Annotated in this window: 63 protein-coding genes (2 of these 63 cut by a window edge); 47 read left to right on the top strand and 16 right to left on the bottom strand. The window is 40.6% G+C overall.

Annotation, left to right across the window (positions count from 1 at the left end; all coding sequences use genetic code 11):
* The 3 genes from ABID56_RS00300 to ABID56_RS00310 all read left to right on the top strand — a co-directional run.
* A protein-coding gene (locus ABID56_RS00300) for an ABC transporter ATP-binding protein (protein ID WP_354218321.1) crosses the window boundary here: on the top strand, positions 1–50 show its end. It extends 1702 nt beyond the left edge of the window; the window shows 50 of its 1752 coding nt (coding positions 1703–1752); its start codon lies beyond the left edge, outside the window; the stop codon is at positions 48–50.
* A 14-nt stretch (positions 51–64) separates the two neighbouring features.
* Positions 65–1888, top strand: coding sequence for an ABC transporter ATP-binding protein (locus ABID56_RS00305; RefSeq protein WP_354218322.1), 1824 nt, complete (start codon positions 65–67; stop codon positions 1886–1888).
* Positions 1889–2093: 205 nt separating this feature from the next.
* Positions 2094–2762: a potassium channel family protein gene (locus tag ABID56_RS00310; RefSeq protein ID WP_354218323.1), complete on the top strand. Its 669-nt coding sequence runs from the start codon at positions 2094–2096 to the stop codon at positions 2760–2762.
* A 69-nt stretch (positions 2763–2831) separates the two neighbouring features.
* Here the strand turns inward: ABID56_RS00310 and rnjA are convergent, their stop codons facing one another.
* The 3 genes from rnjA to def form a co-directional block, all read right to left on the bottom strand.
* Positions 2832–4499, bottom strand: a complete 1668-nt coding sequence (gene rnjA / locus ABID56_RS00315) for a ribonuclease J1 (protein WP_354218325.1) — start codon at positions 4497–4499, stop codon at positions 2832–2834.
* A gap of 3 nt (positions 4500–4502) precedes the next feature.
* A complete protein-coding gene (locus tag ABID56_RS00320) occupies positions 4503–4712 on the bottom strand; it encodes a DNA-dependent RNA polymerase subunit epsilon (RefSeq protein ID WP_354218326.1) in 210 nt (69 codons plus the stop codon).
* Between the two features lie 468 nt (positions 4713–5180).
* Positions 5181–5741: a peptide deformylase gene (gene def / locus ABID56_RS00325; protein WP_354218328.1), complete on the bottom strand. Its 561-nt coding sequence runs from the start codon at positions 5739–5741 to the stop codon at positions 5181–5183.
* 179 nt (positions 5742–5920) lie between these two features.
* On the opposite strand from def, the gene ABID56_RS00330 reads away from it, so the two are divergent.
* The 5 genes from ABID56_RS00330 to lpdA all read left to right on the top strand — a co-directional run bounded on the left by ABID56_RS00330 (position 5921) and on the right by lpdA (position 11904).
* A complete protein-coding gene (locus ABID56_RS00330) occupies positions 5921–6655 on the top strand; it encodes a YkyA family protein (RefSeq protein ID WP_354218330.1) in 735 nt (244 codons plus the stop codon).
* A gap of 475 nt (positions 6656–7130) precedes the next feature.
* Entirely contained in the window at positions 7131–8174 is a 1044-nt protein-coding gene (gene pdhA, locus ABID56_RS00335) for a pyruvate dehydrogenase (acetyl-transferring) E1 component subunit alpha (protein WP_354218977.1), read from the top strand.
* A 3-nt stretch (positions 8175–8177) separates the two neighbouring features.
* Positions 8178–9155 carry an alpha-ketoacid dehydrogenase subunit beta gene (locus tag ABID56_RS00340; protein WP_354218332.1) on the top strand — a complete coding sequence of 326 codons (978 nt, stop codon included), beginning with the start codon at positions 8178–8180 and terminating at the stop codon, positions 9153–9155.
* A 27-nt stretch (positions 9156–9182) separates the two neighbouring features.
* Complete coding sequence (locus ABID56_RS00345) at positions 9183–10490, top strand: dihydrolipoamide acetyltransferase family protein (RefSeq protein ID WP_354218334.1); 1308 nt, start codon at positions 9183–9185, stop codon at positions 10488–10490.
* Between the two features lie 4 nt (positions 10491–10494).
* Complete coding sequence (lpdA, locus tag ABID56_RS00350; RefSeq protein ID WP_354218336.1) at positions 10495–11904, top strand: dihydrolipoyl dehydrogenase; 1410 nt, start codon at positions 10495–10497, stop codon at positions 11902–11904.
* Between the two features lie 163 nt (positions 11905–12067).
* Here lpdA and ABID56_RS00355 read toward each other — a convergent pair whose 3' ends face one another.
* Entirely contained in the window at positions 12068–13600 is a 1533-nt protein-coding gene (locus tag ABID56_RS00355; protein ID WP_354218337.1) for a glycine betaine uptake BCCT transporter, read from the bottom strand.
* A 153-nt stretch (positions 13601–13753) separates the two neighbouring features.
* Between ABID56_RS00355 and ABID56_RS00360 the strand changes: the two genes are divergently transcribed.
* From ABID56_RS00360 to ABID56_RS00375, 4 genes are all read left to right on the top strand, one after another.
* Positions 13754–14674 (top strand): polysaccharide deacetylase family protein, encoded by a 921-nt coding sequence (locus ABID56_RS00360; protein ID WP_354218338.1) that lies wholly within the window; start codon positions 13754–13756, stop codon positions 14672–14674.
* Positions 14675–14914: 240 nt separating this feature from the next.
* The gene (locus ABID56_RS00365) at positions 14915–15019 is read left to right on the top strand and encodes a GapA-binding peptide SR1P (protein ID WP_354218340.1); all 105 of its coding nucleotides are present in this window, start codon (positions 14915–14917) and stop codon (positions 15017–15019) included.
* A gap of 106 nt (positions 15020–15125) precedes the next feature.
* Positions 15126–16085, top strand: coding sequence for an NAD(P)H-dependent flavin oxidoreductase (locus ABID56_RS00370; protein ID WP_354218342.1), 960 nt, complete (start codon positions 15126–15128; stop codon positions 16083–16085).
* 12 nt (positions 16086–16097) lie between these two features.
* Positions 16098–16370, top strand: coding sequence for a UPF0223 family protein (locus tag ABID56_RS00375; protein WP_354218343.1), 273 nt, complete (start codon positions 16098–16100; stop codon positions 16368–16370).
* A 39-nt stretch (positions 16371–16409) separates the two neighbouring features.
* Here ABID56_RS00375 and ABID56_RS00380 read toward each other — a convergent pair whose 3' ends face one another.
* Complete coding sequence (locus ABID56_RS00380; protein ID WP_354218344.1) at positions 16410–17051, bottom strand: YktB family protein; 642 nt, start codon at positions 17049–17051, stop codon at positions 16410–16412.
* 162 nt (positions 17052–17213) lie between these two features.
* Between ABID56_RS00380 and ABID56_RS00385 the strand changes: the two genes are divergently transcribed.
* Positions 17214–18014: an inositol monophosphatase family protein gene (locus ABID56_RS00385; RefSeq protein ID WP_354218345.1), complete on the top strand. Its 801-nt coding sequence runs from the start codon at positions 17214–17216 to the stop codon at positions 18012–18014.
* Positions 18015–18047: 33 nt separating this feature from the next.
* Here the strand turns inward: ABID56_RS00385 and ABID56_RS00390 are convergent, their stop codons facing one another.
* Positions 18048–18227: a DUF5325 family protein gene (locus tag ABID56_RS00390; RefSeq protein WP_354218346.1), complete on the bottom strand. Its 180-nt coding sequence runs from the start codon at positions 18225–18227 to the stop codon at positions 18048–18050.
* Positions 18228–18356: 129 nt separating this feature from the next.
* Between ABID56_RS00390 and ABID56_RS00395 the strand changes: the two genes are divergently transcribed.
* On the top strand, positions 18357–18683 hold the full coding sequence (locus ABID56_RS00395; protein ID WP_354218348.1) for a YlaH-like family protein: 327 nt from the start codon (positions 18357–18359) through the stop codon (positions 18681–18683).
* A 477-nt stretch (positions 18684–19160) separates the two neighbouring features.
* Here the strand turns inward: ABID56_RS00395 and ABID56_RS00400 are convergent, their stop codons facing one another.
* Positions 19161–19361: a YlaI family protein gene (locus tag ABID56_RS00400; protein ID WP_354218350.1), complete on the bottom strand. Its 201-nt coding sequence runs from the start codon at positions 19359–19361 to the stop codon at positions 19161–19163.
* Between the two features lie 132 nt (positions 19362–19493).
* On the opposite strand from ABID56_RS00400, the gene ABID56_RS00405 reads away from it, so the two are divergent.
* On the top strand, positions 19494–19748 hold the full coding sequence (locus ABID56_RS00405; RefSeq protein WP_354218352.1) for a YbyB family protein: 255 nt from the start codon (positions 19494–19496) through the stop codon (positions 19746–19748).
* Positions 19749–19789: 41 nt separating this feature from the next.
* Here ABID56_RS00405 and ABID56_RS00410 read toward each other — a convergent pair whose 3' ends face one another.
* Complete coding sequence (locus tag ABID56_RS00410; RefSeq protein ID WP_354218354.1) at positions 19790–20368, bottom strand: YhcN/YlaJ family sporulation lipoprotein; 579 nt, start codon at positions 20366–20368, stop codon at positions 19790–19792.
* A 68-nt stretch (positions 20369–20436) separates the two neighbouring features.
* Positions 20437–20916, bottom strand: coding sequence for a hypothetical protein (locus ABID56_RS00415; RefSeq protein WP_354218356.1), 480 nt, complete (start codon positions 20914–20916; stop codon positions 20437–20439).
* Positions 20917–21021: 105 nt separating this feature from the next.
* On the opposite strand from ABID56_RS00415, the gene glsA reads away from it, so the two are divergent.
* From glsA to pyc, 3 genes are all read left to right on the top strand, one after another.
* Positions 21022–21951, top strand: coding sequence for a glutaminase A (gene glsA / locus ABID56_RS00420; RefSeq protein WP_354218358.1), 930 nt, complete (start codon positions 21022–21024; stop codon positions 21949–21951).
* Positions 21952–22042: 91 nt separating this feature from the next.
* The gene (locus ABID56_RS00425) at positions 22043–22333 is read left to right on the top strand and encodes an Fpa/YlaN family protein (RefSeq protein ID WP_354218360.1); all 291 of its coding nucleotides are present in this window, start codon (positions 22043–22045) and stop codon (positions 22331–22333) included.
* A gap of 247 nt (positions 22334–22580) precedes the next feature.
* Positions 22581–26027 (top strand): pyruvate carboxylase, encoded by a 3447-nt coding sequence (pyc, locus tag ABID56_RS00430; RefSeq protein WP_354218362.1) that lies wholly within the window; start codon positions 22581–22583, stop codon positions 26025–26027.
* Positions 26028–26086: 59 nt separating this feature from the next.
* Here the strand turns inward: pyc and ABID56_RS00435 are convergent, their stop codons facing one another.
* A complete protein-coding gene (locus tag ABID56_RS00435; RefSeq protein ID WP_354218364.1) occupies positions 26087–26995 on the bottom strand; it encodes a COX15/CtaA family protein in 909 nt (302 codons plus the stop codon).
* 332 nt (positions 26996–27327) lie between these two features.
* Here ABID56_RS00435 and cyoE point away from each other — a divergent pair, with 332 nt between their 5' ends.
* The 12 genes from cyoE (at position 27328) to ABID56_RS00495 (ending at position 40042) form a co-directional block, all read left to right on the top strand.
* The gene (gene cyoE, locus ABID56_RS00440; protein WP_354218366.1) at positions 27328–28266 is read left to right on the top strand and encodes a heme o synthase; all 939 of its coding nucleotides are present in this window, start codon (positions 27328–27330) and stop codon (positions 28264–28266) included.
* Positions 28267–28362: 96 nt separating this feature from the next.
* Positions 28363–29631 (top strand): cytochrome c oxidase subunit II, encoded by a 1269-nt coding sequence (gene coxB / locus ABID56_RS00445; protein ID WP_354218368.1) that lies wholly within the window; start codon positions 28363–28365, stop codon positions 29629–29631.
* 33 nt (positions 29632–29664) lie between these two features.
* Positions 29665–31521 carry a cytochrome c oxidase subunit I gene (gene ctaD, locus ABID56_RS00450; RefSeq protein WP_354218370.1) on the top strand — a complete coding sequence of 619 codons (1857 nt, stop codon included), beginning with the start codon at positions 29665–29667 and terminating at the stop codon, positions 31519–31521.
* Positions 31514–32134, top strand: coding sequence for a cytochrome (ubi)quinol oxidase subunit III (locus ABID56_RS00455; protein ID WP_354218371.1), 621 nt, complete (start codon positions 31514–31516; stop codon positions 32132–32134). The genes ctaD and ABID56_RS00455 overlap by 8 nt, the downstream gene beginning before the upstream one ends.
* A gap of 3 nt (positions 32135–32137) precedes the next feature.
* Positions 32138–32467 (top strand): cytochrome c oxidase subunit IVB, encoded by a 330-nt coding sequence (gene ctaF / locus ABID56_RS00460; RefSeq protein WP_354218372.1) that lies wholly within the window; start codon positions 32138–32140, stop codon positions 32465–32467.
* Positions 32468–32731: 264 nt separating this feature from the next.
* Positions 32732–33751 (top strand): ABC transporter ATP-binding protein, encoded by a 1020-nt coding sequence (locus tag ABID56_RS00465; RefSeq protein ID WP_354218374.1) that lies wholly within the window; start codon positions 32732–32734, stop codon positions 33749–33751.
* Positions 33726–34694, top strand: a complete 969-nt coding sequence (locus ABID56_RS00470; RefSeq protein WP_354218376.1) for an ABC transporter ATP-binding protein — start codon at positions 33726–33728, stop codon at positions 34692–34694. The genes ABID56_RS00465 and ABID56_RS00470 overlap by 26 nt, the downstream gene beginning before the upstream one ends.
* A gap of 48 nt (positions 34695–34742) precedes the next feature.
* Complete coding sequence (locus ABID56_RS00475) at positions 34743–36452, top strand: ABC transporter substrate-binding protein (protein WP_354218377.1); 1710 nt, start codon at positions 34743–34745, stop codon at positions 36450–36452.
* 95 nt (positions 36453–36547) lie between these two features.
* The gene (locus tag ABID56_RS00480; protein WP_354218378.1) at positions 36548–37549 is read left to right on the top strand and encodes an ABC transporter permease; all 1002 of its coding nucleotides are present in this window, start codon (positions 36548–36550) and stop codon (positions 37547–37549) included.
* A 12-nt stretch (positions 37550–37561) separates the two neighbouring features.
* The gene (locus tag ABID56_RS00485; protein ID WP_354218379.1) at positions 37562–38494 is read left to right on the top strand and encodes an ABC transporter permease; all 933 of its coding nucleotides are present in this window, start codon (positions 37562–37564) and stop codon (positions 38492–38494) included.
* A 170-nt stretch (positions 38495–38664) separates the two neighbouring features.
* Complete coding sequence (ctaG, locus tag ABID56_RS00490) at positions 38665–39579, top strand: cytochrome c oxidase assembly factor CtaG (RefSeq protein WP_354218381.1); 915 nt, start codon at positions 38665–38667, stop codon at positions 39577–39579.
* Between the two features lie 7 nt (positions 39580–39586).
* On the top strand, positions 39587–40042 hold the full coding sequence (locus tag ABID56_RS00495) for a DUF420 domain-containing protein (RefSeq protein WP_354218383.1): 456 nt from the start codon (positions 39587–39589) through the stop codon (positions 40040–40042).
* Positions 40043–40096: 54 nt separating this feature from the next.
* Here the strand turns inward: ABID56_RS00495 and ytvI are convergent, their stop codons facing one another.
* Both ytvI and ABID56_RS00505 read right to left on the bottom strand, forming a co-directional pair.
* Positions 40097–41155: a sporulation integral membrane protein YtvI gene (ytvI, locus tag ABID56_RS00500; RefSeq protein WP_354218384.1), complete on the bottom strand. Its 1059-nt coding sequence runs from the start codon at positions 41153–41155 to the stop codon at positions 40097–40099.
* 171 nt (positions 41156–41326) lie between these two features.
* On the bottom strand, positions 41327–41701 hold the full coding sequence (locus ABID56_RS00505) for a YugN family protein (RefSeq protein WP_354218386.1): 375 nt from the start codon (positions 41699–41701) through the stop codon (positions 41327–41329).
* Between the two features lie 183 nt (positions 41702–41884).
* Here ABID56_RS00505 and ylbD point away from each other — a divergent pair, with 183 nt between their 5' ends.
* From ylbD to ABID56_RS00520, 3 genes are read left to right on the top strand one after another with little or no spacing between them, the layout of a single operon-like run.
* A complete protein-coding gene (ylbD, locus tag ABID56_RS00510; RefSeq protein ID WP_354218388.1) occupies positions 41885–42241 on the top strand; it encodes a spore coat protein YlbD in 357 nt (118 codons plus the stop codon).
* A gap of 56 nt (positions 42242–42297) precedes the next feature.
* Positions 42298–42744, top strand: coding sequence for a YlbF/YmcA family competence regulator (locus ABID56_RS00515; RefSeq protein ID WP_354218389.1), 447 nt, complete (start codon positions 42298–42300; stop codon positions 42742–42744).
* Positions 42745–42761: 17 nt separating this feature from the next.
* A complete protein-coding gene (locus tag ABID56_RS00520) occupies positions 42762–43049 on the top strand; it encodes a YlbG family protein (RefSeq protein ID WP_354218391.1) in 288 nt (95 codons plus the stop codon).
* A gap of 23 nt (positions 43050–43072) precedes the next feature.
* Here ABID56_RS00520 and ABID56_RS00525 read toward each other — a convergent pair whose 3' ends face one another.
* A complete protein-coding gene (locus tag ABID56_RS00525) occupies positions 43073–43462 on the bottom strand; it encodes a DUF7147 family protein (RefSeq protein WP_354218392.1) in 390 nt (129 codons plus the stop codon).
* Positions 43463–43598: 136 nt separating this feature from the next.
* Between ABID56_RS00525 and ABID56_RS00530 the strand changes: the two genes are divergently transcribed.
* From ABID56_RS00530 to coaD, 3 genes are all read left to right on the top strand, one after another.
* Positions 43599–44975, top strand: coding sequence for a hypothetical protein (locus tag ABID56_RS00530; RefSeq protein WP_354218394.1), 1377 nt, complete (start codon positions 43599–43601; stop codon positions 44973–44975).
* Between the two features lie 282 nt (positions 44976–45257).
* Positions 45258–45833, top strand: a complete 576-nt coding sequence (gene rsmD / locus ABID56_RS00535) for a 16S rRNA (guanine(966)-N(2))-methyltransferase RsmD (RefSeq protein WP_354218396.1) — start codon at positions 45258–45260, stop codon at positions 45831–45833.
* Positions 45826–46305: a pantetheine-phosphate adenylyltransferase gene (gene coaD, locus ABID56_RS00540; RefSeq protein WP_354218398.1), complete on the top strand. Its 480-nt coding sequence runs from the start codon at positions 45826–45828 to the stop codon at positions 46303–46305. Before rsmD ends, coaD begins: the two co-directional genes overlap by 8 nt.
* A gap of 5 nt (positions 46306–46310) precedes the next feature.
* Here the strand turns inward: coaD and ylbJ are convergent, their stop codons facing one another.
* Positions 46311–47534 (bottom strand): sporulation integral membrane protein YlbJ, encoded by a 1224-nt coding sequence (ylbJ, locus tag ABID56_RS00545; RefSeq protein WP_354218400.1) that lies wholly within the window; start codon positions 47532–47534, stop codon positions 46311–46313.
* Between the two features lie 124 nt (positions 47535–47658).
* Between ylbJ and ABID56_RS00550 the strand changes: the two genes are divergently transcribed.
* On the top strand, positions 47659–48444 hold the full coding sequence (locus tag ABID56_RS00550; RefSeq protein ID WP_354218401.1) for a patatin-like phospholipase family protein: 786 nt from the start codon (positions 47659–47661) through the stop codon (positions 48442–48444).
* Complete coding sequence (locus tag ABID56_RS00555) at positions 48438–49460, top strand: SepM family pheromone-processing serine protease (RefSeq protein ID WP_354218403.1); 1023 nt, start codon at positions 48438–48440, stop codon at positions 49458–49460. Before ABID56_RS00550 ends, ABID56_RS00555 begins: the two co-directional genes overlap by 7 nt.
* Before the next feature lie 47 nt (positions 49461–49507).
* Here the strand turns inward: ABID56_RS00555 and ABID56_RS00560 are convergent, their stop codons facing one another.
* A complete protein-coding gene (locus ABID56_RS00560) occupies positions 49508–50716 on the bottom strand; it encodes a nucleotidyltransferase (RefSeq protein WP_354218404.1) in 1209 nt (402 codons plus the stop codon).
* A gap of 193 nt (positions 50717–50909) precedes the next feature.
* On the opposite strand from ABID56_RS00560, the gene ABID56_RS00565 reads away from it, so the two are divergent.
* The 4 genes from ABID56_RS00565 (at position 50910) to ABID56_RS00580 (ending at position 53261) form a co-directional block, all read left to right on the top strand.
* Positions 50910–51473: a YceD family protein gene (locus ABID56_RS00565; RefSeq protein ID WP_354218406.1), complete on the top strand. Its 564-nt coding sequence runs from the start codon at positions 50910–50912 to the stop codon at positions 51471–51473.
* Between the two features lie 50 nt (positions 51474–51523).
* Positions 51524–51697: a 50S ribosomal protein L32 gene (gene rpmF, locus ABID56_RS00570; RefSeq protein ID WP_167259855.1), complete on the top strand. Its 174-nt coding sequence runs from the start codon at positions 51524–51526 to the stop codon at positions 51695–51697.
* 282 nt (positions 51698–51979) lie between these two features.
* Complete coding sequence (locus ABID56_RS00575; protein ID WP_354218408.1) at positions 51980–52744, top strand: enoyl-CoA hydratase/isomerase family protein; 765 nt, start codon at positions 51980–51982, stop codon at positions 52742–52744.
* 70 nt (positions 52745–52814) lie between these two features.
* Entirely contained in the window at positions 52815–53261 is a 447-nt protein-coding gene (locus ABID56_RS00580) for an RsfA family transcriptional regulator (RefSeq protein ID WP_354218410.1), read from the top strand.
* Between the two features lie 49 nt (positions 53262–53310).
* Here ABID56_RS00580 and ABID56_RS00585 read toward each other — a convergent pair whose 3' ends face one another.
* Complete coding sequence (locus ABID56_RS00585; protein WP_354218412.1) at positions 53311–53787, bottom strand: N-acetyltransferase; 477 nt, start codon at positions 53785–53787, stop codon at positions 53311–53313.
* A 146-nt stretch (positions 53788–53933) separates the two neighbouring features.
* On the opposite strand from ABID56_RS00585, the gene ABID56_RS00590 reads away from it, so the two are divergent.
* The 5 genes from ABID56_RS00590 to rsmH form a co-directional block, all read left to right on the top strand.
* The gene (locus ABID56_RS00590; RefSeq protein WP_354218414.1) at positions 53934–54806 is read left to right on the top strand and encodes a ketopantoate reductase family protein; all 873 of its coding nucleotides are present in this window, start codon (positions 53934–53936) and stop codon (positions 54804–54806) included.
* On the top strand, positions 54806–55177 hold the full coding sequence (locus tag ABID56_RS00595) for a DUF3397 domain-containing protein (protein WP_354218416.1): 372 nt from the start codon (positions 54806–54808) through the stop codon (positions 55175–55177). Before ABID56_RS00590 ends, ABID56_RS00595 begins: the two co-directional genes overlap by 1 nt.
* A 43-nt stretch (positions 55178–55220) precedes the next feature.
* A complete protein-coding gene (gene bshC, locus ABID56_RS00600) occupies positions 55221–56846 on the top strand; it encodes a bacillithiol biosynthesis cysteine-adding enzyme BshC (protein WP_354218417.1) in 1626 nt (541 codons plus the stop codon).
* A 173-nt stretch (positions 56847–57019) separates the two neighbouring features.
* Positions 57020–57451 (top strand): division/cell wall cluster transcriptional repressor MraZ, encoded by a 432-nt coding sequence (mraZ, locus tag ABID56_RS00605; protein ID WP_354218418.1) that lies wholly within the window; start codon positions 57020–57022, stop codon positions 57449–57451.
* 23 nt (positions 57452–57474) lie between these two features.
* Positions 57475–57671 carry the 5' end (the start) of a 16S rRNA (cytosine(1402)-N(4))-methyltransferase RsmH gene (gene rsmH / locus ABID56_RS00610; protein WP_354218420.1) on the top strand. It continues 775 nt past the right edge of the window, so the window shows 197 of its 972 coding nt (coding positions 1–197); the start codon lies at positions 57475–57477; its stop codon lies beyond the right edge, outside the window.

Raw genomic sequence — 57671 nt, forward strand, 5'->3', positions numbered from 1 at the left:
ACATTCAATATCAAGATAAAGAAGCCATTTTAGGCAAGCAACACGCATGAGGGGGGGAGCTAACATGGCGACAGAAACGAAACAGCAAAGCCCGCACTTAAAACGATTTCACTATACGCAAGACGTCGCAGTGGATAAACCGTTTAACTGGCAACAAATGGTGCGACTATTGCAATATTTGAAACCATACTCGAAGAAGATTTTACCGATTGCGATTATCGCCATGCTCGTATCAACAATCGTCCGACTCGTTGTTCCGATATTAGTCGGGCGCGTTGCGATTGATATGGCCATTGATAATGGGAATACAAATTTACTCATTCAACTCGTCGTCGGTATCGCGATTCTTTACTTATTTAGCTATATTGGTAATATGGTTCGAATAAAATATGTCAACTTACTCGGTCAAAATGTCATTTACGATTTAAGACGACATTTATTTTCACACGTTCAACATTTATCGAACCGATTTTTCGATAAAAAATCAGCCGGCAGTATTATCGTCCGGATTATGAACGACATTAATTCACTACAAGAATTGTTTACAAATGGGATCATAAATTTACTGATGGACATTATTATGCTTGTCAGTATCATTGTCATTTTATTTGTGTTAAGTCCGCAATTAGCAGCAGCTGTTGTCATTATTATTCCGATTATGTTTTATATTTCAACGAAGCTTCGTAAAAATATCCGTCGCTCGTGGCAACAAGTTCGGATTCAGCAATCACGACTCAATTCGCACTTAAACGAGAGTATTCAAGGGATTCGCATAACACAATCGTTTGCTCAAGAACGCGAAAATACAGAGTTTTTCGAAGGGGTAAACTCAGATAACTTCGATCGTTGGCAAACGGCAACCCGTAAAAGTGCGATGTTCCGTCCATTCGTCGAAATGAGTAACGCGTTCGGAACAGCGATTTTACTTGGATTTGGTGCGTTTCTCATTATTCAAGGCTCGTTAACAGTCGGGACATTCTTCACATTCGCGTTATTTATCGGCATGTTCTGGGAGCCGATTTCACGTCTTGGTCAAATGTATAACCAATTGCTCATGGCGATGTCGGCGTCAGAACGAATTTTTGAGTTTTTAGATGAAGAGCCGAATGTGAAAGAGAAAGAGGACGCGTTACCGTTAAATGACGTGAGTGGCCATATCGAATTCGACAATGTGCAATTCGCTTATGATGATGAACGGATCGCGTTAGATGATATTTCATTAGAGATGAAGCCAGGTCAATCCGTCGCGTTAGTCGGCCATACAGGGTCTGGTAAAACGACGATCGCGAACTTAATCAGTCGCTTTTACGATCCAACAAAGGGTGCAGTGAAAATTGACGGTACGGATTTACGCGATGTTAAACTCGATGATTTGCGTCAACAAATTAGCGTTGTGTTGCAAGATACGTTTATTTTTTCAGGAACGATTATGGAAAACATTCGCTTCGGTCGTCCGGATGCATCAGATGAGGAAGTCATTGATGCCGCGAAAGTTGTAGGGGCAGATGAATTTATCCAGCGTTTGGCAGACGGCTATGAAACAGAAGTCGAAGAGCGAGGCAATATTTTATCAGCTGGTGAACGACAGTTGTTATCGTTTGCCCGTGCGTTACTCGCTGACCCACGAATTATTATTTTAGATGAAGCAACCGCAAGTATTGATACTGAAACCGAAGTGAAAATCCAAGATGCGTTGAAGCGACTATTAGAAGGGCGTACGTCCATTATTATTGCGCACCGCTTATCGACCATCCGTGATTCTGATAACATTATTGTGTTAGAAAATGGTCATATCTTGGAGCAAGGTAATCATGATGAGTTAATGGCACATGGTGGCGAATATTATGGCCTCGTCAGATCACAATTCCAAGCATTAGAACAAATGTAATGGGGGAACCGAACGGCTTTACTACGAGCCGTTCGGTTTTCGCCGTATAAAGAGCAGAAATCGCCGTATGAATCCAAGATTTCGCCGTTAAATTCAAAAATTTCGCCGTATCGGAGAAATTTAAAGATTAAAATTGAAAACACATAACACATCGTACACCTGATATGATAGACTATCCTCAGAGAAATGTAGAGGAGGAAGGCAGATGAGCAAACATCTGTACGCTGTAATCGGTCTTGGCCGATTTGGCGCCAGCATATGTAAAGAGTTAGCGCGTGAAGGCATGGAAGTTCTCGCGATTGATAGTGATGAAGAAAAAGTGAATGAATATAAAGATATCGCATCACATGCCGTGATTGCCGATTCAACAGATGAGTTTGCGTTGAAAGATTTAGGTATTCGTAATATTGATCACGTCATTGTTGCGATCGGTGATAATATTCACGCCAGTATCTTAACGACGTTGATCTTAAAAGAATTAGGTATTGATATGATCACCGTTAAAGCGCAAAATGATTATCATGAAAAAGTGTTAAACAAAATCGGCGCCGATGAAGTCGTGCACCCTGAACGTGATATGGGTAAACGAATTGCGCATAGCATTATTTCGAGTAATATTCTCGATTATCTTGAGTTGTCAGATGAACACAGTGTTGTTGAAGTAAAAGCTGGGGAGAAAATGGACGGTAAGACGTTGATCGACCTTGATATCCGTGCTCGCTTCGGTTGTAACGTTGTCGCGATAAAACGTGATGACGACATTAACGTATCTCCGATGGCTGATGATGTCATCTACGCAGGTGATGTTATTATTGTAATTGGCGCAGACCAAGATATTCATCGCTTTGAAAAATCCCTCGTTATTGAAGATTAATCTCATATTAAAAGCCCCCATGGCCAAATCGGCTATGGGGGCTTACTACGTTGGATAGGAATGATTCGTTTAAACTTCCATAATGATTGGTAAAATCATTGGACGACGTTTTGTTTTTTCATATAAGAATGGCTGAATCGTGTCAGTAATTTCATTTTTGATTTCAGACCATTGTGTCGTGCGGCGTTCCATCACTTTCTCAAGGTGGTTCGCGACTAAGCCTTGTGCGTCTTTAATTAGATCTTCTGATTCACGCATATAGACGAAACCACGAGAAATAATGTCAGGGCCGGATGTAATACGGAATTCTTTCATATCAATGCTTACAACGACCACAACAAGTCCTTCTTCAGAAAGAATGCGACGGTCGCGCAATACGATATTACCGATATCACCAATACCGCTACCGTCGACATAAATAGAGCCTGACGGAATTTTGCCAGCAACACCGACTTTATTTTTGCCAATCGCCAGAACATCACCATTATCCATGATGAAACTGTTCTTGCGCGGAACTCCTGTACTTTCAGCTAAGTTAATATGCTCAGCTAACATACGATATTCCCCGTGAATTGGCATGAAATATTTAGGCTGTAATAAACGTAACATTAGTTTTTGTTCTTCTTGCCCGCCGTGACCAGATGTGTGAATGTCATTTAATGAACCGTGAATGACATTAGCACCAGCACGGTATAGCTTGTTGATGTTACGGTTAATACTGATCGTGTTGCCTGGAATTGGTGATGATGAAAAGACAACCGTATCGTCTGGTTGAATTTGAATATGACGGTGAGTGCCGTTAGCAATACGTGATAACGCTGCTAATGACTCACCTTGTGACCCTGTACATAGAATCACGAGCTCATCACTTGGAACTTTTTGAATTTGATTCGGTTCAATGAATGTGTCTTTCGGTGCTTGAATGTAGCCAAGTTTTTGGCCAATCTTAATCGCATTCTCCATACTGCGGCCGAAGACGACGATTTTCCGTTTGTTCTTCACCGCTGATTGGACGACTTGTTGCAGTCGATAAATGTTCGATGCGAAAGTCGCAAAAATTATGCGCCCACTCACGCTATCAAAAATCTCTTGAATGCTTTCACCGACGACACTTTCAGAAAGAGTAAAGCCAGGGACTTCACTGTTCGTGCTGTCTGATAAAAGGGCTAAAACCCCTTCGGAACCGATCTCAGCCATTTTTGATAAATTCGCTGGCTCACCAACTGGGGTGAAGTCGAATTTAAAGTCACCTGTATGCACGATGTTTCCAGGTGGTGTTTTCACAACGATACCGAATGAATCCGGAATGCTGTGTGTTGTACGGAAGAATGTGACGGACGTTTTACGGAACTTAATCACATCATCTTCCTGAATTTCGTTTAAGTCAGCGCTGCGGAGTAAACCGTGCTCTTCTAACTTGTTACGGAGTAATCCGATCGCTAGCTTCCCACCGTAAATTGGGATGTTCATTTCGCGTAATAAATATGGAATCCCACCAATGTGGTCTTCGTGTCCGTGTGTAATAAACAATCCTTTAATCTTGTCTTGGTTTTGGATTAAATACGTATAATCCGGAATGACATAATCAATGCCTAACAGCTCGTCTTCCGGGAATTTAATACCAGCATCGACTAAAATAATTTCGTCTTGGAACTGGATGCCGTACGTATTTTTACCGATTTCACCAAGACCACCTAACGCAAATATCGCAACTTGGTCGTTTTTAACAAATTTCATGCGTTAGAGATTCTCCACTTTAAAATCGTCGGATTGTTGTTCGTAGGCTAAATGCGCCTCGCTTAGTTCTTGGACATGTTCAATATTATACGGACGGTCGGCTAGCTTTTCACGGACTTCGCGCTTAGAGTTTGCTTCAACGTACATGGTTTTTGTTTCTTCACGTACGGGAGCTTCTTGAATGTTTTCTTGATAGAGTACTTTGAATACCATTTGTCTCTCTCCTTACTTTGTATTGTTTTCGCGCTCATTCCTATCCGTATAGCTATATAAAATGCACTTAAGCATTATTAAATAAGTTGAAATGGATGTCATGCGTTGATAAAGGTGGATGTTAAGCACTCGCACCTTGTTTAGAACCAATGACTTTTTTTAAACGTTTTTTAATTCTTTCTCGTAACCGTTTTAACATTATATCATACATCTCCTTTCCGTATGATATATGATCAATGCTAGGGTGGTTAGTTCATCGGCAAGCTTGAGGGAGTGATAAGAAATGGCAAAGTATTCCCTAAAGCTTCATATGACATCGCTAAGTTCGCATGTTTGTACAATGAAATTATTCAATAGTATGTTCCACTTCCTACCTTTATTATATACTGTTAGCCACCATAAATAAAATGATAAATATAAAAAATGTGCTGACAAAGTTCGTCAGCACATGTCGAATAAAGGATGTACTTAAGTTAACTCATCTACTGAAACCGCGTCTTCTGGCGGTGTGAGCGGATCCTCATCATTAATATGATCGTAAAACATAACCCCGTTTAAATGATCAATTTCGTGTTGAAAGACGATAGCAGCAAATCCTTTTAATCGTAATTTGATGTCTTCACCTTCTAATGTCGTCGCTTTTACCGTGATTCGAGCGTATCGTGGCACAATACCAGGGACCTCACGATCGACGCTGAGGCACCCTTCACCATTTGGCAAATAGGTCCGTTCAACGGAATGGCTGTGGATTTTTGGGTTAAACAAGCCATAACTGTAATGACGATCGTTTTCATCTGTAAAATGAACAGCCATCATTCGTTTAGATAAGCCGAGTTGAGGTGCAGCTAAACCGACACCTGGGCGTAAATTGTGCTTTTCAGCCATCTCTTCGTCTTGGCTATTTTTTAAAAACTGTACCATTTCTTCTAATGTATGATGGTCTTCGTCACTAGGGGGCAACGTCATTGGTTCTGTTTTTTGGCGGAGCGAATCGTGCCCTTCGCGAACGATATCATCCATCGTAATCATATTTATCATCCTTTCGTTATAACTGCGAATACCGTCAACTATTTTATCATAAAATTTTTTCGAAGCATCAACAAAAGTGTTATGTTTTTAGTTGTAGAAATATGATATACTTTACATGTTATATTTGGAATCACAATATATTGATGGTAATTGATTTTAAGAAAGAGGGAATGAATATCATGAAAAAACTTGGATTATGGGCAGTCCTTCTTGGTTTTGTTACTGTCTTAGCAGCATGTAATGGAAATCAAGCAGCAGAAGACATTTACAATCATTTAGAAGCATCTGTTAATGAAGAAGAAGCATTTCATAATGCCCAACAAGAGCTAGTCGAAGTCGAACAACAAGAACAAGAGCTTTATCAACAAATGATTGAAGTAAACATGAACGAACTGGACGAAATAGAAAGCACGGTTGAAGAAGCTCAAGGTATGTTAGACCAACGTCGTGAATTACTTGATGAAGAACAAACGAGTATTGACGCGGCAAAAGAAGAGTTCGACCAAGTTGAGCAATATATTAGCGACTTAGACGAAGACGCGCAGTCGGTTGCGAATGATATGGTCACGACGATGAACGAACGTTACGAAGCATTCCAATCGGTTTATGATGCATATAGCAAGTCACTGGATTTAGATGCCGAGTTATATGAGATGTTATTAAGTGACGATTTAGAAGAAGATGAACTAAATGACCAAGTTGATGAGATTAATGCTAGTTATGAAAACATTACAGCCGCACAAGAGACTTTCAACGACAAAACGGAATCATTCAATGAACTGAAGCGAGAGTTTTATGAAACGGTTGATTTAAATGTTGAGTTCCAAGATGATTCGAATAATGAAGAGTCAGACAGTGATGACTCCAGTGAAAATGAATCAGATGAAGATAGCGAAAACTCAAGCGATTCATAATAAGTTGTTGTATGACAGAGCACACGTTTAATAAAGCGTGTGTTTTTTATATTGAGTGAAAACTGACACAATAATTGATTATGACTGTAGTAAACAGACTTGATAAAGCGCTTGCGTATTGTATAACTGTTGTAATACAGACGAGGTGATTTGCTATAACAGTTTAGTTGACTGCGATTGATTAATTAAAGGCTCATAATCTTGGTTTGACCGCACAATCAAAAGTATTTGACGAAAAAGCTCGTTTTAGGCTAAACTACTAATTAGATGATTATTGTACTAATTCATGTTATCAATTGGTTGTAACAGTTTTTTTATGATTAACGCTAATCGATTATGGGTACATATAATAAGGATAGGTACTCAACCAAAATTAGTACGTTTTCGATTGGAAAAATATTTTTATGAATGAAAGGAAGAGGTGACGAGAGTGAGTTTTAAAAGTCCACTTGAAGGTATCGAAGATCAATTCGAGATGATTCAGATTTTAGATGAAGATGGTCAAATTGTTGATGAAAACAATGCGCCGGAATTATCAGACGATGACCTCGTTGAATTAATGCGTCGTATGGTTTATACGCGAGTACTTGACCAACGTTCAATCGCGTTAAATCGTCAAGGCCGTCTAGGTTTCTACGCACCAACAGCAGGTCAGGAAGCGTCTCAGTTAGGTAGTCATTTTGCGATGGAGAAGGAAGATTTCTTACTCCCAGCTTATCGTGACGTACCACAGTTAATTTTCCACGGTTTACCGTTATATCAAGCGTTTTTATTCTCCCGTGGTCATTATCACGGTAACCAAATGCCAGAAGATGTGAACGCGTTAAGTCCACAAATCATCATTGGTGCCCAAATTACACAAGCAGCTGGTGTTGCTTTAGGGATGAAACGCAAAGGTAAACAAAACATTGCGTTAACATACACAGGTGATGGTGGTGCGTCTCAAGGTGACTTCTATGAAGGAGTTAACTTTGCCGGAGCATATCAAGCACCCGCAATTTTCGTTGTGCAAAACAACCAATTTGCGATTTCAGTACCAGTTGATAAGCAATCAGCAGCGAATACGATTGCGCAAAAAGCAGCTGCAACTGGTGTGCCAGGATACTTAGTTGATGGCATGGACGTCCTAGCTGTTTACCAAGTCGTGAAAGAGGCTCGTGAACGTGCTGTGAATGGTGATGGACCAACATTAATTGAAACGATGACGTATCGTTACGGTCCGCACACGATGGCTGGTGACGACCCAACTCGTTATCGTACAGAAGATATGGATGACGAATGGGAGAAACGTGATCCACTCGTTCGTTTCCGTAAATATTTAGAAGCGAAAGATTTATGGTCTGAAGAAAAAGAAAATGAAGTGATCGAAACAGCAAAAGAAGAAATTAAAGCTGCGATTAAACAAGCTGACCAACAAGATAAACAGTCAGTAACAGACTTAATGTCAATTATGTACGACCGACTTCCACAAAACTTAGAAGAGCAGATGGAAGAATATAAAGAAAAGGAGTCGAAGTAAGCCATGGCACAAATGACGATGATTCAAGCGATTACGAACGCTTTACAAACAGAGCTTAAAAATGATGAAAACGTCCTTGTGTTCGGTGAAGACGTCGGCCAAAACGGTGGTGTTTTCCGTGCGACAGAAGGGCTGCAAGAAGAATTTGGGGAAGATCGTGTATTTGACACGCCATTAGCTGAATCAGGCATTATCGGGTTATCAGTTGGTATGTCAACGCAAGGTTTACGTCCAGTTCCGGAAATTCAGTTCTTCGGCTTCGTTTTCGAAGCAATGGACGCGGTGAGTGGACAAGCTGCCCGTATGCGTTATCGTTCTGGCGGTCGCTGGCATGCGCCGATCACAATCCGTTCGCCGTTCGGTGGTGGTGTACACACACCTGAATTACACGCTGACAGTTTAGAAGGGTTAATGGCACAACAGCCTGGTTTGCGTGTTGTGATTCCATCAAATCCATATGATGCAAAAGGACTTTTAATTCAGTCGATTCGCGAAAATGACCCGGTTATTTTCTTAGAACATATGAAACTTTACCGTTCATTCCGTGAAGAAGTACCAGAAGAAGAATACACTGTTGATCTAGGGAAAGCGAATGTGAAGCGCGAAGGTAGTGACATTACATTCGTAGCTTACGGTGCGATGGTGCACGCAGCGCTTAAAGCAGCGGAAGAATTAAAAGAAGACGGCATTGAAGCTGAAGTAATTGACTTACGTACGGTCAGTCCAGTCGATTACGATACGATTATTGAGTCAGTGGAAAAGACTAACCGTGCTGTTGTCATCCAAGAGGCGCAACGTCAAGCAGGTATTGCGGCGAGTATCGTATCAGAGATTCAAGAGCGTTCCATTTTACATTTAGAAGCGCCCGTACTACGTGTCACAGCGCCGGATACAGTTTATCCGTTCAGTGAAGCAGAAGAAGTTTGGTTACCGAACCATAACGATATCGTTGAAAAAGCGAAACAATCGATTAACTTTTAATAATGACGAAGACAGGAGGGAATCATTGTGGCCTATGAATTTAAATTACCGGACATCGGTGAAGGGATCCACGAAGGTGAAATAGCGAAGTGGTTCATTAAAGCAGGTGACGAGATCCAAGAAGATGACGTGCTTTGTGAAGTACAAAACGATAAAGCAGTCGTTGAAATTCCATCACCTGTCGAAGGAACCGTGCAAGACGTTCATGTTGATGAAGGCGAAGTCGCGACAGTTGGACAAGTCATCGTCACGATTGACGCTGAAGGTTATGAAGATAGCGGTTCTGATGATGAAGGTGAATCAGAAGAATCTAGCGATAAAGAAGAATCAAAAGACGACGCAAAAGAAGACAAGGCTGAAACGAAAGAAACGGCGGATCAGTCAGACGATACGGGCGCTGATGATGGTAAACGTGTCATCGCGATGCCGTCAGTTCGCAAATATGCACGTGACAATGATGTAAATATTCAACAAATTCAAGGTTCAGGCAAAAACGGTCGTATTTTAAAAGACGATATCGACGCGTTCTTAAGTGGTGATCAGCCAGCTGCTGAATCAAGCGACAGTGAAGCAGGAGCGAGTGAAGCGGCTGAATCAACTGAAAGTAAGCAAGAGCCTGTACTTGAAGGACAATATCCAGAAACACGCGAGAAAATTAGCGGTATCCGTAAAGCGATCGCCAAAGCGATGGTTAATTCGAAACATACCGCTCCGCACGTGACATTAATGGATGATGTCGACGTAACAGAGCTTGTTAACCACCGTAAGAAATTTAAAGAAGTGGCAGCTGAGCAAGATATTAAGTTGACGTACTTACCATATGTTGTGAAAGCACTTGTTTCAACACTTAAGAAATACCCTGTGCTAAACACGTCATTCGACGATGATACAGATGAATTGATTCAGAAGCATTATTACAACATCGGTATCGCAGCTGATACTGACAAAGGTTTACTTGTGCCAGTTGTAAAAGATGCTGATCGTAAGTCGATCTTCGGTATCTCTGATGAAATCAACGAGTTGGCAACGAAAGCTCGTGATGGTAAACTAGCTTCAGAAGAGATGAAAGGGGCATCGACATCGATTACGAACATTGGTTCTGCAGGTGGTAAGTGGTTTACACCAGTTATTAACCATCCAGAAGTGGCGATCCTAGGAATTGGTCGTATTAGTGAAGAACCGGTCGTTCGTGATGGTGAAGTGGTGGCTGCACCAGTCTTAGCTGTATCATTAAGCTTTGACCACCGTATTATTGACGGTGCAACAGCACAACATGCGATGAACCATGTGAAACGATTATTAGAAGATCCACAATTAATTATGATGGAGGCGTAGATTTATGGTAGTAGGAGATTTCCCAGTAGAAGTCGATACGTTAGTCGTAGGGGCAGGCCCAGGCGGTTACGTTGCAGCGATTCGTGCTGCACAAATGGGTCAAAGTGTCACAATCGTTGATAAAGGTAATCTAGGTGGCGTTTGCTTGAACGTAGGGTGTGTACCATCTAAAGCACTTATCGCAGCAGGTCACCGTTATGAACAAGCAAATGAATCAGATGAGATGGGTATTATAGCTGAAAATGTTTCTGTCGATTTTTCTAAAGTCCAAGAGTGGAAAGGGTCAGTTGTGAACAAACTAACTGGCGGTGTTGAAGGACTGCTTAAAGCGAACAAAGCAGACATCGTTAAAGGTGAAGTTTACTTTGTAGACCAAAACACAGCGAAAGTGATGGATGAAAAACAATCTCAAACGTACAAGTTCAAGAATGCGATTGTCGCTACAGGCTCTCGTCCAATTGAACTAAAACCGTTCCCATATTCTGACCGTGTCCTTGACTCAACAGGCGCACTAGAATTAGATGAAATTCCTGAGAAAATGGTTGTCATCGGTGGCGGTTATATCGGTACAGAGCTTGGCGGCGCGTACGCAAGCTTCGGTACAGAAGTGACAATCCTTGAAGGTACGGAAGATATTTTAGGTGGCTTTGAGAAAGGCATGACACAACTTGTGAAAAAGCGTCTTAAGAAGAAAGGCGTTGACGTCGTAACGAAAGCGATGGCACAAGGTGTAGAAGAAACAGACAACGGTGTTAAAGTCACGTATGAAGAAAAAGGCGAAGAGAAGACAATTGAAGCGGATTATTTACTCGTGACAGTTGGCCGCCGTGCGAATACAGATGAAATCGGCCTTGATGAAATTGGTGTTGAAATGGATGACAAAGGGGTTATCCAAACTGATAAACAATGCCGTACGAACATTGATAATATTTATGCGATTGGTGACATCATTGATGGCCCACCACTTGCACACAAAGCGTCTTACGAAGGTAAGATAGCAGCAGAAGCGATCAGTGGTGAGAAATCGGAAATCGATTATCTCGGTATTCCAGCTGTTGTCTTCAGTGATCCAGAACTAGCAAGCGTTGGTCACACTGAAGATAGTGCGAAAGAAGCTGGCTTTGATATCGACGCTTCGAAATTCCCATTCGGCGCTAACGGCCGTGCTCTATCACTTAACGACTCAGAAGGTTTCGTGAAGCTTATTACACGCAAATCTGACGGTCTTGTGATTGGTGGACAAGTAGCTGGCCCGAATGCGAGCGACTTGATTGCAGAAATCGGTCTAGCAGTTGAAGCTGGTATGACAGCTGAAGATTTAGCACTCACGATCCATGCTCACCCTACATTAGGTGAAACCGTCATGGAAGCAGCAGAACTAGCGATGGGTATGCCAATCCATATCGCGAAATAAATGAGACATTTGATAAACCCCCGCATCATGCAACGCATGATGCGGGGGTTTTTTGCGTTTTACTCGAGTTATTTAAAAAGTGCATGCACTTTTTAAATAACTCCTTGGATTTATGAGATAAATGGGTGACGTTTTGAAATAAGTTGGCCAACTTATTTCAAAACTACTCTTTCCGTCGCTTGAGGTTGTATTGTTTTGCTTCTTCTCGAAACGCTTTTACAATCGAGAAGATAATCATAATTAAGATAAACACAAACGGAAAGGCGGCAATGATTGAAGCCGTTTGTAAAGCGCCTAACCCCCCTTGCCATAACAGGACAGCTGCCGTTGCCGATTGGACGACACCCCATGACAATTTCACCTTCAAATCAGGATTTAAACTGCCACCTGTCGTTTGCATCCCTAACACAAATGTTGCTGAGTCCGCTGACGTAATAAAAAACGTACTAATAAGCAAAATCGCAAGCAAAGTCGTGATAAGTTGCAATGGATAGTTGTCGAGCACAGTAAATAAAGCGCCTTCAGCTCCGACGTCATTTATAATTGGTTGAATTGACATGCCCTCATGAAACTCAAGCGAAATCGCAGCACCACCAAATGCCGAAAACCATAATGCCCCAAAAATCGTTGGCACTAATAACACGCCGATCACAAATTCTCGAACGGTCCGCCCTTTTGAGACCCGTGCGATAAACATACCGACAAACGGTGCCCACGCGATCCACCAAGCCCAGTAGAAAATCGTCCAATCCTCTAACCACGTCGTGTTTTCTGGACTAAACGGTGTCGTCCTGAAACTCATAAACGGTAAGTTTTGAACGTAACTACCAAGCGTCGTCGTAAAATAATTCATGATAAAATTCGTCGGTCCGGCAAATAGCATAAAAAAGAATAATAAAAACATTAAGACGATGTTGGTTGTGCTTAAATATTTAATCCCGCGGTCGAGGCCTGTTAACGCTGATAACATAAATAAAATGGTCACGACACCAATGATAATCAGTTGAGTGGTCACGGTGTTGGAGATGTTGTCATTAACGAACCCGAGTCCGCTACTAATCTGTTGCGCTCCTAAGCCGAGCGATGTCGCAACACCAAACACTGTCGCAAACACAGCAATCGTATTAACAGCTGTGCCAGAAGGACCATCCATTCGGTCACCCAACAATGGTTTTAATGTACTACTGATTAATCCAGGGGCGTCTTTACGAAATTGAAAATACGCTAATGCTAGCGCTAAGATGGCATAAATCGCCCAAGGGTGTAGTCCCCAGTGAAAAAAACTGTAACGCATCGCTACACGACCAGCTTCTCCGTCACTGGCAACATCATAAGGCGGCGCATTAAAGTGTGAGATTGGCTCTGCAGCACCCCAAAATATCAGCCCAATCCCCATACCAGCGCTAAAAAGCATGCCAAACCACGTTAAATAATTGTACTCAGGTTCATCGTCATCTTTACCTAATACAATATTGCCATATTTCGAGACGATTAAGTATAACGCAAATATTAAAAAAGCTGTTGCGGATAATAGATAAAACCAGCCGAACTTGGAAACGAGAAACCCTTGAACGGTATTCGTGACCGTATTCAAATTCCAATTTGGCCACATGTTTTCAGGCACAACACCCCAAGCGATAAATAGTAAAGCTAAAACGAGTGATATATAAAAGACCCGCGTGACAGATTTGTTCATTGTTAACATCCTTTCTTAAGCAATCACGTAATGTTAGTTTTGGCGACTGTAACAGAATCATGCATGTTTCCAATTATTTTAAAAGAAGCTATTCAAATCGATCAACCGTGATGTATAATTAACTTATAGACAATCAAGAGGGGGATGTTGTAAATGAAGCAGTGGTTCATAATTTTAATGGTGGGGATAATGGCTATATTAGCTGCATGTGGCGATAATAGTGCCGACCAGGTACAGTCTGAAGAACAGTCTGAAGAAGAACAAGTAGCTGAAGAAAACGAAAAAGATAATGACGAAACAGAAAGTGATAAGAGTAATTCGGATGATGAGTCAGAAACGGAAGAGCAGTCAAATGAGAGTGAACAAGAAAGCGAATCAACGAACGAAGAGAGCACAAAAGAAGACAATGCTGAAGTAGACAAGGATGAAGAGAAAGAAACGCTTTATGAAATGAATAATGTGTGGGCGTTTGACCCGATCGATGATGCGCCATCAGACGTTGTGTTATTAACGATTGATGATGGGCCAGATGGACATATGTTAGATATGGCCAAGACGCTAAACGATTTAGGTGCGAAGGCGATATTTTTTGTGAACGGCATTTTTATGAATGATGATGAAAGTCGGGCGATTGTTAAACAAATCCATGACATGGGTTTTGCAATCGGGAATCACACGTATGGACATGAAAATTTGAGTAACTTAAGCGCAGCAGAACAACGTGACCAAATCGTGTCACTCAATGAGTTGATTGAAGATGTGACAGGGGAGAAACCTAACTTTTTCCGCGCACCACATGGGATTAATACGGATGTGGCAAGACAAGTGGTGCAAGAAGAAGGGATGCTGTTAATGAATTGGTCATACGGTTATGATTTTAAGCAAGATTATATGGAAAAAGATGCGATTGCAGACATCATGGTTAATACAGAGTTGTTATCAGACGGGGCGAATTTATTAATGCACGACCGCGAATGGACGAACGCTGCATTAGAAGATATCGTCACGGGATTACGAGACAAAGGCTATGACATGCTCGATCCTGATACGATTTCATTACCGACAGATGAATGATGATAAACTTGGCGCTAAGCCAAGTTTATTTTTTTGGCCACGACTTGTAGTTATGAGATAAATGCCAGCATTTATCTCATAACTCAGCTCATTTTTGAGATAAGTTAATGCGTTTTTGAAATAAATAAGGTGAATTATTTCAAAAATAATTTATATAACCTATTGCAAAAATTAGTATGACATAATATACTGTTATTAACCTAAAATTATATCATTTTCATTAGAAAAGGAGCGATTGTGATGGGTACAATTGTATGCAAAACGTGCCAACGTGTTATCGACCATTTTGAGGTCGAGAAAGTCACAGTGTTATACAGCAACCACTGTTCATGCCACAAACAGTAATTTGAAAACGCTATCATTATCGCAACAAGGATGCACACGGTTTTAATCCGTGTGCATTTTTCATTTGTAATAAACATGCTATACTATTTTAAAAAGGAGTGATTGGGTGGGCATTCAAACGCGTGTAACATCATTATTAAATATTGAGTGGCCGATTATTCAAGGTGGTCTTGCACATTTAGCTTATTCTGATCTTGCTGCAACTGTTTCCAATGCGGGTGGCCTAGGTCAAATAACAGCGATGAGTTTGCCGAGTGAAGAAGCGTTACGTGACGAAATACATAAAGTGAAACAATTAACGGACAAACCTTTTGGTGTTAATTTTGCGATCGGGCAAGGTCATCGAGAATTTCAACACATGGTGCAAGTCGCCATCGATGAAGATGTGCCTGTCATATCTGTTACAGGTGGGAACCCGAAACCCGTTCTTGAGCAAGTGGAAGGGACGACCATCAAAACCCTTGTTCTTGTTGCTGCGAAACGACAAGCTGAAAAAGCAGCCGAACTTGGCGCTGATGCCGTCATGGTTGTCGGACATGAAGGTGGTGGTCACATTGGGCGAGACGATGTGAGCACGTTCGTTTTGATTCCTGAAGTCGTTGATGCCGTCGACATTCCTGTTATTGCATCAGGTGGCATTAGTGATGGACGTGGATTAATGGCCGCCTTAGCATTAGGTGCAGAAGGTGTTGAGATGGGAACTCGTTTTATCGCGACTCAAGAATGCGTTCACGCACACGAGCGGTACAAACAAGATTTAGTAAAAGCCGATGCATCATCGACTGTCGTCATTAAATCATCGCTCGGACAACCTGCGCGAGCGTTGAAAAATGAATGGACAGATGAGATATTAAATTTAGAAGCAGATGGTGCTGGTTATGAAGGGCTTAAAGATTATATAAGTGGCCATGCGAACAAACGTTATATATACGATGGGCAAACGGATGAAGGCTTTGGCTGGGCCGGTCAAGTAGCTATGCGAATTCGTGACATCCCAACAGTTCACGATTTGTTTAAATCAATAGAACAAGACGTCAATACAATCAAACAAACATGGCAAACATAAGAGGTGAATCATATGAACTACCATTATCCAATAGACCCTGAGTGGTCGACAGAAGAAGTGATGCAAGTCATTCAATTTTTTAATACGATCGAATCAGCGTATGAAGATTCCGTTAAAGCATCACAAGTCCTACACGATTACAAACAATTTAAAACGATCGTCCCGGCTAAAAGCGATGAAAAATCAATGTTTAAAGACTTTGAGAAGCAGACAGATTATGTTCCATATCAAGTCGTGAAAAAAGCTCAATCACTATCAGAAGATGACACGTTGTCAATGACGTAAAAACACCCCAAAGGCTTTATGAGCCTTTGGGGTGTTCCATTATTCCACATGAACTTGTTTCGTTAAATCGTAAAGTGGCATAAGTTTTTTGACTGTGTCTTCAAATAAAGCCATCATCTGGTCTTCATCTTGAAGGCGTTCGTCATCGCGATCGAACGTTTGGCCACATAAAATTTCAGCTTTTTTCACCGTTTCTAAACGATCAACAAGTTCGTCAAATTGACCATTTTTCATATCTTCGTGACTAATCGTGTCTGGTTTCATATGATCTTTTGACCAAACGAAATGATCAGGGATTTGGCTTAACACATCTTGTTTGTTCGCTTTTAATTGTTTCGCAAAGTCGGTTTTGATCGGACTTTCATAAATAACCGCAAACCAAATGAAGACGTGTGATTCCCACATGCCTACTTGGAAGTGAGGCAGTTTTTTATAGCCACGATTATTACTCGCAAGCGCCGCCCACGTATCGTTAGGTGGGTTCGTTTTACGGCGTGCGTGTTTCGCTACGTGGACATACATTTGATCGCCTGCAAGTGACGAAACAGTCGGTTCTAATCGTTCAGCAATGTCTTGTAATTTAGGTGAAATTCGGCTCTTCAATTCGGTCATACGTTCATCGAGACCGTCGATTGTAAATACGTCAAAATCAGCTTGGGTAAAGCCGTTAAATGTCGTCATATAATCGCTCCTTTTTCATCTTAGCGTCAGTGTTTGCCATTATTCGATTGTTATTTTAACATATTTTAGCCATGCTTTCGTCTGAAACCTTTTATCTTATATGACAATCGGATTTTTGTTATAATAAACGTATTGAACTGAGATGACAAAGGAGTTCTGTCAATGAATGAAGATACGACGCAACACATGTTACAACAAGCGAAGCAGTGGGTGTATGAAGCAGGCGATTTAATCAAAGAGATGATGGAACGCCCATATGAGATTAATACAAAAAAAGACCGTAAAGACCTCGTGACAGAAGTTGATAAGGCAACAGAACAATTTTTGTTAGATCGTATTCGAAACGTGTACCCTCACCATCAAGTGATGGGAGAAGAAGGGGTTGGTGAAAAAGTTGAATCGTTAGACGGGACGGTTTGGATAATCGATCCGATCGATGGGACGATGAATTTTGTTCATCAAGGCCGTTTCTTTGCGATTTCAGTTGGTATTTACGTCGATGGTGTTGGCGAAATTGGATTGATTTATGATGTGATGAATGATGATTTGTATGAAGCTCGGCGTGGTGGAGGCGCTTATAAAAATGGCAAAGCGTTAAACCGATTAGACCAAACGAAAGCCATTGATGATGCGCTTGTCGGATTGAATAACGTATGGGCGACACCGAATCGTCGATTAAAAGAAGAAGCTATTCATGATTTGGTCCGTCATGTGAAAGGGACGAGATCGTACGGATCTGCAGCGTTAGAATTTGCCTTTATTGCAGAAGGTATTATCGATGCGTATGTCACGATGCGTTTAGCACCTTGGGATGTCGCGGCTGGTATGATCTTAGTCGATGAAGTCGGAGGTAAAACGAGTCGCGTCGACGGTGAACCGCTCGATTTGTTGCGGGAAAATACGGTCCTATGTGCTAATCAAGCGATTCATGACGACGTGTTGCGTTATATCGTACCGAAATAAATAAAACGAGCGCTCATAGACATGGGCGCTCGTTTATTCATCTTCGCGCATATATGCACGTTTTAATTTAAATCCATAACCCATTAAGGCTAATCCTGAGAAGAAAAATAAAGCCATTAATCCATAATTTCGTTCACTAATGACAATCGCAGTTGCAATATAGCAAGAGACGATGACAATGGCGAGTAATAACATTTTCGTTTCGTATTTCATGATTTTCACCTCATTCATGTTAAGTGTACATGATGTGACAAAATTTGAAAACATACAATTCATAACTAGCATTAACTTTTTTCATTTAGTATGATGGTGAAGGATAGAAGGAAGAAGAGAGGGATCAATGTGGATTCAGAATCAATACATGCAGCTGACCAACATTTCGAGTTTGCCCCGATTGAGCGTTATTTTTTAGTTGATATTGGTGGGGATGCTGGCTTTTGGTTGTTATTTTTAGCGATTGCGGTATTTGCGATCGTGACGTATAAATTAGGTTTTGCTAAACAATTACCGTTAGGGAAATCGCTAATCGTCTACGCGCTTTTAGTTGTAGGGTGCTTCCTACTGATTATATTTGCGATATTCTCGCTACCTATTGTTGAAGTCCTTATCATCGTATCAGCCGTTTTAGGTATATACCGTTTCCGCCTCCACCGCGAACGGCAAAGTTAGATGTTATGGTAAATTGGAATGAACTAAGGGGCTGGGACAGAAGGGCATTAAATTTTGTAAAAGGCGAATGTTTGAACATCATAGCAGTTAAGCACTAATGAAGCGGAATCAAAACACGTAGACGCCTGCGGGAACAGCACGCGTCTCGAGACCACGCAAGCCCCGCTTTTGGGCTGAGGGATGCACCTGCGTCTTCTCGTAACGCTTCGAAGCAGGCTTCCTCGGTGCAAGTTGCACGAAAGCTTTCGCGATGATGTTGCCTGGCTCGAGCCGTGCCCCGGTAAAGGAAACACGGCGATTGCGCCAGCAGAGCCGATGTTGAGCTTATGTCACGGAGAACCAAGCGAAGTGTTTTGATGGAGCGTTATTCAAACCAGAAAACCCGAACGATTTAATTAAAAAATAAATCGTCCGGGTTTTACATTACTGAATTAGGTTTTCTTCCAAGCTCTTTATTGTTCTTCAATCAATACTAACTTAAATATAATCATCAAATTCATCCGTCTTATAAAAAGTGAAGTCGTTTGATTGTTTGCGCTTGTTTGTTTTGTCTGTAATACGTTCGTTGCATTCATCGCATAAGTAAGACATTTTGCGTTTTTTGCGCATTTGTTTAGCTAATAATGAATGTGAATCTATTCGGTCGACTTGATCACAAATGACACACTGTGCTCGCATTCCCTTCACCTCGAATTCTTGTCCGTCTATGAAGGTATTATAGCACGTGTGGAAATCCATTGTCATTTTTATGTTTGAAAACAATCTGACCGGGAATACCATTATTAAGAAAACATAATGGAGGGTCTTACTATGGCTAGAAAACTCATTTTATCGTCAGCAATTGCTGCAGGTGCAGCGGTTACGTCTTACTTATTAATTGATGAAAACAGACGTCAGCAAGTCAAAAATAAATTTAATGAATTCAAACAGTATATGTCTAATGAATCCGATTTTCCAATTGAAGAAGCGGGCAAACCAGAATTAGACGATATTGAAAATGCAGATATGGTAGCTGAAGGCTCTCAGTTCGGCGTACAATATTACAATGAAGTGAAGTCAGAATAAACGAGACTCCCAAAAAGTTTTGGCCTTTTTGGGAGTTATTTTTATTCGGATAACGACTGGCTTTGAGGTTCATTTTTCGGATGATTTTGCTGTTCATCTGTTTGCTCTTCATACGGTGGTGCTTCTTGTCCTTCAGGTGGGGTTTCTGGAATATATCGGCTGACGAGATTGGCGATTTCATTAATGATGACGTGACGGGCTTCGCCATTTTGGATACCACGATTAATTTCTTGTATGCGAGCGACGACGTCACCACCTGCGACGACAAAGGCATAATGACCATATGGATCGTCCTTGAGCGCTTCGGCGACAGTGAATTTAACGCTTCCGACACGTGAACGGCTTAAATCATCTGTCACATCGATCCCGACAATCGTATAACGACCGAATACGAGAGCTGTCGCTTGTTCAACTTCTTCTGTTTCTGAAGCGATTTGTGACAGTCGTTTAGCTGCATCTTGATTCGAATGATCACGGTTTTGTGGTGTTTCTGAATCTTCTACTTGTAAGATGTGGTCTTGATTCATGGAATCATCGAGTGACTCCGTTTTCGGTTCATTTTGGCAAGCGTATAAAACAACAATTAACATCAATATCATCATGTATCGTAATGGTCGCATAAAAAAACTCCTTTTTACCTTAGTGTAAGGCTGTAAAGGAGTTTTAATCGTAACAACTTTATCCAATTTTAAACGACGGTAATTCTGTCAACACCGGTATAAGGGTCATCTTGGTTTGAACCGTCAGGCAAAATAACATGGACTGGCCCTGTTTCCTTAAGCGGTTTGCCATCGACTGAAAATAATAAATAGCAATTAATTAAATCAGAAATGGAAATGCGCGCCTCACCGTCTGACGTATGTAAGATCGCTTCTGTTGCATCAGCGCTCGGCTCAGAATTATGAATGAAATGTTGAAGCGGCATCACATAGGAATTTTCGAGTACTTTTTTACGATTGTAACGATCAACACTATCATTAATGGGTGGGTTGATTTTTTGTTGATATTGTTGAACCGTTAACGCATCATCTGGTTTCTCGTCATCTTGTGCGTCGTCGCTTTCCGTTTCAAATGCATCGCTTAATAAGACTTTGCGGTCATCAAAAATCCATACTGTCGGATCAAGTGTGATTGAAAAGCCTACGTTCCCTTGTACTTGTACGATCATATGTAGCACCTCTTTCTATCTGAACAATCGTTTAGGTTATCAATAAACAACCTACACTAAGATTATACCGAAAAATATACTAAGATGCATTAAGGAGTGATTAAGATGAGCTATATTTCTAAAACAGATTTGGATTATTGGTTGGAGCACGTCCGGATTTATGCAAATAACGGCGATGTTGCCGACTATATTCCGGCGCTTGCGAATCAAAGTCCAGAGATTAGTGCGGCGGCCTTTTATAGTATCGGTGGCGACTGTCCTAAAGCTGGACGGTCTGATTATACATTTACTATACAAAGCATATCGAAAGTATTAACTCTTGCCTTAGCTCTTATTCAACACGGGGAGGAAGCTGTTTTCACGCGTGTCGGTAAAGAGCCAACGAGTGACCCGTTTTATTCGATTCGAAAATTAGAATTAGAACAGCCAGGTATTCCGCTCAATCCGATGATCAATGCTGGGGCGCTTGCAGTGACGAACATGATTCGCGGACGTGATTCAGAGGAAATGGTAGGTGAAATTTTAGATTTGATCCGTCGTTTGTGTCATGATGATTCGATTACATATGACCGTGACGTCGCGCAATCAGAGTTTCAAACCGCATTTTTGAACAGATCGCTAGCGTATTTCATGAAACAAAATGGTATTATTACTGGGAGTATTGAAGAATTGATGGATGTCTATACAAAGCAATGTGCCATTGAAGTTAATGTTAAACAGTTAGCTCGCATTGGGGCTGTATTTGCCAATGACGGGCGCGATCCCGAAACGAACAATCCGTTAATTCCGGCGACAGTGGCACGGATTTGTAAAACGTTTATGGTGACATGTGGGATGTATGATAATTCTGGGACATTCGCGATTAACGTTGGTATTCCAGCCAAGAGCGGCGTATCTGGTGCCATATTAGGTGTGATTAAAAATGAGGGCGGCATTGCTGTATTCGGTCCTGCTTTAGATGATAAAGGCAATAGTGTCGTCGGTGTAGAATTGTTAGAAAAACTAGCGCAACAAAAGAAATGGTCCATATTTTAAGTTTTACGTCATGACTAGATTTCTTGCATTTTTTCGCATAACACGGTAGTATAATAAGATAGATAGGAATATTAGGTGAGGGGGAATTTTCGTGTCATCTCATGTAGCGCTTGATGAAAATGAACAAGCACTCGCCCTCTTAAAGGCAGATGCGGATAAGATTTTGCAACTGATTAAAGTGCAAATGGACAACTTAACGATGCCGCAATGTCCTCTTTACGAAGAGGTTTTAGATACACAAATGTTCGGATTATCTCGCGAGATTAATTTCGCTGTTCGTTTGAATTTAATCGATGAAAATACAGGTAAAGAAATTATGGAAAATCTAGAACGCGAGTTGAGTGCTTTGCATGAAGCAGCCCAGGCACAAAAATCGACTTAATAAAAGCTCAAACTAATGAATTAGTTGTCATTAGTTTGAGCTTTTTTTATATTAAGCTGAGATTCGCTAAATATACTCAAAATTCGTAACAGATGCCATTTAAACGGATATATGCGTGCGATTTCCCTTGATTATGATATTAGACAAAATATTATTTTTCGTGTAATCTATAAAATATTCAGATTTTTAATATAATATACAGACTTACATGACACTTATTTAATTCAGACTATATGGAGGTTAAACGATGACAGACTTGAAATCTTTTAACAAAATTCTTGTCGCGAATCGTGGTGAGATTGCGATTCGTGTTTTTCGCGCGTGTACCGAAATGGATATTCGGACCGTGGCGATTTATTCAGAAGAAGATACGGGGTCTTATCACCGTTATAAAGCGGATGAGTCTTATTTAATCGGTCAAGGTAAAAAGCCGATTGATGCGTATTTAGATATTGAAGGGATCATCGAACTGGCGAAAGAAGTCGGTGTCGATGCGATTCATCCAGGTTATGGTTTCTTATCTGAGAATATTGAATTCGCTAAGCGTTGTGAAGAAGAAGGGATCACATTTATCGGCCCTTCAAGTAATTTATTACATACGTTCGGCGATAAAGTCCGTGCACGTGAAGCAGCGATTAATGCTGATATTCCCGTTATTCCAGGTACTGACGGCCCTGTTTCTTCAGTCGAGGAAGTCGAACAATTCGTCGATCAACATGGCTTACCTGTTATGATTAAAGCTGCATTAGGTGGCGGTGGACGAGGCATGCGTATCGTGCGCACCCGTCAATCGTTACGCGACTCATATGAACGAGCAAAATCCGAAGCGCGTGCGGCTTTCGGTAGTGATGAAGTTTATGTGGAAAAACTCGTTGAACAACCGAAGCATATTGAAGTGCAAATTTTAGGCGATAATGATGGCAATATTGTTCATTTATATGAACGTGACTGTTCCATTCAGCGTCGTCACCAAAAAGTCGTCGAAATTGCACCGAGCATCTCGTTAGATGAGCAATTGCGAGAAGAGATTTGCGATGCTGCTGTGAAATTGATGGATTCCGTTGATTATGTAAATGCCGGAACGGTTGAATTTCTTGTCACTGACGATGAATTCTTCTTTATCGAAGTGAACCCGCGTGTTCAAGTTGAACATACGATCACAGAAATGATTACAGGCATTGATATTGTTCAGTCGCAAATCCGTATCGCGATGGGGCACGATCTACACAGTCATGAGATCGGTATCCCTTATCAAAACGATGTCGTGACACATGGTTACGCGATTCAATCGCGTGTGACAACAGAAGATCCCCTTAATCAGTTTATGCCTGACACAGGAAAAATTATGGCATACCGTACAGGTGGCGGTTTCGGTGTCCGTTTAGATGCCGGAAATGGCTTCCAAGGGGCTGTCATTTCACCGCATTACGATTCGTTGCTCGTTAAAGTATCAACATGGGCATTAACGTTTGAACAAGCCGCTCATAAGATGGTACGTAACTTAAAAGAGTTCCGAATTCGCGGCATTAAAACGAATATTCCGTTTTTAGAAAATGTTATTCAACACAATAAATTTTTAAATGGTACGTATGATACAACTTTTATTGATTCAACACCAGAATTGTTTGTGTTCTCTAAACGGTTCGACCGTGGTACAAAACTGTTGTCTTATTTAGGGTATACAACAGTGAATGCGCCAGCGGCAACGGGCGTTGAGAAGAAACCGTTGTTCTCAGAACCTCGTTTACCGAATGTTAGTAAACATACGCCGTTTCAGGATGGCACGAAGCAAATTTTAGACGAGAAAGGTCCTGAAGCAGTGTCCGATTGGTTAAAAGCCCAAGAAGACGTGCAGTTAACCGATACGACTTTCCGTGATGCGCATCAGTCATTACTTGCGACACGAGTCCGTTCGAAAGATTTATATCAAGTCGCTGAACCGACAGCGAAACTATTACCGAACTTATTCAGTGTCGAAATGTGGGGCGGGGCGACATTTGATGTGTCCTATCGTTTCTTAAAAGAAGACCCGTGGGAGCGTCTGACAACGTTACGCGAGAAGATGCCAAATGTCCTGTTCCAAATGCTTTTACGTGCTAGTAACGCTGTCGGGTACAAAAACTACCCAGATAACGTGATTGATGATTTCGTTGAAAAGAGTGCCGAAGCTGGCATTGACGTCTTCCGTATATTCGACAGCTTAAACTGGGTTGAAGGTATGGTGCCAGCTATTGAAGCGGTTCGTAAACAAAATAAAGTTGCTGAAGCGGCGATTTGTTATACAGGTGACATTTTAGACCCGAAACGCGATAAATACGATTTAGACTACTATGTCGAAATGGCGAAAACGTTAGAGCAAGCAGGAGCACATATTTTAGGCATTAAAGATATGGCAGGTTTACTCAAACCAGAAGCGGCTTACCAACTCATTACAGCGCTAAAAGAAGCGGTATCGATCCCAATTCACTTGCACACGCACGACACGAGTGGTAACGGCATCATGATGTATGCACGTGCTGTTGAGGCAGGCGTTGATGCGGTAGATGTCGCAACGAGTGCAATGGCTGGTAGTACATCTCAACCAAGTGCTAATAGCTTGTATTATGCATTAGACGGTTCAACTCGTCAGCCGAATGTCGATATTGAATCTTATAATCTGCTGTCACGTTATTGGGAAGACATTCGTCACTATTATAATCACTTTGAAAATGGTTTGAAATCACCTCATCCTGAAGTTTATTTCCATGAGATGCCTGGTGGACAGTACAGTAACTTGCAACAGCAAGCGAAAGCAGTTGGCCTAGATGAGCGTTGGGATGACGTGAAAGAAATGTATCGTAACGTGAACGATATGTTTGGGGACATTGTGAAAGTGACACCATCATCAAAAATCGTTGGTGATATGGCCTTATTTATGGTCCAAAATAACTTAACAGTCGACGATGTGTATGAAAAAGGTGAATCACTCGACTTCCCTGACTCAGTGGTGGAATTTTTCCAAGGTTATATCGGACAACCGTATAAAGGGTTCCCGAAAGAACTGCAACGCATTATTTTAAAAGGACGTGAAGCGATCGAAACGCGTCCAGGTAAAATGTTAAAACCGGTTAACTTCGAAGCGCTAAAAGAACAATTATACGAAAAACTCGACAGACAAGTGACGCCATTTGAGATTATTTCGTATGCCTTATACCCGAAAGTGTTTTTAGATTATCAGAAATTCGTTGAGCAATATGGTGATATTTCTGTTTTAGATACACCGTCGTTCTTATACGGCTTACGTCTCGGCGAAGAAATTGCGGTTGAAATCGAACAAGGAAAGACACTGATGGTGAAGCTCGTGTCAGTAGGTGAAGCACAAAAAGATGGTACGCGAGTCGTTTACTTTGAATTAAATGGACAACCACGTGAAGTCATTGTGCGTGATGAAAGTGTTCAAGATGTGACACAATCACGCGCTAAAGCAGATGACATGAACCCGAACCATATTGGTGCGTCCATGCCTGGCACAGTCGTGAATGTGTTAGTTAAAGAAGGCGAACGAGTGAAGAAAAATGATCACTTAATGATTACAGAATCGATGAAGATGGAAACAACCATTCAAGCCCCGTTCGATGGCAAAGTCAAACGCATACACGTCAAAGACGGCGAATCGTTAGAATCAGGCGACTTGCTTGTTGAAGTAGAAGGTTAGGAATGAAAATAAAAGCGCGGACCAAATCATATTGATAGGTCCGCGCTTTTTCAGTTAGTTTAAGCCACACGTCTTGCAATCATAATGAAGTAACATAATAAAGCAAAGAATAATGAAATGACAACAGCATGTAGTAAGGCAATCACGCTATTTAACATCGTGACGATAATTAACGCACCGAGAACAACTTGCAATAATAGAAGAAGCGATGCGATCGTCCAACTGTACAATAAAAACTGGTTATTGCGATAATGACGATAAATATGAATCAATAAACCAATGACCCAAAGGAACAACAAACCAGCAAGTAACCGGTGTCCCATTTGAATGGCTTGTTCAAGTGAGTAGCTACTAAAAGCTAACGGATCATCATTAGAACAGAACGGCCAACCACCACAAACTAAGCTTGATTGCTTGTGACGAACGAGAGCGCCTGTATAAACCACGATAAGCGTGTACACAAACAAACTATAAAAATGAACACGAATGCTCTTTGGGATTTGTACAGTTGCTGTATGAAGCTTTTCATTCACATTAAATATAATCGCTGCGAGTAAAAAGACCGACGCAAATGAAATAAGTGAAATACCGAAATGGAGTGCCTTGATGACAGCTGTTTGTTCGATTAAAACAGCAGCAGCTCCTAATAATGATTGGATCACGATAAATAAAATCGTAATAAAAATCAAAAACTTGGTCTCTTTAATGTGTGAGTAATATTTCCATGCTTGGTACGACAATACTAAGATCACGATAATCGCAACACCTGAAACCATGCGGTGACTGTATTCAATAATAAGCTCAATGTTAATATTAGATGGAATCAGTGCCCCGTGACATAATGGCCAATGTCGGCCACAGCCAAGTCCTGAATCCGTTTTGGTAACAAGAGCGCCACCGACTAAAACGAAAAACATCGTGATAACCGAAATCACGGCGACAACTTTTGGGTGTAATATATGTTTCAATGTCTTATGGACACCTCTCTTTATCTCTACAACTTCCATACTCATCTTAAACCATAATAACAAGATGCGAAAATAAAAAACGTTACAAATTTATAACAATCGTAAAGAAAAGAAGTTTAAATCAATGGTTTCTCGTTTTAAACAGTTAGGAAATATGCTAAGTTTAGTAGTGAGGGAATTTCTCACAGATTTTTCACAGTTTCTTCACAACTTTTGTTTTTTTATATGATTAAATAGAAGTTACAGACATTACATGATACAATAACATTGTAAACTTTGTCATATATCAACGCGTTTTGATTATAGAGAGGTTGAGAGGAAGGTCGAACATTATGAGTGAACTGCGCTCTGTCGAAAGGACCGCGACGAATATTGTCGATAAGCCTCAAACTAGCATTAAGTCACTTTGGGCTGACTTCTTAGCACTAATCAAAATCGGGATTATTAACTCGAACTTGATTACGACGTTTGCAGGGTTTTGGCTTGCGCTGTATTTCACAAGCCAAAATCCGCTTGCGCATTGGGATACCTTTATTCTGGTTATGCTAGGAACAGCGCTCGTTATTGCTGGAGGCTGTGTGATTAACAATTATTACGACCGTGATATAGATCTTGTCATGAGTCGAACTCAATCGCGTCCGACAATTACTGGAACGATTCCGTTACCAATCATATTAGGAATGGGTATTGCATTCTCAGTATTAGGGTTAATTTTATTATACTTAACAACACCATTAGCCGCATTATTTGGTTTTATAGGATGGTTCGTCTACGTCGTATTGTATACGATGTGGTCGAAGCGGAAATATACAATTAACACCGTTGTTGGTAGCTTTTCGGGTGCTGCACCGCCGTTAATCGGTTGGGCTGCGGTCGATAGCTCTTTACATCCGACAGCATTTGTATTATTTTTAATTATGTTTATATGGCAAACGCCACACTTCTTAGCACTGGCTATTCGAAAGAAAGATGACTACGCTAAAGCGAATGTACCGATGTTACCATCCGTACATGGTAATGCTATTACGAAACGGCAGATTTTCATCTACACGATTTGCTTACTACCTTTACCATTATATTTCTTTCAATTAGGAACAGCCTTTGTCGTATTTGCATCTGCCTTAAATATAGGTTGGTTTGCTATTGCAACATATGGCTTTGTGATGAAAGATGATCAAAAGTGGGCGAAGTGGATGTTTATCTATTCATTAAACTACTTAACACTATTCTTTATCGGTTTAGTGGTTGCAACTATTCCATCATTCCTGTGATTCAATTAAGAAATATTGTTTTTCTTAATTAATGAATAAATATGCTATATGCATAAGAACTACAAAGAATGAAGAGAAAGAGAGGTATCAAACAAAATGAAAGGCTGGATGAGTCGGTTTAAAGCTGTGTTTGCTTTAACGGTCATGGCCCTTATCCTTTCAGGTTGTAGTGGGGAATCATTTTTGAGCGCATTACAGCCAAGTGGTGAAGGGGCATCGATGCTTCTAGACTTAATGATCTTGAGTATCGTGATCATGTTATTTGTCTTCGTAATCGTCATGATTATTTATGTATTTGTTATCTTCAAGTTCCGTCAGAAAAAAGGACAAGAAGATTTTGTGCCGAAGCAAGTTGAAGGAAGTCGCGGTCTTGAGACATTATGGACTGTAATTCCTATTATTTTACTACTTATTTTGGCAGTCCCTACGATTCAGTACACATTTGCATTAGCAGATATGAGTCCTGAAACGACAGAAGAAGGGCAAGAGAAAGAACAGATTTGGATTGATGTGACAGGTAAACAATATTGGTGGCACTTTGAATATCGTGATCTTGATATTACGACAAGCCAAGAAGTTTATATTCCAACAGATCGTCGCGTCAACTTATCGATGATTTCTGATGATGTTATTCACTCGTTCTGGGTTCCTTCCATTCAAGGTAAGATGGACGTTAACCCTACCGGAAATCGAAATGAAATGTACTTACAGGCATCAGAGGAAGGTGTTTACTGGGGTAAATGTGCTGAACTTTGTGGTCCATCGCACTCATTAATGGACTTTAAAGTTGTTGCTGTAAGCCCAGGTGAGTTTGAACAATGGGTTGAAGATATGCAATCTGTTACAGGTGAAGAAGAGCCTGAATCAGAAACAGCAACAGCGGGACAACAAGTCTTTGCAGATAACTGCATGTCTTGTCACGCCATTGGTGCTTCACAATACAAGATTGGTCCAAACTTAACTAACTTTGCTGATCGTGAAAAATTAGCGGGTGTGTTCGATTTCAATGAAGAGAACTTAAAAGAATGGATCAGTACAAAAGGTGAAGAAATGAAGCCAGGTAACCAAATGATGTCTGCTGGATATGACTTGAATGAAGAAGAAATTGATCAAGTCGCAGAATACTTAATGACTCTTAGCCCTAGTGATGTTACACCTGAAAGTGCAAGAAATGGTGTATATGAAGATTCTGATCTAAGTGGCTTATTCCCTGAAGAGTCTTCAGAAGATGGTGAAGGTGAATCCGATTCTGAAGAGAATAACTCTGAAGGTGGAGAAGGTTCAGACGATAGTGACTCTGATAATAGCGATTCAGGAAGTGATGAATCAGGCGACAATAACTCTGAGGATTCAAGTAACGAATAATTAATTACTAAAGAATAGAGGGAGGTTACAAGCGTGAGCACGACAGCTACTCAAAAAGCTGGCTTCGGATCAGTCTTATGGGATTACTTAACAACGGTTGACCATAAGAAAATCGCGATCCTTTATCTAATAGGTGGTATGTTCTTCTTCCTATTAGGTGGTCTGCAAGCGATGCTGATCCGCATTCAGTTAATTGCACCTGATAATGAATTTATTTCAGCGCAATTTTACAACGAAGTTTTAACGATGCACGGAACAACGATGATCTTCTTAGCCGCAATGCCACTCCTATTTGCGCTTATGAACGCTGTGCTACCATTACAAATTGGCGCGCGAGATGTGGCGTTTCCATTTGTTAACGCACTCGGCTTTTGGTTGTTCTTATTCGGTGGTCTTTTCTTAAACGTATCATGGTTTACAGGCGGCGCACCTGATGCTGGTTGGACAGCATACGCTCCGTTATCGATATTCTCTGAAGGTCACGGTGTCGATTATTATGCACTTGGCCTGCAAATTTCAGGTTTTGGTACCTTAATGGGTGGTATTAACTTTATCGTGACGGTTGTTAACATGCGTGGTCCTGGTATGACGTATATGCGTATGCCACTTTTCACATGGACAGCATTTATTGCAAGTGTCCTTATCCTATTCGCATTCCCAGCTTTAACAGTTGGTTTGTTCTTATTAACATTTGACCGCTTATTTGGCGCGAACTTCTTTAACCCAGATATGGGCGGTAACGTTATTATTTGGGAGCATTTATTCTGGATCTTCGGACACCCTGAAGTGTATATCTTAATCCTCCCAGCATTTGGTGTGTTTAGTGAAGTTATCCCGACATTCTCTAAGAAACGTTTGTTTGGTTACTCATCCATGGTCTTTGCGACTATCTTAATCGCGTTCTTAGGTTTCATGGTTTGGGCACACCACATGTTCACAGTTGGGCTTGGTCCGATTGCGAACTCGATTTTCGCTGTTGCGACGATGGCAATCGCCGTACCGACGGGTATTAAGATCTTTAACTGGTTGTTCACCCTGTGGGGCGGTAGTATACGAATGACCTCTCCAATGGTATTTGCACTCGGGTTTATTCCGACCTTTACTATTGGTGGTATGACAGGTGTTATGTTGGCATCAGCTGCGGCTGACTTCCAATATCACGATTCATACTTTGTTGTTGCACACTTCCACTACGTTATCGTCGGTGGTGTTGTACTCGGTATATTTGCTGGTCTAATTTACTGGTGGCCGAAGATGTTTGGTACATTCTTAAATGAGAAGCTTAACCACTGGTTCTTCTGGTTATTCTTTATTGGTTTCCATTTAACATTCTTCTTCCAGCACTTCTTAGGCTTAATGGGTATGCCACGTCGTTACTGGAAGTTCTTAGAAGATCAAGGGTTAGACTTGTTCAACCTAATTAGTACAATCGGTGCCTTCTTTATGGCAATCGGTACACTTGTATTCTTATACAACGTCGTCATGACACAAATGAAAGGCGAAAAAGTGTCCGGTGACCCATGGGATGCGCGTACACTTGAGTGGGGTATTCCGTCACCACCACCTTTCTATAACTTTAAGCAAGAGCCTTTAACACGTGGTTTAGATCCATTATGGATTGAAAAAATGCAAGGTAATGGTGAATTACAACCTGCAGAACCACTCGGTGATATTCACATGCCTAATCGTTCATTTACACCATTTATGATTTCACTCGGTTTATTTATTGCCGCGTTCGGTGTCATGTATCAAGGTGGAATGTGGATCTTAGCTGGTGTCGGATTTGCGATTACATTTGGCTCCATGCTATACCGTTCACTGAAAGATGATGTCGGTTATCATGTGCATAAAGAAGAGTTAGAAGAAAAGGGGGATGGTTCTAATGGCTGAAGACGTTCTTAAATCAGGTGATCTGCCCGAAAACCCTGAAAGAGCCACCCTTGAAGGCCGTAATAAGTTTATGGGCTTTTGGTTCTTCCTAGGCGGAGAAACTGTTTTATTCGCAAGTTTATTTGGTACGTATTTAGCGTTACGTAATTCTAACGCTGGCGGAGCAACTGGTTCTGAGATTTTCGGTTTAGAACTTGTATTTATTATGACAATGCTCTTATTAACAAGTTCTTTAACGAGTGTTTATGCAATGTATCATATGAAAAACAATGATTTTAAGAAAATGCAGTTATGGTTAGGCATTACTGTCCTTTTAGGCCTCGGATTTTTAGGCATGGAGATATATGAGTTCGTCCATTATGTCCATGATTATGAATTCGGCTATACGACGTCTGCCTTCTCGAGCGCATTTTATACGTTAGTTGGTTTCCACGGCGGACACGTTGCGTTTGGTTTACTTTGGATCGTAGCGCTTATGATTCGTAATGCTAAACGTGGCTTGAACTTATACAACGCGCCGAAGTTTTACATTGCCAGTCTCTATTGGCACTTCATCGACGTTGTGTGGGTGTTCATTTTCACCGTAGTATACTTGATGGGAAAGGTGGGCTAAGCGATGGCAGATAACACCAATTCCGTAGAACACACTGAAAAGAAAGAGTTTTACAAGAAGAAACATCGTGAGCATATGAAGCATCAAGTCGTGACATTTGTCATGATGATCGCTTTTACGCTCATTGCATTCGGCTTAGTTATAGCTGAGGTCGATGCGATGTTTACAATTCCAATTATCCTCGTTTTAGCTGGAGTTCAAGTCCTTTTCCAGTTGTACTACTTCATGCACATGAGTGAAGAAGGACATCAATGGCCAGCAGCGATGATATATTCAGGTATATTTGCAGCTGTATTAACCGTTCTATCGTTAACAACGATTGTATGGTGGTAAAATAAACGTAAGAGAGTCCAGAATAATTCTGGGCTCTTTTTTTGTATATTAGAAGCAAAAACATGTATATCCATCCACTATTATTATTGTTATATAGTGTTAAAAAATACTATACAGACAGCTTATTTCACCCACTGTTGTCATAAAAATTTAATAATTTCGTAAAAAAGGTTGATTATTTACGTATTATTATGTATATTAATAAACATAAATAATTCAGAAAATTCATAAAAGCATTAATTATAGCAACAAGGGGGAGTCATCGTGTCCGAGACCATTTTAGAGTTAAATGATTTACATACACATTTTTTTACTGACGATGGTGAAGTTCCAGCTGTAGACGGTGTCAGTTTTAAAGTGAATAAGGGTGAAATAGTTGGGGTTGTAGGTGAATCCGGTTGTGGTAAAAGTGTGACATCACTATCGGTCATGCAACTCGTTCCAAGCCCTCCTGGCCGTATCGTCGGTGGTGAAATTAATTTTAAAGGTGAAAACATAGCACAAGCATCTGAAAAACGGATGCGACAAATACGTGGGAATGAGATCGCGATGATTTTCCAAGAACCGATGACTTCACTCGATCCATTGTATACGATTGGTAATCAACTGATTGAAGGTATTCGCATGCACGAAAAAGTGTCTAAAAAAGAAGCCCGTAATCGTGCGGTGGAAATGCTGAATTTAGTTGGTATTCCACGTGCAACAGAAGTCGTTGATGAGTATCCCCATCAATTGTCTGGTGGTATGCGCCAGCGTGTCATGATCGCGATGGCTATGGCGTGTGATCCGGAAATGTTAATCGCAGATGAGCCGACAACAGCCCTTGATGTGACGATTCAAGCGCAAATTCTTGATTTAATGCGCGATTTAAACAAACAAAAAGATACGGGTATTTTGTTAATTACCCACGACTTAGGTGTCGTCGCTGAAATGTGCGACCGCGTCGTCGTTATGTACGCAGGGCAAGTAGTCGAACAAGGAACTGTGAGAGAAATTTTAAAAGATCCGAAGCACCCATATACGAAAGGGCTCATTCGCTCACTACCAAACTTACATCAAAAAGAACAAAAACTATATTCTATTCCAGGTACTGTTCCAAAGTTATCGATGGAACAAGTAGGCTGTCGTTTCGCTCCGCGTTGTGAGTTTGCGTTTGACCGTTGTTTCCAAGAGGACCCAGTATTATATGAAGCAGATGATGGACGTCTTAGTCGCTGCTTCTTATACGATGACAACGAAGAACAGGAGGTCGCAGCTCATGTCGAATCCGATATTAGAAGTTAATAACTTGAAAAAGTACTTTGATATACGTGGTGGTATTTTTGGTAAGAAAGTTGGCGAAGTCAAAGCTGTCGATGATGTTTCATTCACCGTCAATGAAGGTGAAATATTAGGTATAGTCGGCGAATCAGGTTGTGGGAAATCGACAACGGGTAAAGCGTTACTCCGTTTGATTGAACCAACTGAAGGTGAAGTGAGGTTTAACGACGAGGATATTACACAAGTCAATAGTGAACAGATGCGTCAACTACGACGTGACATGCAAATTATTTTCCAAGATCCGTACGCATCGTTAAACCCACGACATACGGTGGAAAAAATTATATCTGAACCGTTACTGGTACATGGTATGACAGATGCGAAAGAGCGAAAAGAACGTGTGCAGGAGTTATTAGAAATCGTCGGTTTACGCGCTTTTCATGCGTCACGTTATCCACACCAATTTAGTGGTGGTCAACGCCAACGTATTGGGATTGCAAGGGCGCTTGCGAACAATCCGAAATTGATCATCTGTGACGAACCGGTTTCGGCGTTAGACGTATCGGTACAATCTCAAATCTTAAATCTTATGTCGGATTTACGTGATCAATTTAATTTAACCTATTTGTTTATCGCCCACGATTTAAGCGTCGTCAAACATATTAGTGACCGTGTCGGCGTGATGTATTTAGGTCGTTTGGTCGAACTCGCAGATAAAGATGAATTGTATGAAAACCCGAAGCATCCATACACACAAGCATTATTATCAGCGGTCCCTGTAGCGGATCCTGATGAAACGGGCGAACGAATTATATTAAAAGGTGATGTACCGAGTCCGTCAAATCCACCGTCGGGATGCCCTTTCCATACGCGGTGTCCACAGGCGATGGATATTTGTAAAGAAGTGACACCAACATTTCAAGAGGATGGTGATCAACATTACGTCGCTTGTCATTTGTATGAATGATAAGACGCGAATGTTATCTATATTAAAATCTATTTAGGGGGTAAGGTTATGAAAGTGAAGTATTCTTGGCTTATCGCCATGGTATTCGCACTTGTGCTCGTTTTAGCAGCGTGCGGTGGCGAAGGTGATGATTCATCTTCAGATGATGGTTCGTCTGATGAAGACCAGTCTGAAGATCAGTCAGGCTCTGATAACGATTCGAGTGATAGTGAAGGGGGAAGCGATAGCGCTGACTCTGGTGACGGAGAAGACATTCTAGTTTATGCACGTGGTGGTGACTCAGAAAGTTTAGACTTTGCAAGTACAACTGATGGTGAGTCATCTCGTGTGACGAAGCAAATCTATGAAAGTCTTCTAGAATTTGAAGAAGATTCGTTCGAAATTAAACCAGGCTTAGCTCAAGATTGGGAAGTGAGCGATGATGGTTTAACGTATACGTTCCAATTAGAAGAAGGCGTGACGTTCCATGATGGAACTGACTTTAACGCTGAAGCTGTTAAGACAAACTTTGAACGTTGGTCTGGTGCAGATGATACGTATGCATTTGAAGATGAAGGGTATGCGTATTCGATGTACGGCACAATGTTCGGTGGTTTTGACGGTGACGAAGGTCATGTGATTGACTCGATCAATGTTGTTGACGATCATGAAATTGAATTCCAACTTAAGCGTCCATTAGGTTTCTTCTTACAAAACATGGCGATGAGTTACTTTGCGATCACATCGCCAGCTGCATTAGAAGAACATGGCGCAGCGATTAACGAAAATCCAGTAGGTACTGGTCCATTCAAATTCGTTAGTTGGGAAAGAGATAACCAAATTAAGTTAGAAGCGTTTGAAGATTACCGTAAAGACGGTCAGCCTAAATTAGACGGTGTTGTTTTTGAGGTTATTCCAGATAACTCGTCTCGTTTAATCGCATTAAACTCTGGTGAAGTTCATATCATGGACGGTTTAAACCCAGATGATGCTGCAGGTGTAGAAGAAAGTGACGAAACGAAACTTTATACACGTCCAGCGAACAACTTTGGTTACTTAGGTTTCCAAACTGAAAAAGAACCAATGGATGATAAGTTAGTGCGTCAAGCGATTAACCACGCAATTAATCGTGAAGAAATTGCAGAAGCAATGTATGCAGGTTACGCGCAACCAGCTGTTAACCCATTACCACCTAACTACTTAGGTTATAATGATGAGTTAGAAGTTTATGAATATGACTTAGAAAAAGCTCAATCTCTATTAGCAGAAGCTGGTTATGAAGATGGCTTTGAACTGGATCTATGGACAATGCCTGTTGCTCGTCCATACATGCCAGATGCGCAAACTTTAGCAACGATTATTCAATCCGATTTATCTGAAATTGGCGTTTCAGTGAACATCGTAAACCGTGAGTGGGCACCATACCTTGAACAAACAGCAGCTGGTGAGCAAGAAATGTTCATGCTCGGTTGGTCAGGTACAAACGGTGATCCTGACTACTTCTTAAGTAGTTTACTTCATGGTGACAATGCTGGTGCAAGTAACCGTACATTCTATGAGAATGAGGAAGTAAACGAGTTGCTAGACCAAGCGAAAGTTGCAACTGATCAAGATGAACGTGCTGAGCTTTATAAAGAAGCACAAGCTTTAATTTATGAAGATTCACCAATGATTCCGCTCGTACACTCTGAACCTGTTCTTGCTTCTCTAAGCAATGTTCAAAACTATGTACCTCACCCATCTACAAGTGAGTCATTAGCAGAAGTGGAATTAGAATAATAAGAGGAGGGAGGGTAGTAGAGCAAACCTCTACTACCTTTCTTCATTTCTTTAATGGCTACATAGACTATGACAAAAAGAACTGAGGTGAAAACATGTTAGCCTATACGATTCGTCGCTTATTTATGTTAATTCCTGTCTTATTAGGGATGACATTAATTGTGTTTTCAATCGTTCACTTAATCCCAGGAAACCCAGCTCAAACTATTTTAGGTGAAACAGCTACTCAAGAAGCTATTCGAGAATTAGAAGAAAACATGGGCTTAAATGAACCATTCTTTGTGCAATATGGACTGTATTTAGCGGATTTATTTCAAGGGGACTTAGGGCAATCATTAAGAACGAAAGTCGATATTGGACAAGAAATTTTACCGCGTGTGGCTGCAACATTTGAACTGACATTTTTCGCTATGCTATTTGCTATTATCATTGGCGTTAATGCAGGTATTATTAGCGCGTGGAAACAAAATACATGGTTAGATTTCGCAGCAATGATTTTCGCGTTAGTCGGGGTATCGATGCCTGTTTTCTGGCTCGCTCTTATGGAACAGTGGGTGTTTGCTCAAGAACTCGGCTGGCTTCCATCTTCAGGACGGCAACCGAGTACAGGACAAATTGAACCGATTACCCATTTCTACGTGATTGACTCCTTACTTCATTTGGATTTTGGTCGTCTGATGCAAGTGTTGTCACACTTAGTGTTACCGGCTGTCGCACTAGGAACGATTCCGATGGCGATTATTGCTCGTATGACGCGTTCTAGTATGTTAGAAGTGATGAAATCCGATTATATTCGTACAGTTCGAGCGAAAGGGTCTGGTCAATTTCTCGTCATTTATAAACACGCTCTTCGAAATGCCACGATTCCGGTTTTAACGGTTATCGGTTTGCAAACCGGTGTCTTATTAGGAGGCGCTATTTTAACTGAGACGATCTTTGCTTGGCCTGGTGTTGGACGTTACGTCTATGAAGGGATTAATTACCGCGATTATCCTGTTATTCAGTCTGGTATTTTAATCATTGCCTTTTTATTCGTCATGATTAATTTAATTGTGGATTTACTTTATGCTTACATTGATCCAAGGATTAAATATTAAGGGGGTTAAAGGATGAAGACGAGAGAAGAACAACGTGAACAAATAGATGACCAAACAGAGGCCCATAATCCCAATCCCTATCACCAAGAAGAAGACGTTGAAGCGATATCACCTTGGAAAGATGCTTTAAAGCAATTACGAAAAAGCCCACTTGCGATAACAGGGTTTTCCCTCATTTTGTTTTTTATCATTTTAGGTTTTGTGGCACCTGTTGTGTCTCCGTATGAATTCGATGGGGATGATCCAGTTAATCGACTACAAAGCCCATCTGCTGATCATTGGTTAGGAACCGATCACATTGGCCGTGATATATTTACTCGAATCGCTTATGGTGCAAGGATTTCTTTATTGACTGGTTTTACAGCGGTTTCAGGCGCTTTAGTATTCGGAACGATTCTTGGAATTATTTCGGGGTATTTCGGTCGCTGGGTTGACATGTTAATCTCACGTATTTTTGATATTTTACTTGCTTTCCCAAGTATTTTACTTGCCATTGCTGTCGTGGCGATTCTTGGAACTTCACTAACGAACGCATTGATTGCGATTGCGATTATTAACATACCAATATTCGGTCGTCTCGTTCGTTCGAAAGTGATCAGTTTGCGTGAAGAAGAGTTTATTATGGCAGCTCGAGCCCAAGGGATGAAAAAAGGGCGTATATTATTACATCATATTTTACCGAACAGTTTAGCGCCTATTATCGTTCAGGCTACACTCGGTTTTGGTACAGCTATTCTTGAAGCGGCAGCGCTCGGATTCCTCGGTTTAGGTGCTCAGCCGCCGACACCAGAGTGGGGTAAAATGTTATCTGAATCGCGAGACTTCATTCAATTGGCACCGTGGACATTAATCTTCCCAGGTGTGTCGATCATGCTCGTTGTATTAGGCTTTAACTTAATCGGTGACGGCTTACGTGACGCACTCGATCCGAAGATGAAAAATTAAATGTATCAAAATGACCTAAAAGGGACTGACTCTCTTTTAGGTTTTTTCATTGTTGAGCAGCTGTAATTTCAACAATTTTATTAACGTTCATCGAAATGGTCGAGCCGGCTCATAATATCATGTATACTAAACGTAAATGATGTTATTATGGACCTTAAGAGGTGAAACCAATGTGGGATAAAATACAAATCTTCGGTTTCAGAGCGATGTGGAACCCTGAGATTATTGCAATAACTGTTATATTGATTGTGCTGTTCTACTTATTTACAGGACCGTTAAAACATAAAGCAGGATTAACAGAAGAACCAACACGTGGTCAAAAAGCGTCTGTTTACTCGGCCTTGGTGATCTTCTATTTATTAAAAGGCTCGCCGATTTATTTGCTATCACATATCGTATTGATGGCACATATGGCACAAATGGCGGTACTGTATTTAATCGTTCCTATTTTGATTATAAGAGGCATTCCAGAGCAATGGTGGCAAAAGCTGTTTGACATAACTGGTTTGAAGCACGTACTCAATTTATTTACGCGGCCTTTAGTCGCTTTAGTCATGTTTAATTTATTATTTTCGTTTTATCATATTCCGATGATTTTAGATTTCACAAAATCGAGTACGCCAGTGCACTGGGCTGTCACACTATTATTATTAGTGTTTGCTTTATTTATGTGGTGGCCGATTTTCGGTCCGCTCGAGAAGCGTGTCGAACTTAAACCGCTGTTTAAAGTGTTATATATTTTTGGTGCAGGTATTTTGTTAACACCAGCATGTGCGTTAATTATATTTGCTGATACGCCACTATATGCGACGTACTCAGAACCTGACGCCTTTATGCAAGCGTTACAATTGTGTGTGCCTGCAGGTGTTTTAGAAGGGATGAATTTAGGTGGGCCACAAGTCTTTTTAGACATGCCACTTGTTTATGACCAACAGGCAGCAGGTATCATTATGAAAGTGTCGCAAGAATTTATTTATGGTGCTTTATTGGCGCGCATATTTTATGCATGGTATAACAGTGAAAATTATGGAATCGACCCACTGCCACAAGATTTAGATCAACAAGCTACAGTAGAGAGAGGATGACAATAGAATGCCTTTTTTACCGACAATCAGCACCGTATTTATCGTCATTAGTGCGATATTAGTCGCAATTGGTTGGACGTTTATTGCTAAGGGGAAAGCAACTGCTCACAGACGGACGATGATTGCGGCTGCGATTTCAGCGTTAACATTTTTCATTTTGTATGTATCGCGTACGATTTTTCTTGGTAACCAGACATTTGGTGGACCAGAGGATATGCAAATCTATTATACGAGCTTTTTGATTTTCCATATCTTTTTAGCGACAACAGGGGCCGTTTTTGGGTTAATTACGCTTTATTTAGCGTTTAAGCGACGTATTAGTAAGCATCGTAAAATCGGACCTGTAACGGCGGTTATTTGGTTCTTTACAGCGATCACAGGTGTTATAGTCTACTTATTGTTATACATTTTATATGATGGTGGTCATAGTACGAGTTTATTCCGCGCGATATTCGGTGGCTAATTCAAATGAAAAGCCGCGTAAACTGATAATCAGTTTACGCGGCTTTTTTATTAGTTAAATCTTAAATTTCCATTTAATAATACCTGCTTCACGAGCTGAGTTGAAAATAATCACGACGATCGGTCCGATAAAGAAACCGAGAATGCCGATAAGTTGTAACCCAATGTACATTGAAATCAAGGTAGGGAGAGGTTTTAACCCAATATGATGCCCCATCACTTTCGGTTCGACTGTACGTCTGATGGTAAGTAGTACGACCGCTAGGATCCCAAGTTGTAAGCCCATGAGTGTGTCACCAGCTAAGAACATGTATATCGACCAAGGTGCCAATATAATGATTGAGCCAATAATAGGGATGAGGTCAACTAACCAAATTAGGATGGACATGAGTAAGGCAATTTCTGGTGTAATAAATAGAAGTGCCACAAGGGTCACTGTGAAAATGATTAAACTGACCAAAAATTGCGCTTTGAAAAAACCTAATAAGACAAATGCGAGTCGATTATTCATAAACTGAAACTTTTCTCGCGTTTCATCTGTCATTAATTTATACGTTTTTTGTCGTAAATTAGGTAAATCGAGCATGAATAAAAATAACGCAATCATGTACACGATGAAACTAATTAAGAAGTCCGGTATGTTGAGAAAGAACTGGGCAATACGGTCAATCTCAATGTAGCCCATAATTTGTTGTTCGATTGATTCTAAATGTTGAATAGTTGTCGATTCGACTTCATCGACAAATTGAGTCGGCCATTCTTCTGTAAACGTGTCAATGTTATCTTGTAAAGAGATCAGCATGTTTTCAACGTCTTTAATATATTCTGGTGCATTTTCTGTTAATTTGACGACTTGACCGATTGTTTTTGTGACGGTATATGTACCAATCGTCGCTATAACAGACAAAAAGATAAAAAAGACGATTGTTACAGCTAATGTTCGTTTGAAATTAAAACGTGTCATAAACCAACGAATCGCTGGATTAAGGATTAATGCGGTTAGCAGTGCTAAAATAAGTGGAACAGAAATGGGTAGTATGAAGTAGCTGACGATAACGGAAATAATTGCGAGAAAGATTAACGTCCACTGCTTCCTAGTTATGTTTTTAAACAACGTGATAAGTGTCTCCTTTCATATGGTGGTTACCCGTATTATAACACGATAAAATGAATCTAAGGTGCCTATAAACTTAAAATTCTGACATTTTAAACCAAAAGGAATTATTTGGAGACCTATGTGATAAAGGTGACCGACACTTAGTCATCGGTCACCTTTTATAACGCATTATGATTGCGCTTCTTCCTTGAATTTTTCTAAGTCTTCTTCGACCTTTTGTAAGACGCGTTCAGCACGCTCCACGACATTGTTAGGGAAATCTTCATCGCCATATTCAACACCGTGTGGATAGTAGTGTTTTCCAAGTAATGGTGGTAATAGTTGCATAAGGCCTGTGCCTTTATCAACATCACCTTCTAAGGCCACGCCACGTAATCTTAAGTAATACGTAATATTTTTTTCTGGAGAGTTCATTTTTAAATCATATGTGGCACGTTCGTAATCCCATTGTCCAGCAAGTACGAAACCGTTTTGTTCGAGGACGTGAGTTAACGGCTCTTGCTTTACAACAGTCTCATCAATCGAGAACTTTGTTATTTCCATCTCGTTCACCTCTTCTAAATTCTTCTCGTCAAATTCATCATATTATGAAATCGGGATTTTATCAATTATTTCTTGCTAATTAATCATGACTTGTAACAATTTTATCAAATCTGTCTTTAAGAATGAACTGTCTGCATTCATGAACCGTATAATAATATAAATTATTTCAAAGGAGGCAGATATATGTCTTCACATCCTTTAACACCAAAAGTCGAACGGTTTAAACAATTCGTTGAAAGGCATCCTGACTTGATTGATCTAGTGAGAGAAGGAACATATACGTGGCAAAAGCTTTATTCACTTTGGAAAGAACATGGTGAAACGAGTGATGTTTGGAACAAATTAACCGATAAACAAAAGTCATCAACGAATTATAGTGATCACATTCAATCCTTGTTACAAAAATTGGCTGACTTAGACGTTGAACGGGTTGAACACCAGGTCAATCAAATGATGAAAACATTAGGCCAAGTCGAACAATTAACCAAAGAATTTCAGCGTTTGAAGCAACAAAAACGACCGAAGCGATTTCCATGGTAATCGATATTGGTTTTTCGCGACAGTTTTTGTTATGATGACGATATGGAGGTGTCATCATGTTAGCGGATATGGACGTTATTGACGTATTAGAACAAGCCGAAAAGCTCGGTGATATGATTAAACAATCAGAAGACTATGAAATATACCAAGAACATAAACAACAATTATATAACGATGCTGAAGCACAACGCTTAATGAACAACTTTCAACAAATGAAAGAGGATTATGAGGATGTGCAACGTTTCGGACGATATCATCCCGATTATACGAAGATTATGAAAGAGATCCGTGAAGTAAAACGTGACCTCGATATGCACGATACAGTGGCTTCGTTTAAACAAACAGAAACACAATTGCAATCATTACTAGATGATGTTTCTGAAGTTGTTGCCAATGCGGTTAGTCCGAATATTAAAGCGCCACGTGATGGTATCGCGCTGAAGGACACCGGTGATAGTTGCGGCTGTGGTAGCGGTGGTGAATGTGGCTGCCAGGCATCGTAAAATTGGGGGAATGCTGAGTGTTTACGAAACGACGTGGCTTAATTGTGTGGTTTAAACATATTAAACAAGCAAAAAAATTACGCCGATTTGGCCATTTAATCTATACATCCAAGCGTCAAAAGTATGCGGTGCTGTATGTTGATCAAGATGATGTCGATGAGGTGAAAGCAGATCTTGAATCACAATCATTTGTCACTGCAGTCGATTTATCACATAAGCCAGATATTTCAACAGCTTATCAAGGTATGCTCGAAAAATCGCATGATTTAGATGCTGAGATGGAAAGCTTTTATCAAAGCGGGTGATGTTTTACACATTCACCCGCTTTTTATATAGGTGGTAATAAATGATTGAGTCTTAAGACGGCAATTAACTGTTGGAAATATAAAGATTCATCGTGGAAATTCGTTGAGGGTTGAACGTCAAATTCGATAATAGGGACGTCGATGCGTTCGCTTACTTGTTGAAAAGCTTGATACCGTTTGTGGCTCTTGCCTTCAACTGGTTTTGGCATCCCTTCTAAACAAATGTAAATCGGTAAAAAATGTCCTTGTGTCGTAGGTTTCATAATCGCGGCAAATGAAGTAACATCCTCACCGTTTTTATGTGTATGCAACGCTAATAAATGTTGCACGCGTTCGGGCATCGAATCAATTAACGTCATGAGTTCGTATACATCGCCGTAGCCTTCACCTAATTTTATAAAATGTTGTGTCACGTTTTATTCCTCCATTCATTACATACATAATGTAGCACGGTGAAGGTGTTTTGTGAAATAATAGTATCCTCTTGTCGAATTTGATAAAGTAAAGATTGTAGGATAAAAAGACTAAGACCTGTGGGTGATGATGAGCATGCGCGCTCTGTGGAGTATTATTGTTTTTTTAACGATTACAAGTGTATTATTGGGGGGCTATCACTGGTCGTCGTATCAAGAATCGTCTGCTGATGAGAATCAATCGATGGTGGATGAGACGGTGACGGTAGAAGAACGGGGACAAGACCTTGTTATTGAGCACCGTTTGGATAAGATTGAAGTAGAATCTGCCAAGCTAAATGTGCCAGATAGCGTTCAAGAATTAACCTGTTTAGAAGAAGGGTGCGACTACAGTGACAGTCGTCTTACAGTTAACGCAAGTGGCGTTTATACATTGTCGTATGTTGTACCTAAACAGTCTATCGTTTCGGATGTTATATACATGAGTGACTGGCTTGTGAATATTAATCATGATGCATTAACTGACCAAAAACGAGATATTCGCATTTCATTATCAGCTGAACAAGAAGGCGCCTGGTATAGTTTAAATACACCTATCTTAAATAGCGAACGTGAAAACATTCATTATTATGAGTGGCAACACCATAATGTTGGAGAACCGCCATTAATTAAAGTGAGCCACCCATTTTCTCATACTCAAAGGTTAGACCAATTAACAGTGTTATCAAATCGTTCTGTAGCGTCATCAGACATTCAAATATTAAGAGATGTTATTAATCAATCACACAATCAAGTGCTTATTGTAGATGACAGTTTAAATGAAGTGATAACGGACCATTTAGTCGTTGTGCGTCAGCTTGATCAATCGATCGAATCATTGTTTAGTCGGTTTTTAAAATCGATCTCATCTGACTCAAGTGCTGATGCGGAGGTCATTGATGTTTTAACGGCGTTTTATTATGACAATGATAACGAAGATAAAATGGTGCAAGTGTTAAATGACGTGCTAACTGAAGATGAACAGGCGTTATGGTTTCAACAGTTAATGGATTTGGAAACGAACCAGGGAAATTTAACAGCTATAGCTGATGATTTGTTAAGTCAACTACTAGGTTATGACGTATCATTTTTTACCTATAATCAAAAATCATCAACGTATGTCCCGTTTTACGGTGACGTCACGAAACAGGTGATGGTTCAAGGTGAGGAATCTGATATTGATTTGAAACAACGTGAAGAGACGATTTATATGGCGATTGACACGTTTCTAGATAGATTCGATTTATACGGTTTTTCGGTTGATAACCGGAATGAATGGTTCGCAGAATATGATGCTGACCAAATGCGATTTTATATTAATCGTAATGTGTATACGATTAATGATAGGCGCTATCAAGTGCCGGAAACAGCTTGGTTTCAAGCACAAGGTAAAACGTATATTGAGCTTAGTTTATTAGCTCGTATCTTTGATCGAACTTACAACCAAAATGACGAACGGATTGAAATAGAATAAAAAAATGGCTCTTTTTCAAGTCGTCTTGAAAAAGAGCCTCAATCTCTTTGTTCAAAAAACAAAGAGCACAAAAAGGGAGAGGAGAAACCGGAAGAAGCACTTATGGGGAATGATAAGACTTCTCCGAACGAGAACGGATTCCTCAATACCGTTCTTAAGCCTCATTATTGCCATAATCGTGAAAGTTATACGTTTTTTAATAAAAATTTATGTGTAACATTGACATTTGTCGTCACTTCTATAAAGATATTAGTGAGACGAACGAATAAAGTGGGTGATGTCATGCGCGTAATTGCTGGAGAATTTAAAGGTCGGCCGTTGAAAGCGGTACCGGGAAAAAAGACGAGACCGACGACTGATAAAGTTAAAGAAGCTTTATTTCATCGTATTGGCCCTTATTTTGATGGGGGAGACGCGCTTGATTTATTTGCTGGTAGTGGCGGTTTAGGTATTGAAGCCTTAAGCCGAGGGATGGATCATGTTGTATTTGTCGATCAACAAGGACAAGCGATTAAAACGATACAAGACAATGTTAAAACGTTTTCCCTAAGCGATCGTTGTGACATTTTTCGCCAAGATGCTTTTCGTGCTATTAAAGCAGCACATAAACAAGGACGACAATTTGATATGATATTTCTCGATCCACCGTACGGTCAAGTATCGTTTGATAAATTATTAGCCGCTTTAAGAGACTATAACGTGTTAAGGGATGATGCGCTCATTATTTGTGAGCATCCACCTGAAGAAACACTACAAGAAGACATCCAAGGTTATGAATACGTCAGAACGAATACATACAGTCAAACGATCGCCGTGACGACGTATCGTTATAAGAATCAGGAGGAAGATTATGTATAAAACAGCCATCTGCCCAGGAAGTTTTGACCCGATTACAAACGGCCATTTAGATATTATTAGACGTGGTTCAGAAGTGTTTGATCATGTAATCGTTGCCGTGTTTAACAATCAATCGAAGTCACCATTATTTAGTGTCGATGAACGATTAGCATTGATTAGAGAAGCGACGAAAGATTTAAGTAATGTGTCTGTTGATGTAAGTCACGGGTTATTAGTTGATTATGCAAAAGAAAAAGAAGCAACAGCGATTCTGAGAGGATTAAGAGCCGTCAGTGATTTTGAATACGAAATGCAAATTACTTCGATGAATCGCCATTTGAATGATAATGTCGAGACGTTGTTTATGATGACGAATAATAAGTATTCATTTTTAAGCTCAAGCATGGTGAAAGAAGCAGCCCGGTATCAGTCAGATGTATCTGAATTGGTCCCAGAAGTAGTCGAACGAGCATTACAAGAAAAGTATAACTAATAACACTATCCCATCCACTTATGCAGTTGGTTGGGATATTTTTTAAATAACAAAACAACACCGACAGCGAGTGTTAATCCTGTGACGAATGGACCGATCGATTGTAGTGTGTTAAACATATCAAAGGCAGCATTCGGTGTGAATGAAGACGTGTCGACTGGTACGTGACTGTTTGTCGTGCCTTGCTTATTTATATATAACGGACGATACAATACCGTCAGTAGGCAAGCAGCTAAAATCATATGCAACAATCGCCCTAACAAATAAGGGGCGTAACGAATGTCAGTATCAGCGATGATACTAGCAACTTGTGCGTGAATCGACAAGCCGTTAAACGCTAGGAGGATAGAAACCATTAATAGTTGAATGAAGAGTGTCACCTCACTGGTCTGCGCGACCATTTGTGTTCCGAGTGTGATTTCTAGTAATCCGCTAACTATTGGAAGAGCTAAAGAATCAGGTAAGCCAAACATCATTAAAATGAACTTAAACACGATTGATAATAGACCGGAAATCCCAGTCATAAACAACAATTTATTCGCAACAGAGAACAAGATGATGAAGCCACCAATCATCACGAGTGTTTTTATCGATGACATAACAGCTTCACCTAGCATTTGCCCGAGTGGAGGACTGGTTTTTAATTGGTGGTGTAACGTCTGCCGAACGTCTGCCAATAGATGGCGCTTAGGCTGATGGTATGAGCTTGTCCTATCAGCTTGCTTTTGATAAAAGCGCATGCATAGTCCGACACCTAAACTAGCTCCGTAATGACTTACTGCGATCAGCCAGCCGAGTGTAGCATCGTGAAAAAAACCAACTGCAACAGCGCCAAAAATAAACAACGGATTCGATGCATTCGTAAAAGCGAGGAGTCGCTCAGCTTCAAGTTGTGTGACGCTTCCTTCTTGGCGTAGGCGACTCGCGATTTTAGCGCCTGATGGATAGCCGCTAATGAGTCCCATTCCTACTCCGATACTGCCAGCACCTGAGACATTGAAAAGGGGGCGCATAATAGGTTCTAATAGGATTCCTATAGCTTTGACAATCCCTAAAGCCAGTAATAATTCAGCCATAATGAAAAATGGTAGAAGTGAAGGGAATACGATTTCAGACCATAATGTTAACCCACGAATAGAAGCTTCGAATGTTTGATCAGGAAAGCGAATCATAGCCATAGTCAGAAACAGGGTTCCAATTGCATAATAGAATGAACTCAACTTGAACATAACTTAATCTCCTCGTCGTTAAGCTGTACGAATATAGACACCCGTAGTAAAATATAAATGAATCAAAGAATAAGATATTGATATATATGATAGCTGGGCTTTAACTAGAAGAGGTGTTAACGAGATGAACCGTCCTAAAATAGGGTTAGCGTTAGGTTCTGGTGGGGCAAGAGGTTTTTCACATCTCGGTGTGATTAAAACATTAGTCGACCATGATATCCCGATTGATTATATTGCGGGAAGTAGTATGGGTGCGATGATTGGCTCTTTGTATGGGGCTGGTCAACGAATAAATGATTTGTACAAATTAGCGCTAACATTTAAACGAAAATATTTTATGGATGTTGCTGTGCCACGCATGGGATTGCTTCAAGGCGAACGAATTAAATCATACATTCGTTTATTTACATACGACAAAACGTTAGAACAGTTTCCGATCCCAGTGTCGATTGTCGCGACAGATTTGTATTCAGGACAACGGGTTGTCTTTCGCGAAGGTGATGCCGCAACGGCCGTGCGGGCGAGTATTTCAATTCCAGGAGTGTTCGTTCCCGAAAAAGTTAATGATCAATTTCTCGTTGATGGTGGTGTGATTGACCGAGTTCCTATTTCCGTCGTCCGTGATATGGGAGCGGATATTATTTTAGCGGTGGATTGTTCAAAGTTCGAAGCGAATGACGATATTCATTCGATTTATGATATTATCATGCAAAGCATTGACATTATGCAGGATGATATTACGGATCATATCATGATGGATGCGGATGTCGTCATGCGACCTGAAGTGTATCAGTTTAGTTCGCGTAACTATTCCAATACGAAAGAAATTATTCAAAAAGGTGAAGAAGAAGCAGAACGACAAATCGAGCAAATAAAAGCACTGATGAAAGGTTGGAATAGCTCATGTTAGGTTTTAATAAAAAACATGTTATTTTTTTAATTGTCACGATTGCGATTGCGACATTTATATCATTTTATAAGTTAGATTATTATATTTATCAGCCAGGTGATACAACATCGCTTTCTAATGTGATTGAGATCGAGGGGGCAGACAGCGAGGTAGGTCGATATAATCTCGTCACGGTGCGAGGCGGACAGGCCACGCCCGCTTACTATATATGGGCATCGTTTCAAGAGCATTATGATATTGTCGACTTAGAACAAGTGCGTCCAAATGGTATTAGTCAAGAAGAGTATATGGAAACGCAACTACATTATATGGAAAACTCTCAAGAAGCGGCGACTGTTGTGGCATATGAAGCGGCAGGTGCTGATATAACGATAGATTATAATGGAACATACGTGGCAGGTGTATTGCCAGATATGCCAGCAGCTGATGTGATTGAACCTGGTGACGAAATCATTGCGATTAATGGTTATGACGTTGAATCGACTGAAGAGATTATTGAACGAACGTCTTCCTATGAGATGGGTGATGAGATTGATGTGACCGTATTACGCAATGAAGAAGAGGTCACCGTCTCAGTCGAGCTAGCGCCTTTACCGCAAGAACCTGATCGGCCGGGGATGGGCGTTTCTCTTGTGACCGATCGCGAAGTGACTGAAGACCCTGAAGTTGAATTTAATAGCGGTCAAATTGGTGGCCCGAGCGCTGGGTTAATGTTTTCACTGGCGATATACGATCAATTAACAGATGGTGATTTAACGAATGGATTGAATATCGTCGGAACAGGTGAAATGAGCTATAGTGGCGACGTTGGTCCGATTGGTGGCATTGATAAGAAGATTGTCGCGGCTGAAGAAGATGGAGCCGATATTTTCTTTGCGCCAAATGAAAATGGACAAGAAGACTCGAACTATAGCGTGGCAGTCGAGACGGCAGAAGAGATTGATGCGTCGTTAGAAGTCGTTCCTGTTGATACATTCCAAGATGCGGTAGATTATTTAGAATCATTGGATGAGTAGATAAGAAAATGTCCGAGCAACTGTGACATGTTGGTCGGACATTTTTGTTAAACAATAATAGGTCCTTTGATTTCTTGTTGTTTTAAAAGTCTGCGTTTGTGCGGTTCGATAGGCAAATAATAAGCATCGGTCGCTCGTTCTTCAATCGCCATCAGGTCGTGATCAGTTTGTTGCATATTTGAAATTAACGGGACCTCAAGTGATTTTTTCTTGGAACGAATCCATTGTTGTCCCGTTTGTGTCATGCCGAGCAGTCGCACATAAGGTGGTGTTGTCAGTTCATCATATGCAGCGACGTCATCTTTCGTCGTGTTGGTTAATAAGTGAACGAACATTCGTTGCAAACGCGTCCATGTATAGCGTTTCGTTTTCAACAACGACATCCATTCTCGAAAACTATCGGCTTGATCAACGGTTTGTTTCAATCGGTACTCCAACCCTTCGATCATGCCGTGAATGTGTTGTAATTGTCTGTGTGAGTGAGTCTGGACGAGTAACTGTAAATATGGAAAATAGTGTTCCCAATCATGCCAAAGCGCTTTGTCTGCATAATGGTGTAATTGACGAACCGTTTCATCAGGTAAGGCGTTTTGTGATGCTTCGGTTAACTGTCCGTATTCAAGTAATTCTTTGCGAATGCTCGTCGCTGAAGCGATTGAATAATTGATGGTTTCATCGTGATAGTGACTTTTAGTCCGTGTGATCGTGTCTGGTTGTATGGATGAATGTAATTCTTTGATCGCTTTCACGTAGCTAAATCCTAAAATGTTATTCGGTTGACCTAAATCAAGTTCCTGGCTTCTGAGACCAATTGCGTCGTACGCTTTCGTGCTTGCTTGTGGGAAGGAATCACCTTCGTTTAAAAATTGCTGCCTGACAGAATGAAACTGTGTTTCGTGTGATTTGAATTGTTCATAATGATTAGAAAAATCGTCAATTCGACCTGACTCACTGCCGAAACAGACGGTGTCAACGCCGATTGCATCTAATGTCGCGATAGCGCCTTTTGCAAATAAATCGGCATACTGGACAGCATAAATAAAAGGTAATTCTAGTACGACATCAACACCGTGATACAGCGCCGCTTTCGTTCGGCTGAATTTATCGATGATGGCTGGCTCGCCGCGTTGTAAAAAAGATCCACTCATCACAGCGACTGTTACATCTGCATCTGTTTGTTCACGCGAAGCTTCCTGATGATAAAGATGCCCATTATGAAATGGATTATATTCAACAATCAAACCACATGCTCTCATGTATCAACACGTCCTTTTTATGAAAAATACTACCTCTATCGTAGAAATAAATGAGTTAAAAAACAAGTGTAGTGTGGTATGATTAGAAGATTACATCATGTATAATGTATGATAAATATAGCTGTTAAGAAAAAATATTGACAAAAGGCGTAATTCCTTTTAAAATAACTCTTGTTGCCTTGAGGTGATGAATATGCAAATCGCGTTACAAAAAATCACGGCACGCACGCCGTACACATTCTCGGAAACGGTTGATGTGAGCGAATTAGAAACATTTGATAATGACATAAGACGAATTGGGTCAGTAGATGTTTCAGTAGAAGCGACACTTAACCAAGACATCTTTACATTTCGTATCAACATCAACGGCGAAATGATCTTACCTTGCGCACGAACATTAGTCGATGTTCCCTATCCATTTACGGTAGAAGCATACGAACAATTTACGCAAGTCGATTATAAAGCCTCGAAAGATGACGAAATCTTTTTAGTTGACCGAGAAGTGCTTGACTTAACGCCTTATATCAAGGAAAATATTTTATTGGAAGTTCCCATTCGCGTTTTTAGTGAAGACACTAAAATCGAGGATGTTGTTGATGAGGAATCTGGATTTACCGTTCTAGGTGAAGATGAATACTTAGAGCAAGAAGCGATGCAACAAGAAAAATTCGAACAAGAAAAACAATCAGAGCAACAATCAAAAGTAGATCCACGACTCTCATCATTAAAACAATATTTTGAAGATGATAATGAGTGAATTGATTAATCCTCGAACGGATGGATTGACGAACTAAGGAGGTGTAGAACATGGCAGTACCTAAGCGCAAAACATCTAGTAAAGTGAAACGCCAACGTCGTACGCACAAAAAACTACATTTACCAGGTATGGTAGAATGCCAAAACTGTGGTGAATATGCGAAACCTCACCACGTTTGTGCAGAATGTGGTCATTACAACGGAAAAGAAGTTGTTGAGAAGTAATTCAACACTTGTTTTTTGAAGGTGTCTCTTAAATGAGGCATCTTTTTTATTATCAAGGCTTTGTTAAAGTCCGTTGTTGATATTGTGATCCGCTTACGGTGGACGCTTTCCGACGACCCGGACGGTCTAGTGTCGACGTTGGTCACAGGACGTGACCGAACTTAGTCGACCTGGAGTCGCCACCTTCGCTTCTCACAATTCAACAACTCAGTGCTACATCATTCAAAATAAACATTGAACTTTAACAGAACCATTATCGAAAATGATAGGGGGAGTTGAGAAGTGGGAGAGTGGATCAATGTTAAACGACATGATGACATTCATACGACCATTGTCACGTTAAATCGTCCGGCGAAACGGAATGCGTTGTCATTTGATATGATACGAGAATTATCCGACGTCGTTCATGGTCTTCATCAAGATCACGACACAAAACTAGTTATCTTCACAGGTGCGGGTGTAGCATTTTGTGCTGGTGGTGATTTGAGTGATTTTCATGGCGATTTAAATCAAGGAGATGCATTAGAATTGCTGACCCCAATGAAAGACGTATTGTGGCAAATCACAACGTTACCGATGACGACGATAGCGTGGATGAATGGATTAGCACGCGGTGGTGGTATGGAATTAGCGACAGCTTGTGATTTCCGTTTTGCTAATGAAGCGGGGCATTATGGGTTTACTCAAGGTCAATTAGGCATCTCGACTGGATGGGGTGGTGGAACGCTCTTGTATGAACGCATCTCCCACCAAGAGGCGTATTATTGGTTAGTGATGGCGGATGTGCGTTCGGCACCCGAACTAAAGGACATTCGATATGTACAGGCGACTTTCACAGATGGTGACCATATATTGGATCATGAGTTAATTAAACCGTTCGTTGCTCGCGATGTTGAACAGCTGCTGCATTGGAAGCAACAATGGTTGGATGCCCGCGATTTAACTAGATTAAAAGAAAGAATGGACCAAGAAGTCGAAGCGTGTAGTCATTTGTGGGTTAGTGAGGCTCATCGTCAAGCCGTTGCACAATTTTTTAATCGAAAATAAAATGACGAGTCTATCTAGTCTTTTACTAGCATATCTTGATTATAAAGTTGCTAGTTAAGGAGGAATAGATGTGACGACGAGGCAAGACGCTTGGACGAAAGACGAAGATCTGTTGTTGGCTGAGACGGTAATTCGCTATATACGTGAAGGTAGAACACAGATGAAAGCGTTTGAACGTGTCGGCAAACAATTAAATCGAACTGCTCAAGCTTGTGGTTTTCGGTGGAATGCGAATTTACGTAGGCAATATGAACAAGCGATTCACTTGGCAAAACAAGACCGTAAACAGTTAGGGCGTCAATCACAGCATACACTTGTCAAAGACAGCCCAAAACAAGAGGTAGAGCGGTTTGATGAACTAATTGCTCAACTCGAGCGATTGAAAGCTGAATGTGGTGAGTTAGACCAAGAAACGTCAGATATTCAGGAATTAAAGCAACAGTTAAAATCGTATCAACTGTGTATGACACAAATCTATGATTTAACGAAACCTTTCGTTGAGTCGAGTGAAAAGTAAGATAAAAGCACCTCGTATCTCTCTATAGGGACACGAGGTGCTTTTGTCTTTAGTCTTCTGATTTTTCTTGGACGCCTTCAGGTAACCAAATGAATGGGTTTTCGCCAAAATCGCGTTCCATTTCGTAAGTCGCTGGTTGGAAGCCTTGTTTTTCCCAGAACCCGTGTGAATTAATGCGTGCATTTGTTTTAATAGGTAAGTTGAAACTTTTTGCAAAATCCACTAGCTGTTTGCCGAAACCGCGATTACGAAAGCTATTGAGCACTTCTAATTTCCATAGTTGTAAATAGTCTTGTTTCGGTTCGAAGTAATAATCGTATTTTGCGTCTGCGCGGTATAAACTCATGCGAGCGACGAGTTCATCGCCATAATAAATGCCATAAAACGGTGATTCGCTATTGTTTTCGACCATGTTATTTTCGAGGTCTTCTAACATTGATAATTCTTGAATACCGTATGCTTTAAACTTTTTGAATTCTTCTAACGTTCTAAAATTTATTAATAAACGTTCTACTTTCGTTGGCATGAATCGAACCTCCTTACGTTTTTCTGTCACTTATTATAATACAACAAGTTAGCGATGAAAACGATAGTTGCGCAAAAGTCATCCCTATACGTGAATTTTTTTGATAAAATAGAGAGAAATAAAAATTTTAAAAGACGGGTGAGTTGATGTCGGTAGGAGTTGTTGGTATTGGTGCCGTTGGTTTGTTTGTGTCATATCAATTAATGAGCATGGGCAATTCTGTCACGAGTTATGTCCGCCGTGTTAGTCAAAAGCAACGAATTGAAAAAGATGGTATTTCATTGACTGGAGAGTCAACGTTATATCCGGAAGTCAATATGATTGATGAACTAGGTGAACATGATTTGTTAATCATTTGTACGAAACAAACGCATTTAAACGATGTCATTCATAGGATTCAGGAGGATTTATCTCGATTTAACCAGTTACTGTTTTTACAAAACGGGCTCGGTCATATTGAATTATTAGACGCTTTAGATCATCCCGGTGTTGTTGTCGGTGTCTGTGAGCATGGTTTAACAAAACAGTCCGATATAGAAGTCACTCATACAGGTATGGGATTAATCCGTGTTTCTGCTTTAAATAATTCGGATTTAACATCTGTAACATCCCTTCATTCTGATGCATTTCCTGTTCAAATGGAAACATCATTAGATCAGACTTTGCACGAAAAATTGGTCATCAACAGCGTGATCAATCCGTTAACCGCATTATTTGATGTGACGAATGGCTCTATATTGACGTCTGATGCGTTACTGTCATTGGCACATCGTCTGACAGTAGAAGCGTCTGACGTGTTACAATTATCGCCTGATTATATGTGGCAGCGAGTTCTACAAGTATGTGAATTGACTGCCGCTAACACTTCATCCATGCGATCAGACATTAAACAAGGGCGTTTAACTGAAATCGATTATATGAACGGTTATCTTCTTAAGATCAGTCGAGATCAATGCCCAACACACGATGTCATTTTTCAAATGATCAAAGCGAAAGAAGCTTTAAGTGGGGTGTCGTAGTGGAATTTATAGCAACCATTGTCGCAATCTTAGCGACCGTCCCGTTTGTGACGTTTTTTATGTTATTTATCATTGAAAAAAAGCGGACGAAAACGGCGACGGTCTCGACAAAACGAGCTGCTGATGTGACGACGGCGTTATTGTTAATCGCTGTCTATGCGCTGATTGAATACATATTTGATGTGTCATTATTTTGGGAAACGGTCATTATATATATGGTGTTACTAGCGATCGTCTTAACCGTTCAATGGCGAAAAGAAGAAGAAATCACATTTTTGCGAGCGGTTCGTTTTGTTTGGCGGTTAAGTTTTGTTATGTTATCAGTAGCTTATCTTTTGTTAGTAATCATAGCTATTATGTTACAATTTTGACTTATATCACGTAATCGATGCGTAATTAAAGGAAGGTATAAAGATGGATGTTCAATCAATTAAACTACAGCAATCCAAACTTATGGAAGATTATCGCGACCGACAAGAGTCGATATATCAACATTTTTATTATGACCCATTTCAGATCAGTAATTTTAAACGACGTTTTGACTATGTTACGGAACAATCGTATCGTCGTGAGGAACTCGTAAAGCTATTAAAAGAGCAAAATAACCAGTGGGGGATGACTGAACAAGTTGAATCGCATATTGATGAACTACTTAACCCACAATCGACAGTCGTTATAGCCGGTCAACAAACTGGGCTTTTGTCAGGACCGCTTTACACGATTCATAAAATTGTGTCTGTCATTATTCAAGCGAAAGAACAGCGTGACTATTTACAACAACCCGTCGTGCCAGTCTTTTGGATGGCAGGTGAGGACCATGACTTTTTAGAAATTGACCATGTTCATACGTTAGCAGATGACGGGTTACATAAGACGCGAATTCAAGATCCGACATCGTTCAATGTTAAAAAGCCGATTTCTAAACGAGAGTTACCAGCGGATACGCATGATTTCGTTCAACGTGTCTTTGCGAGCTTTCACGAAACGGAACATACGAAAGCTGTTTATGATACGGTGATTCAGTCACTAGAAGGTAGTAAGACGTACGTGGACTTTTTTGCCTGTTTGATTCAACACTTGTTTAAACAAGAAGGGTTAGTCCTCGTTGATGCAGCGGATGATGCGTTAAGACGATTTGAACAGGACTATTTTTTACAAATTGTCGATCATCAATTTGATATTGCGAGTTCAGTCGTTAAACGTTTGCAAATGTTGTCGAATGACGGGTATCATGTCGCGCTAGATGCGACTACGTCTGACGCCCATTTATTTTATCATCACAATGAAGAGCGCCACTTGTTAGAAGTTGACGAATCAGGTTATTTTGTCACGAAAGATGGTGAGATTTGTTTTTCGAAAGAAGAATTGAAAGATAAAATTGTCGAAGCGCCAGAACAATTTAGTAACAATGTCGTTTCGCGACCATTAATGCAAGAATGTGTGTTTCCGGTGTTATCCTTCATAGGTGGTCCGGGGGAGATTGCGTATTGGGCAGCGCTAAAAGATGCGTTTCGCGTCATGGATTTACAATTGCCGATTGTAACCCCTCGTTTATCGATCACATTGATGCAACGTAATCATCAATCATTATTAACGGATTATCAAATCGATAGTGAAAACCTTCTGAATCAAGGTACCTACCACTATAAAATGGATTGGCTGAAGCGACAAACACGAGCTCCGATTGAAGAAACGGTGAATGAAGTCGAAAAACAACTTGAACAGGCACATCAGCCGTTACAATCATTGGCAGACTCAATAAGCCCTGATTTATTTGATTTAACGACGACAAATTTAGACCAAATGAAAGATCATTTGCGTTTTGTCGAAAATCGGTTAATCCAAGCAGTTAAACAGCAAAATCAAACGAGTGTCGATCATTTTGACACATTGGATACATTTTACCGACCGGCTAATGGACTGCAAGAACGGATGTGGAATGTCGTTTATTGGTTAAACGAGTATGGGCTAAGCTTACCCCACCAATTAACAGATCTTCCCGCACGTTGGGAACAAGATCACCAATTGGTTCGGTTATAACCACTTAGTTACCACGGTCTACCACTTAGCTACCACAAACCTAAATGCCTAATATATCAAGGATTATACACGTATAGTCTAGGACTATACGTGTATTTTTTGTTTTATTTTCCAAAAAAGGTGGTGCGAAGTGGAGCGATGTGGTAAACTGATTTAAAAGGTGGGCGAAGTCTATGTTCATGGGAGAATACCAACACAATATAGACACCAAAGGACGCATTATTGTCCCTGCCAAGTTCCGTGAAGGGCTTGGACAAACGTTTGTGGTCACGCGTGGGCTAGACAAGTGTTTATTTGCGTACCCTATGGACGAGTGGAAGCAGTTAGAGGAGAAATTAAAACAACTTCCTTTAACGAAAAAAGACGCCCGCGCATTCACACGCTTTTTCTTTTCAGGCGCTGTCGAATGTGAAATTGATAAACAAGGACGCATTAATGTCCCAGCTCCGCTCAGATCGTATGCTGATTTAAGCAAAGAATGCACGATTATCGGTGTATCAAACCGTGTCGAACTATGGGCGAAAGAAGCTTGGGATGAATATGTAGAGGACTCAGAAGATTCCTTTAGCGAAATCGCTGAGAACTTATTAGATTTTGATATTTAAGTGTATGAAATGAGGTTACGTCAATGTTTGAGCATTATAGCGTATTGAATGACGAAACGATTAAAGGGTTGAATATTCATGCAGACGGTAAATATGTTGATTGCACATTAGGCGGTGCCGGTCATGCGCAACGAATTTGTGACCAACTTAATGAAAGCGGTCGTTTAGTCGCCTTTGATCAAGACGAAACAGCGCTAGACTATGCTCAATCACTATTACA

The sequence above is a fragment of the Alkalibacillus flavidus genome, from assembly GCF_040545925.1.
Classification (GTDB): Bacteria; Bacillota; Bacilli; order Bacillales; family Alkalibacillaceae; genus Alkalibacillus; species Alkalibacillus flavidus.

What these genes read in the sequence shown, in the direction of transcription:
- ABID56_RS00585 (WP_354218412.1), bottom strand. Translation starts at nt 53,787, where the DNA reads ATGCCAACGAAAGTAGAACGTTTATTAATAAATTTTAGAACGTTAGAA.
- ABID56_RS00375 (WP_354218343.1), top strand. Translation starts at nt 16,098, where the DNA reads ATGAACTACCATTATCCAATAGACCCTGAGTGGTCGACAGAAGAAGTG.
- coaD (WP_354218398.1), top strand. Translation starts at nt 45,826, where the DNA reads ATGTATAAAACAGCCATCTGCCCAGGAAGTTTTGACCCGATTACAAAC.
- pyc (WP_354218362.1), top strand. Translation starts at nt 22,581, where the DNA reads ATGACAGACTTGAAATCTTTTAACAAAATTCTTGTCGCGAATCGTGGT.
- ABID56_RS00505 (WP_354218386.1), bottom strand. Translation starts at nt 41,701, where the DNA reads ATGGAAATAACAAAGTTCTCGATTGATGAGACTGTTGTAAAGCAAGAG.
- ABID56_RS00515 (WP_354218389.1), top strand. Translation starts at nt 42,298, where the DNA reads ATGTTAGCGGATATGGACGTTATTGACGTATTAGAACAAGCCGAAAAG.
- mraZ (WP_354218418.1), top strand. Translation starts at nt 57,020, where the DNA reads ATGTTCATGGGAGAATACCAACACAATATAGACACCAAAGGACGCATT.
- ctaG (WP_354218381.1), top strand. Translation starts at nt 38,665, where the DNA reads ATGTGGGATAAAATACAAATCTTCGGTTTCAGAGCGATGTGGAACCCT.
- ABID56_RS00360 (WP_354218338.1), top strand. Translation starts at nt 13,754, where the DNA reads ATGAAGCAGTGGTTCATAATTTTAATGGTGGGGATAATGGCTATATTA.
- ABID56_RS00485 (WP_354218379.1), top strand. Translation starts at nt 37,562, where the DNA reads ATGAAGACGAGAGAAGAACAACGTGAACAAATAGATGACCAAACAGAG.
- coxB (WP_354218368.1), top strand. Translation starts at nt 28,363, where the DNA reads ATGAAAGGCTGGATGAGTCGGTTTAAAGCTGTGTTTGCTTTAACGGTC.
- ABID56_RS00355 (WP_354218337.1), bottom strand. Translation starts at nt 13,600, where the DNA reads ATGAACAAATCTGTCACGCGGGTCTTTTATATATCACTCGTTTTAGCT.
- ABID56_RS00590 (WP_354218414.1), top strand. Translation starts at nt 53,934, where the DNA reads ATGTCGGTAGGAGTTGTTGGTATTGGTGCCGTTGGTTTGTTTGTGTCA.
- ABID56_RS00340 (WP_354218332.1), top strand. Translation starts at nt 8,178, where the DNA reads ATGGCACAAATGACGATGATTCAAGCGATTACGAACGCTTTACAAACA.
- ABID56_RS00475 (WP_354218377.1), top strand. Translation starts at nt 34,743, where the DNA reads ATGAAAGTGAAGTATTCTTGGCTTATCGCCATGGTATTCGCACTTGTG.
- lpdA (WP_354218336.1), top strand. Translation starts at nt 10,495, where the DNA reads ATGGTAGTAGGAGATTTCCCAGTAGAAGTCGATACGTTAGTCGTAGGG.
- rnjA (WP_354218325.1), bottom strand. Translation starts at nt 4,499, where the DNA reads ATGAAATTTGTTAAAAACGACCAAGTTGCGATATTTGCGTTAGGTGGT.
- ABID56_RS00380 (WP_354218344.1), bottom strand. Translation starts at nt 17,051, where the DNA reads ATGACGACATTTAACGGCTTTACCCAAGCTGATTTTGACGTATTTACA.
- ABID56_RS00405 (WP_354218352.1), top strand. Translation starts at nt 19,494, where the DNA reads ATGGCTAGAAAACTCATTTTATCGTCAGCAATTGCTGCAGGTGCAGCG.
- def (WP_354218328.1), bottom strand. Translation starts at nt 5,741, where the DNA reads ATGATTACGATGGATGATATCGTTCGCGAAGGGCACGATTCGCTCCGC.
- ABID56_RS00560 (WP_354218404.1), bottom strand. Translation starts at nt 50,716, where the DNA reads ATGAGAGCATGTGGTTTGATTGTTGAATATAATCCATTTCATAATGGG.
- ABID56_RS00495 (WP_354218383.1), top strand. Translation starts at nt 39,587, where the DNA reads ATGCCTTTTTTACCGACAATCAGCACCGTATTTATCGTCATTAGTGCG.
- ABID56_RS00305 (WP_354218322.1), top strand. Translation starts at nt 65, where the DNA reads ATGGCGACAGAAACGAAACAGCAAAGCCCGCACTTAAAACGATTTCAC.
- pdhA (WP_354218977.1), top strand. Translation starts at nt 7,131, where the DNA reads ATGATTCAGATTTTAGATGAAGATGGTCAAATTGTTGATGAAAACAAT.
- ABID56_RS00480 (WP_354218378.1), top strand. Translation starts at nt 36,548, where the DNA reads ATGTTAGCCTATACGATTCGTCGCTTATTTATGTTAATTCCTGTCTTA.
- ABID56_RS00470 (WP_354218376.1), top strand. Translation starts at nt 33,726, where the DNA reads ATGTCGAATCCGATATTAGAAGTTAATAACTTGAAAAAGTACTTTGAT.
- ABID56_RS00385 (WP_354218345.1), top strand. Translation starts at nt 17,214, where the DNA reads ATGAATGAAGATACGACGCAACACATGTTACAACAAGCGAAGCAGTGG.
- ABID56_RS00410 (WP_354218354.1), bottom strand. Translation starts at nt 20,368, where the DNA reads ATGCGACCATTACGATACATGATGATATTGATGTTAATTGTTGTTTTA.
- rpmF (WP_167259855.1), top strand. Translation starts at nt 51,524, where the DNA reads ATGGCAGTACCTAAGCGCAAAACATCTAGTAAAGTGAAACGCCAACGT.
- ABID56_RS00550 (WP_354218401.1), top strand. Translation starts at nt 47,659, where the DNA reads ATGAACCGTCCTAAAATAGGGTTAGCGTTAGGTTCTGGTGGGGCAAGA.
- ylbJ (WP_354218400.1), bottom strand. Translation starts at nt 47,534, where the DNA reads ATGTTCAAGTTGAGTTCATTCTATTATGCAATTGGAACCCTGTTTCTG.
- ABID56_RS00400 (WP_354218350.1), bottom strand. Translation starts at nt 19,361, where the DNA reads ATGCGAGCACAGTGTGTCATTTGTGATCAAGTCGACCGAATAGATTCA.
- bshC (WP_354218417.1), top strand. Translation starts at nt 55,221, where the DNA reads ATGGATGTTCAATCAATTAAACTACAGCAATCCAAACTTATGGAAGAT.
- ABID56_RS00365 (WP_354218340.1), top strand. Translation starts at nt 14,915, where the DNA reads ATGGGTACAATTGTATGCAAAACGTGCCAACGTGTTATCGACCATTTT.
- ABID56_RS00455 (WP_354218371.1), top strand. Translation starts at nt 31,514, where the DNA reads ATGGCTGAAGACGTTCTTAAATCAGGTGATCTGCCCGAAAACCCTGAA.
- ABID56_RS00310 (WP_354218323.1), top strand. Translation starts at nt 2,094, where the DNA reads ATGAGCAAACATCTGTACGCTGTAATCGGTCTTGGCCGATTTGGCGCC.
- ABID56_RS00530 (WP_354218394.1), top strand. Translation starts at nt 43,599, where the DNA reads ATGCGCGCTCTGTGGAGTATTATTGTTTTTTTAACGATTACAAGTGTA.
- ABID56_RS00565 (WP_354218406.1), top strand. Translation starts at nt 50,910, where the DNA reads ATGCAAATCGCGTTACAAAAAATCACGGCACGCACGCCGTACACATTC.
- ABID56_RS00390 (WP_354218346.1), bottom strand. Translation starts at nt 18,227, where the DNA reads ATGAAATACGAAACGAAAATGTTATTACTCGCCATTGTCATCGTCTCT.
- cyoE (WP_354218366.1), top strand. Translation starts at nt 27,328, where the DNA reads ATGAGTGAACTGCGCTCTGTCGAAAGGACCGCGACGAATATTGTCGAT.
- ABID56_RS00415 (WP_354218356.1), bottom strand. Translation starts at nt 20,916, where the DNA reads ATGATCGTACAAGTACAAGGGAACGTAGGCTTTTCAATCACACTTGAT.
- glsA (WP_354218358.1), top strand. Translation starts at nt 21,022, where the DNA reads ATGAGCTATATTTCTAAAACAGATTTGGATTATTGGTTGGAGCACGTC.
- ctaF (WP_354218372.1), top strand. Translation starts at nt 32,138, where the DNA reads ATGGCAGATAACACCAATTCCGTAGAACACACTGAAAAGAAAGAGTTT.
- rsmD (WP_354218396.1), top strand. Translation starts at nt 45,258, where the DNA reads ATGCGCGTAATTGCTGGAGAATTTAAAGGTCGGCCGTTGAAAGCGGTA.
- ylbD (WP_354218388.1), top strand. Translation starts at nt 41,885, where the DNA reads ATGTCTTCACATCCTTTAACACCAAAAGTCGAACGGTTTAAACAATTC.
- ABID56_RS00555 (WP_354218403.1), top strand. Translation starts at nt 48,438, where the DNA reads ATGTTAGGTTTTAATAAAAAACATGTTATTTTTTTAATTGTCACGATT.
- ABID56_RS00330 (WP_354218330.1), top strand. Translation starts at nt 5,921, where the DNA reads ATGAAAAAACTTGGATTATGGGCAGTCCTTCTTGGTTTTGTTACTGTC.
- ABID56_RS00320 (WP_354218326.1), bottom strand. Translation starts at nt 4,712, where the DNA reads ATGGTATTCAAAGTACTCTATCAAGAAAACATTCAAGAAGCTCCCGTA.